This window comes from Chryseobacterium sp. TQ-BC-N36, assembly GCF_058382295.1.
In genome coordinates this window covers 2,823,605-2,881,275 of sequence record NZ_CM178175.1, presented here as the reverse complement: position 1 = coordinate 2,881,275, position 57,671 = coordinate 2,823,605, and the positions used below count along the sequence as shown (strand labels likewise).

The window sequence follows — 57,671 nt, the reverse complement described above, 5'->3', positions numbered from 1 at the left end:
TGATCAAGGCTGGCAATATCAGATGAAAGCCTATCAGCACCTGTTAAAAGAAAAAGGCATTATCCAAAGTATGTCCCGCAAAGGAAACTGTCTGGATAATGCAGTAATAGAAAACTTCTTTGGAACTTTAAAATCTGAAATGTTCTATACTAAGAAATTTAAAACCATTGATGAGCTCAAAAAAGAAATAAAGAAGTATATCAATTATTACAATAACGACAGGATAAGACTTAATCTAAAAGGAAAGAGTCCGGTACAGTACCGAACTCTTTCATATAATAATATTGTTTAATTTTGTCTAAACTTTTGGGTGCAGTCTAATTTCAGGAGGATTTTTTATATCAATTAATGGGTTCTCATGCTAAGCAATTCGAATCGAGCATCTCAAAATCCCGCATTTTATGTCTCATCATCGGACTCACTATGCATCTGCCTCAAACTATCTGCATACAACTTAGCCGGAGTCCATCGCGCATGTTTGGAGAGTGTGACTTTATATCCCTTTTTATAAGTGTAAACCTTGGTGAATTCAGCACCGAAAAATATCAGCATACAGGAATAATTGATCCACATCATGATCAGGATAACTGTTCCGGCTGCACCAAAGGCTGAGGTAGGTTTTACCTGGTTAAAATAAAGGCTTAATAAGAATTTTCCGAGGGTAAATAAAACGGTTGTCAGAAATGCGCCTTTCCATACAGGTTTCCAGCTAATCAAAACATCGGGTAACACTTTAAACATCAGAGCAAATAATAGCATCACCAGACCAAAACCCACCGCAAAATTGACAAGCTCTACCAGCATATAGGTTTCAAAACCAAAATATTGAGTAATGATTGTATTGAACAGACTGATCAGAGAAGACAAAATCATAGTGATCATCAAAAGAAATCCCAGGATAAGAATCATGCCTAAAGAATTCGCTCTGTCCAGTAGGAATTTAACCAGTGCTTTTTTGGGAGCAGCTTCTACTTCCCAAAGTGTATTCAATGAATGCTGAAGCTGAAAGAAAAGTGTTGTAGAACCAAAAACCAATGAGCCTACTCCTACCGCTTTCATAAAAATATTTTTTTTGTCAATCAGGGCCCCAGCCAGCATTCCTTCAATACTTTTTGCTACATCCGGTCCCATAATACCGCTGATCTGGGTACTGATCTGTCCGCGGATGGCTTCTTCACCAAAGAAATTTCCAAGTACCCATATAATAATGATCAATAATCCCGGGATTGAAAAGATAGCATAATAGGCAAGACTTGCTGAATCTTTAGATGCAGAAGAATTGTTCCATTCTGTAAATGTGTCTTTCAGAACCTCCCAGAAAAATTTGATGGTTTTGATCATACTAAAAAGGATATCCGATGGCAATATTTAAAACAAGATTATCTTTTCTCCAGCTTGGATCTCCGAAGTTAATTTTATCGAAGGCCCATCTGTCTCCTTTTTGATAATAAGGAACTCTCAGTGGCATTGCAAGATCCAGTCTTAAGATCAGGATAGAAAAATCCAGCCTCAGACCTACTCCGGCTCCCACCGCAATTTCATTTAAAAAATCTTTTGAAAACTTAGCCCCCGGTCTCGTGGAATCGTCATGAAGAAGCCATATATTTCCGGCATCCACAAAAACGGCTGCATTTAAAAACTTATAAAGATTGGCGCGGTATTCCGCATTTAATTCCAGTTTAACATCTCCGGACTGATCAAAATAAGAACCTTCCGGTATGGTTCTCGGATCAAAGCTTCCCGGTCCTAATGTTCTCGCACGGAAGGCTCTGATACTGTTACTCCCTCCTGAGAAAAATTGCTTGGAGAAAGGTATAAACTCAGAATTTCCGTATGGATAAGCGATTCCTCCAATGAATCTCGTTGCTAATGAAGACTTTTCAGTGAACTTATGATAGAACCTGAAATCATTTTCAATTTTTACATACTGGCTGAAAGGAATTCCAAATATTTTCTTTTCCTTATCTTTTTTTACATCGGCACCCGTAACCAATCCTGTAATATTTCCTGCCAGATCAAGTGTCCCCTTATAATAAATGGTATTGGTCTTAGGATACATGGTATTGGTGTAGGTGTAAGAATAGGTTGGACCGAAAATCAACTGTCTGTCTACAACTCTTCGCATAGCAGGATTTGTTGCAGAGATAGAATCATATAAAGCGGTGACCTTTGCCGGAGAGACTAATGTAATATCAATCACCTTCAATTCATGTTCTTTCCTCGCATTTTCTTTCCATAAATATCCGAATGACCCGGTGAAATTATTAAGCGTGTAATACTGTGTTCTGTTTTGGAATTCATATCCCAATGTGATATTGGTTCTGGGAACAAACTCACTGGAAGAATGAAAACGGAATGGTGCCACAATTCTCGGAATAGAAAGCTGTACATTCGTTCCTGCACGGAAAATATTATTGGCATTCTGAGCGCCTCCCATCTGGAAATCAAAAGCCCCGTAGATCGCAGCTTTAAATTGTTCTGCTCCCCGGAAAAAATTTCGGTGAGTCCAGTTGAGATTCAGTTCACTTCCTGCATAATTCGCTGAGTTTGTTCTTCCCAGTGCTTCCAGACGAAGGGATTGGATTTGTCTCGGGGTTAATAAATAATAGGCATCAAATTTATGGCTTAAAGAATCAGATACGATAAACTCATTCTTTACAAACTTGAAAACACCCAGACTGATCAGCCTGTTCAGGGTAAGATTATGATTGGAGCGGTTATACAGATCTCCCTGTTTGAAATATAATGCCCTGTCAAAAATCTTTGGTTTGAATTTATGCTGTGGATCAATTACATAAATATCATCGAAAGCATATTTCGAAAGAGAGTCTTTATTCATAGGGATGCTGTACTTACCGTCTTTTACATCCTGAATGTTGTAGTTAGGAAATACAATTACTTTATCAATGCTGAACTGCTGAGTCGCTAAATCCGGGGTATTGTCTTTCAGTTTTACGTTAAGTTCAACCTTATGATTTTTGCTTACTGTACTGTCTGCCTGTACAATAATATTATCCGGATGAAAATAATAAAAGCCTCTTTCCTTTAACCTGTTATCAATTCTTTCTCTTTCTGCTTTAATGACATCAAGGTCAAAAGGTCTGCCGTTTTTGAGAAGGGTTTTATCGGCAAAACTCTGAATTTCATGATTGACCAACGTAGAATCTTTCTGAAACTTCACTCCATCAATAAGGTATCGTGAACCTGGTCTCACGGTGTATATAACCTGGGCTTTTTTATTCTTTGAAACCGTATCATAAGTAGCTTTAGCATTAAAATACCCTTTGTTTTCAGAATAATTTTCAATAATATCTTTATTGAATTCTCTGTCTACATCACCTAATAAAACTGGTTTTTCACCCACTTTATATTTCAGCCAGTAATTAAAGCCTTTGTCTTTTTTGGGCTCTTTAGCTATGTTATAGAAATACAGCTTTGGGCGCATTCCTAAAAATGTGGAATTGGGTTTAGGAGTGAGATTCGCTTCCAATGCAGCCTGCAATTCTTTTTTTTCCTTTTTCGAAATCGTATCGTTTTCAATCTTTACTTCAGCTCCTGTGTAGAGCATCTGGCCCTCTTTCAAAAACCTGGTATTGCTGCACGAAATCACCGTTGATGCCATTCCGGAAACCAACAGATACTTACAATATATATGGAACTTATTACTCATTATTTAAATTCTACCACTTGGTTATTTTGATTCTTTTTCGGTTTTTTCTCTTTGGATTTCTGGAAAATCTCCCGGAATTTGTCATAATCCAACGTAATAATGAATCCGACTCCGGTTTCTATGATCTGCCCCTGAAGAGCCACCTGATATTCATCCTTACGATAAGCACGCAGCATATATCTACCGTCTTTGGAAAGACTGTAATCTACAGAAACATTCCCTGCAATATTGGTCATGTTTTCATTCTGACGGGCCTGGCCTTCCAGTCCGAAGTTGCTTCCCACCGTTACTTTCAGTCGGTCATTCAGTAATTTTTTACTGATATCCACATTCAGATCGGTTCTCGTATTTTTCTCCCCGCTGGAATAATCTTCTGAAGAATCAAGACCAAAATTAAGATCGACTCCTTTAATCAGACCTGCCGCGAGGTTATTCAATTGCTGAGAAAGGATTTTACTCACACTCTGTCTTGCCATGGTCTCCGCAGACATTCCTGCTCCGCTTTCAAATGGATTCTCTCCTATAAACCGGTTCAGAAGCAATAAGGCAAAAACCTGCTTATTCAGTTCTGATTCCTGGGTTCTGACCTGAGCGAGTTTCTGGTCAATAATATCTTTTACATTGGTGGACACGGCGTTATTTTTTTCATCCGTGGTAATATCGAAAGTGAGCTGAGGTTTCAATAGTTCACCTTTCATTTTCAATAACGCATTGAAAGGAACCCTTTGTTTAAACTGATTGATTGTGGAGGCACTTTCACCACTGATCTGCTGTTCTACAAGGTCAATAGGCGGAGCTTCTGTTTTGTACACGGCTGTAATATCCATCTGAGCCATTGTAGGTTCACCGGTCCAGGTAATAGTACTTCCTTTCTGGATGTCAAATTTACGTTTCAGGAAGCTTACAGAGAGATCGTAGCTTCCCTTGTCTACTTCATACACTCCTACCAGTGTGGTTTTCCCTGACGGATCTATTCCTCCGGTTAATTCTGCCTCGCCCTGAAGCTGTACAAAATCACCATTGGCTTTATCAATAATTAATGAAAGTTTTGCTTCTTTGCTGACCTCAATATTAACACTTACATCCATTCCTTTGATACGGCTCTGTGCATTAAGTGAGTCTGCTTTAATTGTTTTATTCAAAACTACCTGATCCTGGTCTACAAACTCTACAATGCCGTCTCTTTCCTGTAAAGAGGGGCTGGATTGTGGAAGAACAAAAGTGAAGTCCGTATTGTCAGCTACGCTTAACCTTCCGTCAACTTTTGGAAGATCAAGATTTCCACGGATATGAAGACCTGCATCAATGGCAAGAATACCATACATAATTGCATCGTTGGATTTCTCAGAATTAACTACTTTAAAATCTTTTGCATTTACATTAAGGTTAAAAGCAAAATCCCTATAGGTTTGAGTAAGAACCTGCCCGTCCACCACAAGGGCGTTACCGTCTTTATCTTTTACTTTAAATTTATCAAACTCAATTCCGCGGCTGGTAAAATCTATTTCATCGCTCAGATGTCTGAAATCGCTTCCTGTTTTGGCAATTTCGAGTCCGGCATCATTGAATTTTACTTTTCCTAAAATATTCGGTTGATCACTGGTCCCTGTAATCTTTAAGTTTCCTGAAAGATAGCCTTCCGTATTGGTAATCGCGTTCATGGAGAATCCCTGGATACTCTTCATCTGAAGCTGGTTGATCGCCATATTCAGATCGAAAGTCCTGGATGAGGTATTGTAATCTCCCAGGATTTTTACATCATTGTTATTTCCGGAAAGAGCGATATCGGCATTTAAAACATTCGGTGAAGCATTGTTCACTTTTACTGCAAGATTTCCAACAGGACTTCCATAGACAATTAAATCTGAAATATTCAAGTCAGAAGTAAAGGTCATTTTTTTAGTCACATCACGAAGCTGAGCGGTTCCGTTAATAGTACCTCTTGCAAGTACCGTATCTTTTTTAATAAGTTCCGTAATGGTTTCAATCTTAAAATCTTTCAACGAAATATTTAAAGGACTGCTGGGATTGTTGTTTTCCGACTGAACAGCAATTTCACTGCTTCCGTTAGATAAAATAAAGTTATCCGCCAGAATTCCTTTGCTGCTGATCTGGATTTTATTGTTTTCGGCAACATTCCAGTCAGTGTAATTCAGTTTTAAGCCATTGGGATTAAGTGATATTTCGGTAATGTCATTAAGGGATTTTGCACTTCCTGCAATCAGGAACCGCGTGGCATCCTTTTCATCTTTTGTTGTGACATTGTATCGGATTGTGTTATCCGCAACATCGCCGTCAATGTTGATTTTGTTTAAAGAAAAGCTTGAGCTTTTTAAAGCAGCAACATTCAGGCTGTACTGCAGCGCCTGATTTTCATTAGTGACTTTCAAAGCTCCTTTTTCAATAGAATTTTCACCGTATAATAATCGCGGAATCTGTCCGTCTATTTCAATTTTCTGAGAGTCAGCATCATAGTTTCCTGCTAAATTTATGGTTTCAAAATCTTTCAGATCGGGTACAAACTTCCTGATCAGATCATCATTTTTGATTTTGGCCGTAAAGGTAAAATGCTGTCCCGGATCAATCTTCTGACTTTTATCCGGTTTCTGGAATTGATAATACTGATTCACAGTTTGCGTTAAAGCCCCAAAAATCTGAGTGAGCTTATATTTTCCTTTCAGTTCCACATCAGCAATTTGGGAATTGAAAATAATCTGTGTGGAATCCTGAGTAGATGATGCTTTCAGATTGACTTCCTGTACGGGATACACTTCCTTGGTATCTGAAAAAGCGAAATCTTTAAGGTTGAGATATCCGTTCAGATTATTCGGATCTAAACTGGTGAAATCACCATCAATTTTTCCGGCAATAATCATTGGTTTTTCATAGAAACCAAGCTTGTTGACATCCAGTTTGATGACTTCTCCATTCACTTTTACCGTTGGATTTTTTTCGTCATAAACTCCGGAAGCAGTCAGCTGTAAGCTGGCGTTCGGATCTTTTGAGTCCAAAAGAATATGATATGCTCCTTTATTGATCTTTCCGGTAAGGTTCATATTCTGATAGCGGTATCCCTTGTAGACGGCAGAAGCTACACGGCCCTTTAAATCTGCAGTGGCATTTTTAAAATCAAAACTTTCTCCTTTCGCTGCAATCTGCGCAGTGACAGGACCAATATCTTTATTCTGAATGATTTTTCCAACCTGTATCCCCTGAAGGTTAGCTTTTATGTCATACAGTTCGTGATTTTTTCTACGCATGTCTACCTGTGCGATGACAGCCGCATTCCCAAGAGTAGAGTAGAGGTTCAGATCGGTATTCACTACTTTTGTTGTCCCTTTTGCATTTCCTTTGATGCTGAAATGGGAAGGAAGGGAGATATTGGAAGGAATTGTATTTTTAGGGACAAGATTGAATATCGTTTTGGCACTGGAAGACAATTCACCGATTCTCAGATCATAATATAACTGGTTCGGATTCATCGCATTCCTGATTTTTCCGGAGGCCATTACCCTCAGCTGATCCAATCCGGAAACTTTAAGATCCTGAATCAAAAGATCATTGACGCTCCCTTTTACATTGGCATTTATGTTTAAAATGGCATTTGGATATTTGTTGAATGGTACCGTATTTCTTAAAGTCGGAGCCAGATTCAGAATATCTGAGAATCCGATTTTTGAATCTTTGATATTGGCCGAAATTTTTACAGCACCTAAGTTTGAACTCAGCTGATCAATGGAGTTATAGTTTAAAATAACCTCATCACGCAATAGGGTTTTCGGGGTTTGAAGATAAAGATCTTTTAGATAAGCCTCTTTTTCAGCATACACAAAATCCGTATTGAATTTCTGGATATCCAAACCCCTGCCTTCCTGGATTTCCGCAGTATTTACTGTTCCTGCGAAAGTATTATTCTCCATTTTGAAACTTCTCACCTCAACATTCATTTTTGAAAAATTAAGATGATTGAAGTCCATACCCTGCTTGGTAGGAGCAATCGCAGTGTTATTATAGGTCGCTTTTACATCATTCAGAACAAGTTTTCCTAAAAGAAGTTTTATTGCTTTATCCTGATCGGAGACTTTTGAAACCTCCGGCTCTTTTGTTTTTTTCGGATTGGCATTCTGAGCCGGAAGAAAAAGGTTGGCATTAATATCTGCACCCGAAAGGAATACATTGGCAATATTGTACGTATTGTTTTCAAGATCAAGCTTATTGACCTTTGTGCTCAGTTCTTTGAAGATAACTTTTGCAAATGTTTTGGTATTTTCATCACCGTAATCAATATCGAAATGGGTAAGCTTAATGCCTCTCAATCCAATACTCATCGGCTTTTTTTCATTGAGGGAATCTACTTTTTTCTCTACCTTTTTGGCAACTTCTTCTACAAGGTCCTGCTTTAGCTTTAATTTTAATCCGTCAAGATTAATATCATTGACAGCATAGTTGTTTTTGCTAAGATCAAAAGTTTTAACTCTCGTATCGAACGATTTAAAATAGAGCTGAATATCATTCTTCGACTGCTGGTCGTTGAAGGTAACACCAATGTCTTTTAAATTGATTTTATCAAGAGAAATAATAAAAGGTTTGGAAGGACTTTCTTCTTTGTCGTTTGTGGCAAAGGCATCGATGATATAATCAAAATTAAATTTGCCGTCCGGTTTCCGTACAACATGGGCACGGGCTCCTTCCATATTGACTGAAGTGATATCTGCCGTAGAATTGAGAAGTTTCAGCATATGTAAACCTACATCCAGTTTTTTTACCGCCAGAAGAGTATCTACGTCCTGGCCTTTGAGATAAAGGTTTTCCATGACAAGACTGTTGGGAAATCCGATGTAAACTCTTTCAAGGCTTACAGGAGTTTTGATTTTTTTCTCAAGGTAAACAATCAGTTTGTCTTTAATGAAGTTCTGAACGGCAGGAAGCCTTAAGCTTAGTATCAACAGGGTAAGAAGAACCAATATTGAAATAAAGGTTATTGCAATACGCCTTAAGAGTTTTGTGGTGTTGATTTTCAGTTTCAAATGCGATGTGGTTTCTAACAAAGATAATAATACTATTTTATTTGGTCTTTGTTGTGGTACCCTTTTGCATATGCAAAAATCCTGCCTTGACCGTCTTTTTATGGAATTTTCTAGTTTGTAGTTGTCAAGTGAATAGTTGAGTAAGACGAATCAAGGCAAGAATTGGTATTGTAAAAAACGCCCCCTTTTTATCATTTTTTTAATGTTGAAAAGGTTAGTTAGCAAAAATGAAAATTCAAATGTTAGTGTAGTAAAGGGGGCGTGGCATGGTTTATATGATAGATAATAAGTTTTTAGTCGTTTCCGTTTTCCCATTTCACTTCTTCTCCCTGAGGTGCTGCTCCGCCTTGTGCAGCTGTTATAGGAGCGGTTTCCTGGTTGATATGGTAAATATAGGCTGCAATTTTTTCAGCATCTCTTCCGGTAATGGTTCCTTCCTTGATGAAAGGTCTCATGGTAGGATTGTTGGGAGAACCGTTTTCGAGCATCCAGAATACATTTTTAAACAGGCTTTTTTCTTTAATATTAATCCAATGGGTGTCGGTAAGGTTGGGGCCTATACCTCCTTTTCCTCCATCTCCGTGGCAGGTAACACAGTTTGTTTTGAAGAGCTCCTGTCCTTCTGCAATATTATCAGCACTGTATTTGGCAGATTCCAGATTGATCTGTGGGGCGCTTTTCTCGTATTCTTCGATGGAAGCTAACATGGTTTTTGCCTCTTTGGTATATTCTACATCCGGGTGGGCATAATCTGTGAAAGAGAAGGCTACCAGATATACGGCACAGAAGATACACCCGAACCAGAACAGACCGATCCACCATTTTGGAAGAGAATTGTCAAGCTCTGTGATTCCGTCAAAACCATGGTCGATAAGGATATCTTTTTCTTCCGTAGCGGTTTGTTTTTTGAAGGCGGAATTCCATAATTTCTGATAATAAGGAATCTTTTTTTCTTCCAGGTATTGTTTTTTCTCCTCTTCTGATAATCTGCTGAAACTTTCATTTTCCACCAGATCTCCAATTGAGTTCATGATCAGCAGGAGAATAATGGCAATCAATATCAGCGCCCAGAAAAAAGGAGAAGAAAAATATCCTGAATCTCCGGCGAACATTTCAAAGGCCATGATCGTTAAACCTATCGTTGTTGCGATATATATTGAAATTGGGGTTCTCGTTTTCATTGCATTACAATTTTAATGTTACTCTACGCTTGCGGTTTGTACCTGGGTTGTTTTAATATCGGTACCTAATCTCTGCAGGTATGCAATCATTGCTACGATTTCTCTCTGCTCAAGCGGTATATAGGCTGATCCTTTTGCTGTTTTTTCCCTGGTCATCTGATCTTTTACGTCGGTAGCTTCAGCATAAATACGCTGTACAATTGCTTTTGACTGATTGTCTGCCCATTGGTTGGCAGAATCGATCTGTGCTTTTGTATAAGGAACATCGAAAGCATTTTTCATCAGTTTCATTTTATCCACCATTTGTGTTTTATCAAGTTTATTGGTAATTAACCATGGGAAACGTGGCATAATAGAGCCGGCAGATGTAATTCTTGGGTTATACATATGTTTGAAATGCCATGAATCAGGGTTTCTTCCACCTTCTCTGTGAAGATCCGGTCCTGTTCTTTTGGATCCCCATAAGAATGGTCTGTCGTATATAAACTCTCCTGCTTTTGAATATTGTCCGTTTTTCCCTTCAAACCTTACCACTTCATCACGGAATGGTCTGATCATCTGAGAGTGGCATGCATTGCATCCTTCACGGATATATAAGTCTCTACCTTCCAGTTCCAGAGGAGTATAAGGTTTCACGGCTGTAATGGTCGGAACACTTTGCTTTAGGGATAGCGTTGGAACAATTTCCACCAATCCACCAATGGCTACTGTGATGAAGGCTAATACAGAAAGGAGAGTAGGGGTTCTTTCCAGCCAAAGGTGTACGCCTTCACCTTCTTTTCTTGCACTTCCAATATTGGCCAGTGCCGGAGCTTCTGCCGGAACTTCTCTCTGGAATGAACCTGCTTTAATCGTTTTAATAACATTCACCACCATCAGAATGGCTCCTGAAATATAGAATAGTCCTCCTAAGAATCTCATTTTATAGTAAGGAATGACAGCGGTTACGGTATCCAGCCAGTTTTTCCATAACAGTGTTCCGTCCGGGTTGAACTGTTTCCACATCAATCCCTGTGTGAACCCGGAAATATACATAGGTACAGCGTAGAAAATAATTCCTAATGTCCCCAGCCAGAAATGCCAGTTGGCTAATTTTTTTGACCATAGCGGTGTTCTCCACATGATCGGGATCAGGTAATAAACAATTCCGAATGCCATAAAACCATTCCATCCGAGTGCACCAATATGCACGTGTCCGATTACCCAGTCGGTGTAGTGACCAATTTTATTTAATGATTTTGTTGCTAATAAAGGTCCTTCGAAAGTAGCCATTCCATAACAGGTAACAGCAACTACAAAGAATTTAAGAATAGGATTTTCTCTTACTTTGTCCCATGCTCCTCTTAGAGTAAGAAGACCATTCAGCATTCCTCCCCATGATGGTGCAATAAGCATAATGGAGAATCCGGTTCCTACAGCTTGAGCCCATGCCGGCAAAGCTGTATACTGAAGGTGGTGAGGCCCGGCCCAAAGGTATACAAAGATCAGCGACCAGAAGTGAATAATGGATAATTTGTATGAGAATACCGGTCGCTGAGCTGCTTTTGGCATAAAATAATACATCAGACCTAATACAGGAGTAGTTAATACGAATGCTACCGCATTATGTCCGTACCACCATTGTACTAATGCATCTTTTACGCCGGCATATACAGAATACGATTTCCAGCTTGTGAAAGATAACGGAACTTCGAGGTTATTGAAGATATGAAGCATCGCTACAGCGATCCAGGTTGCCATATAGAACCATATTGCTACATATAAATGTCTCACTCTTCTTTTAGCAATAGTTCCGAACATGTTGATTCCGAAAATGATCCATGAGAATGCAATTAAGATGTCAATAGGCCATTCATGTTCGGCATATTCTTTAGAAGTATTGATTCCCATAAGGAATGTAATCACTACACTTACAATCATCAGCTGCCATGACCAGAAGTGAATCCAGGAAAGGGTATCACTATACATCCTGGTTTTAAGAAGTCTCTGCATACTGTAGTAAGCACCACAGAAAAAGGAGTTACATACGAAGGCAAAAATTACGGCACTGGTATGAAGCATTCTGATTCTTCCGAATCCCATAGCTCCCTGTGTATTGATCAGTCCCTGAATATTACCCGAAGCCAGGCTTTTAATAGTCGTATCATCCGTACCGAATAAAAATTCAGGCAATTCAGGATAAAAAAGCATCAATGCAGCTGTAAGCCCCAGCAGAAATCCTACAAGTCCGAATGCGATAGTCGCATAGAGGAATGCTCTGACAATGGTATTGTCATAATTAAATTTTTGCGTCTCCATAAATTCCAATAGTGTTTACCGAAGTGATATTTTCTCTGAAAAAGGTTTATTTTTTTATCCCTTTTTATAGGTTAAAAGTAAATATCATGTAACGTGTATAATGTTTTGCCAAAGGTATTTATTAACTTTGTTGAAGGCTAATAGATAATCTTCTAAAATATACCGAAAACTACTAAAACAGAAACGATGAAAGTATGTGGGCAAAATATCAGGAAAATACGTAGGAGCAAAGATCTTACGCAGGAGTACATGGCCTTTGAAATGGGAATTTCCCAAAAGGCTTATTCCGATATTGAAAATTCCAAAGTGAAGATCAACCTGGAGATACTGACTAAAATATCTGATATTTTAGACATCAAACCGTCAGATATCTGTAGTATTTCGCATAAATGCGGGACTGATGGGTTTGAAGATAAATATCAAAGTCTTTTGGAGTACATGAAAGAGAATAATATATCAATTCCAAAAGAATTTTTGTAATAATTCCTGTTCTATTAAATTTATTATCATAAACAATGATCTCCCCGGACAGAGGGAGATCATATTTTTTTGCGAACAAAAAAGACTGTGTTTCTAGTATGCCTGATGATCATGGCGTTGATGAGGGAACAAATATTGGTTTTTCAAATGTATTATAATCGATGCATTAACAATAAATAATTATGTAGAAAAAAATTCACATAATTGTGGATAAATGTTTACAATAGATTTAATTTTCTATGATATATTTGTCTTAAAATGTAATGCTGTCCCACTGAATGAAGTTTATCTCCTTTATTTCACTTTTATTTTTTCTATGTATCAGCGGGCAAAGTTATACTACCCAATGGTATAATATGGACAATGGACTGCCTCAAAACAGTATCAAAGACATTGTAAAGGATAAATATGGTTTTATCTGGCTGTCTATGGAAGGCAGGATCCTGAGATATGACGGAAGTAACTTCGTACAGTATAATAATTTTAAACTTAAGAATTTAAGCTTTGGAGATTTCTATGGAAATATAAAAAAAGACAGTATTTCCGTTTTTAATATTTCTGAGAAGAAAGTTCTGCTGATTTCCCGAAGGCATCCGGAAATTATAGCGGCCAATAATACGTTTGAGTACGGAGGAGCTTTCAAAGGTAAGATCTATAAAAGAATTGTAAGAAATACCATTACTGCAAGGTATATTTCTTATTATATCAATTCATACTATGTTCAGCTGGATGAGGGATCATACTATTTTGAAGATGACAATATTATTTACGTTGATAAAAAAAGCAGGAAAAGGACTCTCGTTGCTGCCGGGTTTTCTTGTGACCGTTTAAAAAGAATGTTTGCCTATGGTGAGTATGTATTCATCAGTGATCCGGTCAGAAAGAAAATAATCCGATTGTACAAAGGAACATTATCAGAGATAGAAGCTCCTTCTCTCTATACAGATCCTGAAACCAGAATGTACTGGCAGCAAATCTCCGGACAGGTATTTATAATTCGCCAGGGTAAAATATACAGGAGCGAATTCTCAGGAGGTCAGTTAAAACTCTCTTTTCTATTAGAGTATAAGGATATTGATAAAGATCTTTCCGGTGCTATGTTTTATGATGAGACTGTCCGAAAGCTCTATATCGGGAGTTCTATTAATGGACTGAAGATTCTGAGTTTATCGGATTTTTCGGTTTCCAGGAAAAATTTGCCCTACCAGGATGAGGTTTGCTATGCTGCAGTTGCCTATGGAGACAGCTCTGTTTTGACACAGGAGGGAATAAAGTATTCCCGTAATACTTCAGAGAGAGTGTTTGGGGCGCCTCAGTCTTATGATAAGAGGTATATATTTGAAGATAATACAGGAAATCTTGTGTACAGGGAAAATAATTCTATTCATGTAAGATATAAAAATACCGGATTTACAAAATACGATTCTATTTCCTTTAAAGGTAAAGAGATTGATGGAGTTTACAAAAACGGAGGTCTTTATAGTGCATCCATCGTCGATAGGAATCAGTTTTACCTGTATCTGTTTTATCATGATAATTTTAAGCGAATTGAAAAGATTATTCCCTGTGGAGATAATATAGATGTTGTTTTCAGGTATAATAAAGATCTTCTGTATCTGGGAAGCGGCGGAGGAATTTATGTATATTCTTTTTCCCGGAACAAAGTGATAAAGCAGGTTGGAAAGGGTCTTCCTGTAAAACAGATGACCAGAACAAAGGATGGAAATATTTGGTTTACCACTTACAACAGTGGAATTTACTTAATAAAAGATCAGAAAGCAGTCAGAGTTCCCCCTGATAAAAATAATTTTCTGGCGAATGCACATTACCTGCTGGAAGATCAGCATTCCAATATATGGATCTCTTCTGACAACGGATTGTTTAGGATTCATAAAAATGATCTCCTGCAGTATATGACAACACCGCAGGGCGCTATCACTTATTATCGGTATACTAAAAAACATGGCCTTTTAAATAATGAATTCAACGGAAGTGAAAACCCTTGTGCCCATCAACTGAAGGACGGCCAATTTGTATTTCCGTCCATGGAAGGATTTGTGTTCTTTAATCCCGAAAATATCAGAACTTATTATCCGGGCAGGAAAGATATTTATTTGGAAAGAGCAAGGGTAAAAGGGAAAATGACTCAGATGAAAGATAAGCTCTTTCTGGAATGCGGATACAAAAATGCTGAGCTTTATATAGATATTCCCTACTATTCCGATCTGGAAAATATCTATTTGCAGGCTAAACTTGATAATGAAGATAGTTCGTGGGTCAATATCAGGAGTGATAAAACATTCCGGTTTTCGGGTATAGAACCGGGGAATTACAATCTTATTGTTCGTTTTTTGTCTTCTGAAACCGGGAAATTCGTTTATAAAACCCTTCCGGTAGAAGTTGAGGCTTATTTTTATCAGACGGTGTTCTTTAAAATTCTGATCGTTGGTATTATCATTTTCATCATTCTGGTAATCGTACAGGTAAGGACCAATTTTTTAAGGTTGAAAAATAAAGTGCTGAAAAACACCCTGGATCATAAAGACAAAGAACTGCTGGAAACGAATAATAAACTTAAAAATGAATCCGACTATCAAAAAAAACTGGTAGAAAGCATCAGTCATGATATTACAACACCTGTAAAGTTTATAGCACTCCTTTCACAGGAACTTAATGAGTCTGAAGATCCGAAAACACAGAAAAAATATTTCGACAGTATTTATAAAACCTCAGAGCAGCTCTATAAATTTACATTAAGCCTTAAAGAGTATACGGAATTGTATAAACAGGAAAATACAGAAAGCGAAGAATATTCCATCTATGATCTTATTGAAACTAAAAGATTGTTGTTTGAAGAAATAGCAGCTCAGAAAAATACATTTATATCTAATTTTTGTGATCATCAACTGAAGACCAGGCTCAATAGAAATATTCTCCTTGCAGTTTTTCATAATATCATTGATAATGCAGTGAAAAATACTTCAGACGGAGAAATTATTATCACATCAGCCTCTGCAGAATCCTATATGGAAGTCAGTATTGCGGATACCGGTACCGGAATGTCTAGTGAACAGATGACCTATTATTCCGGACTGTTCAGGAAAAAAGAGAATGAACATATGATTTTTAAAAATTACGGGTTAGGCCTTCATATGGTTGCACAGTTGGTAAGGAAGATAAATTCCGAAATGACTTTTCATAAAAATACTCCACAAGGAACCCTCATTAAAATCCTTATTAAAATATGACAAAAAAAATACTTATTGCCGATGACCATCATGTGGTGCGGATCGGAACTGCTATGATCCTAGAGAAAAACTTTAATCATTTCGAAGTAGATTTTGCCGAAACGTATGACGAGGTAAAACAGAAAATTGAATCTGAAAAATATGATCTGATTATTCTTGATATTGAACTTCCCGGAAGTATTCTGAAATCAATGGTCAAAGAAATTAAAGCCATTTCTCCGGAAACTTTTATTCTGATATTTACTTCCTATAAAGAGAATATTGCACTGCAATATATTGAAGAAGGGGCCAACGGCTTTCTTAATAAACAAAGTGACCCTGAAAATTTTGTCAAAGCTGTTGAAGCAATCTTTAGAGATGGCTATTATTACACTACCGGGATTATAAACGAAATTTTGAAAGGGAACCAAAAGAAAAAGGCAATTGAAAATTTATCAGAAAGAGAACTGCAGGTTTTTAATCTTTTGGCCAAAGGAAACGGTAATCTTGAAATCGCAAATGCCCTTAATATCGAAGAATCTACCGTGGGAACCTACAAAAGAAGAGTCTATCAGAAATTAAAAATTTCCAATCTTGTTGAACTGCTGGAAATCTATAGTGAAATTCATTAAAACAAGCTTCCTGAAGTCATAATATCACTACCGTTTTGTGGAAAAATCCGTACAGAATCTGTTCTTCAAATATTCATTTTTAGCCGTAGGTTAGTGTCTCAATAATTTTTAAAAACAATTTCAATGAAAAAGATTTATGTTATGGTTTTAGGGTTTTTTGTGAACTTTGCCGTTGCACAGGTTGGGGTGAATACTCCAAATCCCCAGGGAATGTTTCATTTGGATGGGAAAAAAAATAATGAAGCATCAGGTCCCGTGAGTCCTGCCAACCAGGCCGATGATGTAGTAATGACTGCTGATGGTCATATAGGTATTGGGAATAACAATCCGGCTGCAAGCTTGGATATCAAGACAGCAGGGACGTTGGCTGCGCCGGTATCAGGAATAAAAATTGCAGATGGAGCACAAAATGAAAATTATGTTCTGACTTCTGATGTGAATGGCAACGGTCTATGGAAACCCGTGAGGCTTACCGTTGTAAGAGGGACCAATGGTCCGGGAGTAGATATTCCTTTTATATTTACTAATGGATTCAGTTATACAGGTTCTTATATCGATTTGCCTCCCGGGAAATGGCTGGTCACTGTTCAGCAACTTATTATTCCTGCAGGAGCTGTATTAATCAGTGATCAGTGGATGTGGCTGAGAACGAGCTTTTCAGATCAGGCCGGTATTGTACCGGGAGATGTAGCTGATATTTCTGGTGATATTTCCCAGGCTCCGGTCCTTGTGAGCGGACTCATTCAGGGACCAACAGCTCCAACACTTACACGATTTTCTATTATTCAGGGAAGTCTGGTGATCAACAATTCATCAGGTGCTGTAAAAAGATACAAATACATAGCAGGAAATAATGTAATCGGAGGTGCACAGACAACGGCTACTTACTTCCAGGGATTTGGAGGAAACTTTTCCGAAAATATCATTTATGCAGTGCCTACAAACTAAATGACAATTATAAGGATTAAGGCTTTATAAAGAAAGATCAATGATTTTATATTAGTGTTCAGATAAACCTTAGCAAATTGCTGAGGTTTTTTCTGGTCTGTTCCATTACCTATTGCCAATTTCCCCGATGGAATATGAATTCCTCTGAAAAGTTTTTATATATTTAGCGACCGAATAATTCATTCAATGAACAACGAAAATAATACAGGACAAAACGAGAATTTAGTTAGAGGATTAACAAATCGACACATACAATTAATTGCCCTTGGAGGTGCCATAGGAACAGGGTTATTCCTGGGAATCGGACCAGCTGCAGTACTGGCTGGACCATCCGTAATTTTAGGCTATGCTTTAGCAGGTATTATTGCCTTTTTTATTATGCGGCAGCTGGGTGAAATGGTAGTTCAGGAACCCGTTTCTGGAAGTTTCAGCTATTTTGCGTATAAATATTGGGGAAATTTCCCCGGATTTGCTTCCGGATGGAACTACTGGATTCTCTATATTCTTGTAAGTATGGCAGAGCTCACGGCAATCGGACATTATATTCACTTCTGGTGGCCGGAAATACCGCTCTGGGTTTCCAGTTTATTTTTCTTTGTGGTAATCAATGCGCTTAATCTTGCTTCTGTAAAGGTATACGGAGAAACAGAATTCTGGTTTTCCATTATTAAAGTAGTGGCTATTATTGCGATGATTATTTTCGGAATATACCTTTTAATAAGCGGTACAGGAGGAGAAAAAGCAAGCATTACCAATCTGTGGAATGACGGAGGATTTTTCCCAAAAGGATTATTTAATAAAACAGAAAGCGGATATTCAGGACTATTTGCAGCAATGGCCATGATCATGTTCTCTTTCGGAGGACTGGAGCTGATTGGTATTACGGCTGCAGAAGCAAAGAATCCGGAAAAAACAATTCCGCAGGCAACCAATCAGGTAATCTACAGAATCCTTATTTTCTACGTAGGTGCTTTGGTGATCCTGTTTTCATTAAGCCCATGGAGAGATATTACAGAAGGATCCAGCCCGTTTGTCATGGTATTTCAAAATCTGAACGGACTTGAATTCAGCCTTTTTGGTAAAGTGATTCAGTTCAATACACTGATTGCCAATGTACTCAACCTGATCGTTCTGACAGCTGCTTTGTCAGTGTATAACAGCAGTGTTTACAGCAACAGCAGAATGCTTTTCGGATTGGCTCAGCAGGGGAATGCTCCGAAATTTTTAAAAAAGCTGAATAAAAATGCAGTTCCGATCAACGCAATCATTGTTTCTTCTTGCTTTGCAGGGATCTGTATCATCATCAATAAACTGGTTCCGGAAAAAGCTTTTGAATATTTAATGGCTTTGGTGGTATCTACATTGATCATCAACTGGCTGATGATATGCTACACTCATTTAAAGTTTAAAAAAACAATAAGCAAAGAAGGAGTTCATTCAAAATTTCCATCTATTTTTTATCCGATCTCTAACTATATCTGCATTGCATTTCTGGTTTTGATTTTAGGGTTAATGAGTATTACAGGAATGGAAATACAGGTGATTCTGATTCCGATATGGATTGGTTTTTTGTTCGCGATGTATAAATTATACAAACCGAGTTAAGTATTTAAAACAAACTTACATATGTTTTAAAAAGGTGAAAATCATTTGATTTTCACCTTTTTTTGATTCCTTTCTTATCTCAAGAAGAATTTCTGTCTGTAAAAACAATTCAGGGATATCTCATATGTTTTCGGTTATTTTTCGTACATTAGTAAGAGGTTATATTTCAAATTCAGGTGAGAATTATAATCTGTTTGAAATTCCTGCGGATAAGCCGAAAACCGTTTCAAAAAGTAGGCAGAACCAAAAAAGACACCTATGGCCAATTTATTTCAAACCCTTACCAACACCGTAAAACATTGGTATATCCCATTAATCTTCGGAATACTGTTTCTGATCTGTGGTTTTTACGTATTCAGTGTACCGCTCGCAACGTATGTTACCCTTTCTGTTCTTTTCAGTGTTTCATTCTTATTTTCAGGGATTACTGAAGTATTCTTTTCCTTACAAAACAGCAAATCCTTACAGGGGTGGGGCTGGTTTCTTGTAAGCGGATTATTAACAACCGCAATAGGAGTTTATCTTATCGCAAATCCGCAGATTTCAATGACGGTGCTCCCTTTTGTGATCGGATTTACTTTACTGTTCCGTTCCTTTCAGTTACTGGGTTTTGCTTTTGACCTGAAAAGCATGAGAATTATGAGCTGGGGAAATGTAGCCCTTGCCAGTGCAGGGGGTATTATATTTTCCCTGTTACTGATATTCAATCCGGTTTTTACGGGAATTTCACTAGTGACACTTACCGGCGTTTCTTTTATTTTTATGGGAATCGCTTCCATTATGCTGGCTCTTGATTTAAGAAAAGTCAAAAAGATTCCTGGAAAAGTAAGTCAGGAATTAAGAGACAGGATCAGATCTATACAGGAAGAAATTGATGATCTTAAAAAATAATGTGCTATTGAATATAAATAACAAAGACCTTACTAAGAGGTCTTTTTTTTGCAAAATAAAAATATGTCAAAGCTCCAGAATCCATTTCTGAAGTTCAGTATTTGAGGGGAGTTTGAGTTTTTTCTTAAGTCTGTATCTTTTTGTTTCGATTCCCCGCAAACTGATGTTTTCATACTGGCAGATTTCTTTATTGGTGAGGTTTAATCTGATATAGGCACTGAATTTTATATCATGCTCTGTAAGTTCTGGTGTATGTGTAATTAATTTTTCATAGAATTCAGGATAGACTTCTTTAAAACGTGTCAGAAATAAAGGACTTCTGTTCTCCATCAATTGGATGATCTCTTCAAAAGAGTCGTTTACTTTTAATTTAAGAACATCCGTTTCCATGATCTTTTTCTCAATAATTTTATCTTTTTTGAGTTCCTTTTTGATATAGATCTTTCGTATGAAATAGAATAATATTAAAAATACAGCTATAATAGCCAGAGCTATCACATAAAATGTTTTTCTTTCTTTTTCTTTTTCCTCATGTTTTAACTCAATGAGCTTATTGACAGCAAGATTTATAGCTTCTTTTTCGTTTTTATTGATATTATCATTAAGAACAGTATATTTTCTTAGATATTCATTGGATTTGTCAATTTCATTCAAAGACTTATATACACTTGAAAGCGTATCATATATCGTCAGTAAGGAAGTTGGAGTATTTTCCGTTTTTTGAAAGATATCAAGTGACTGCAGATAATATTCTAATGCTTTTTTTTTATCTCCTTTCACATTATAGAGATCTCCATAGCTGAACAATGCAGTTGCTTTTTCAACATCAGATGCATCATCCGAAAGGTCCATGGCTTTATTCATATAATATTCAGCAGAATCTAAATGAGTTTTTTTCGCAATAAACTGATCTGCTGTTCGTGTATAGGAAGTTATATCAGGCTTTACACCCATTATTTTCTTCTTTATAGCCAGCAAAGAGTCAAGGTTTTTATCTTTAGGCAGGTTCTGCTGTTTCCATGAATAGTTGTAATCCTGAGCAAATTCTCTCTGCTTAAGATCAGAAATTTTCTTTATATAAGTTTTTGCCTGGTCAAAGGCTGCATTAGATTGTTCATAAAGTCCCAGACGTGTATAGGTTCTTCCGTATTCATTATATAAATTGGCATTTAGAAAAGGATCATTACTACGGAGCAGCTCTTTTTTAGCCTTGTCAAGATATTCCAGACTTTCCTTGTTTCTGCCAAGTCCGTTTAATAAACTTGCTATATTGGTATATGCCATAATAATCCCTTTAGTATCATTATTTTCTTCATATTGTTTAATAGCATTAATATTAAATTGTAAAGCTCCTTTTGCGTCTAATTTCTTCCTGTATTCTAATGTTGTTTTTATAGGTTCAGGTTGAAAAGAAAAATCCTGAGCGTTATAAAATATGGAGATAAAAAAGAAAATCAGATAAAGTGTTTTAATTCTAAAATTGGGGAACATATTTTTTAAAATTATTAAGACAAAAATAACTTTTTTATGAATATGTTTAAAAAAATTAAGCGATTACCAATACTTTTTAATTGAGCAATATCATAAATGTATACTTCAAAAATACTTCATGAAAAATATAAAGTATTGTTTTTTAATTCATTGTATTGTGAAGTATGTTTGGTGTAATGATACGGGGATATAATATTGATACATTTACTACGAAATATTTTTTTCATTCTACAGTGTTTGTGTTTATGGGCAGGGGTATTCTTAATCCCTGCCTTTTCAATGGATAGAATCATTGAAGCCTTAGAATACTTATAATTTCCTTCTATATCCTCTGGATTGTGTCCACCAAAAATTAATAATTCACTTTTTTTGCTTACTTCAAAGTTACTTCATTTAATATTTAACTAACTGATATTTAATGTTTTATTAATTGAAGTGTCTTTGATGTAGAATTTTTTTTATTTGCAGACAGTAAGTTTGCATCATCTAATTCGAACGTTGAAAAATTTCAGGGCCGGCCATATTTTTCAGTACGATTCTAAATACACAAGAAAAAAAAAATTAAACATCAAACCTATTTTAAAACGTAAACAAATGAAAAAAATAATCATTTCATCAGGAGTGCTTTTCTCCCATTTAGTTTTCTCTCAGGTGGGTATAAATACTCCAAATCCTCAAGGTTCTTTTCATGTAGACGGAGCAAAAGATAACGTTTCAACAGGAGTGCCAACTATAGCTCAACAGTCTAATGATTTTACAGTGCTCAGTAACGGAAATGTCGGAGTAGGAACAGTAATCCCTACTAATAAGCTTGATATCCGCTCTACAACCAATGGTGCCCTGAAAATTGTTGATGGAACGCAGGGAAATGCCAAAGTTCTGACATCCGATGCGAATGGTGTGGCAACATGGAAAGACCTTCCTGTATCTGCAAATACGAATATTTATAATTCAAACGGAACACTTACAGGAAGCCGTACAGTAGCTCAGGGAACCAACTCTTTAGCCTTTACAAGTACTGCTACTGCAGGGACCAATCACTTTTCAGTGGATGGGAGTACATTTTCAGTAGATGCATTTACCAATAGAGTGGGTATAGGGACAACAACTCCCAGGAATATGCTGGATTTAGGAACTGGTAACGGAAAGAAACTGGCATTATGGAACAGCACTGCAGGAGATGATTTTTACGGACTAGGAAATGCAGCCAATGTTTTACAATTATTTGCAGGTGCTCCTGAAGCAGGAGATCCATTAATGACTTTAAATAAAAATGGTAGAGTAGGAATTGGTACGACAGCTCCCACAAATGTACTGGATGTTCGTTCTGCAACCAGCGGTGCATTAAAAATTGTAGATGGAACACAGGGAGCCAATAAAATATTAACCTCAGATGCCAACGGTGTGGCAACATGGCAGAGAGCTGCGTCTAATGTTGCAGTAGGAACATTGGGCGGAGGATATGATGTTCCCTTTTCTCAATTTTCTGATTATAGATATACAGGCTCTTCCATTGCTTTACCTCCGGGAAGATGGATGGTTACCATTTCATTATTATTAATACCTCAGGGAACAATTACAGCAAGTGACTGGATGTTTGTAAGAAGTACTTTTTCAGAAGCAAATCTTACAACCATTGGACAAACCGGCACTCAGTCAGCAGATGTCATAAGGCCTACTTTAATGAGTTTTCAATTGGAAGGACCATTTAATGGTGGACAAAAATATAGTGTTGCTACGGGTACAGTACAAATTAATAATACATCCGGGACAACCAAAACATATAGATATATTGTAGGAAATACTCAGGCTAGTGGTACTGTGACGGGGGCCGGATTAGGTAAAGTGGGAGGAGTATGGTCTGAAAATGCGATTTATGCAGTTGCAGTTAATTAATAAAAGAAGAAGTATATCAGATTCAAGATATTTTACTTTTTATTGATCAGAAGGCATACAGTGCAATTATGCCATAGACTACTTTTTTTCAAAAACAGCTTGAAAAAAAGTAGTTTTTATTTGTCTTACTGTTTTTCCTGAGCAGAATAGACAAAAAGAATGTGACCCTATAAAAAAACAGAATATCAGATGAAAAGAAATATAGGATTATCAGATACAATATTTTGTATTAGCACCATCGCAATGCTTATATTTTTAGTTCCCCTGGTAGCGTCAATATTTTTTAATGCCAGTGAATCTTTGCTTTGTATTTCAATTTTTTTAATTCTTATTGAAATAGAATTTCTTTTTCTTGGCTTCATCCCGATTTGGAAACTGATAATTCTATTAATGAGAAATACCACGGATGGGCAAATTAGGTCCTCTTATTTTTTAGTAGCTCTTCCTTTTTTTCTCATAGGAGAGGGTGTGACAATATGGTCTGCATCAAATTTTTGCCAGGAAATAGCTACAGTTTTCTATGATTACAGTATTGGGATGTTTACACATTATCATCAAGGAAAAGTCCCGGGTTGGACCACCTATAAGATGACCACTGATCGTGCAGAATTTACAGCTGAGATGATTTTGAGGTGCTTTTTCGCAGGATTATGGGGATTTTTATTGGAGTTTGGAATATTGATGATAACAGTAGCATTCGCTTTTATTATAAGAACAGATTTCCGAAAAATTTGAAAGCAGCATAAATTATAAAATCTTGAGTAAAACAAATAATGGCTGCAATATAGATTATTGAAAAACCAGAACTATGTTGTGAATATTAATTGTATTATATGTTATTTATGATAATTTAATATTACAATCACTTTAAAGGTGTAAATTTGATTAGTATATAAGTTTATTTGAATTAAAAATTTAAAGGCTTATTAAGCAAATACTCAAATTACACCATTTAAATCTTAAAAAATGAAAAAAAACTTAATCACTTTGACAATGGTATTCTTTTCTATCATTGTTTTATCACAGGTAGGGATAAGTACCTCTAATCCTCAAGGTGCGTTTCATGTTGATGGAGCCAAAGATAATCCGGCAACAGGTCTTCCAACAGATGCTCAGCAAGCCAATGATCTCACAGTAACCTCCGCCGGAAGAGTAGGTATTGGCAATATCGCACCATCATCGAATCTTCACATAACCAATAGAGGAACAGCTACCGGGATTGGTGGTGGTGAAGCTACCAATACAGGATTACTGATAGAAAATCCTATAGCCAATAGTTCCATATTATCGATCTTGAGAACTACAGGCACTACAGGAATAAAACAGGCGGTAATGGGAATAAATCCCAATTTTAATGGAAATAACGGGGTATTTATTATTTCCCGGGCCCCTGGTGGAAGTGATCTGGCAATAGATTTAACCTTAGGTAATATAGGTATTGCTACCAATACTCCAACCAATACTTTAGACGTTGCAGGAAGTACCAGAATAAGAACCATGGATGTGGCGGCCGGTGCTACCCTTATAACACCGGTATATTCAGATACAAATGGTGTTCTGAATAAAGCTGTTACTAATGTATACGGAACAGTTATTAACAATACCGTGAATGTAACAGCAGGAGCTACAGCTGCTTTGATTACGGGAATTCCAAATGCAGGAGTATATAAAGCGGCAGTTTCTGTTGGGAATGCCTGCGGAAGAACTACAATTGCCGAATATTATGTAACCAGCAATGCTTTTAATAATGCTTTTTCTATTAAGGGTATAGATGGTCTTCTCAATACAGATACTACTTCTAAAGGTCCTGTGTTTACAGAGGTAAACAGATTTACTACTTCAGTGGTGTGGTCTGGTGTACCCAATTGTGCAGGTGGAACGGGTTCAGCATTGAGTTATACGCTAACAATGCCTTCAGCAGATATAATCAATGTTACCAATAACGGAGATGTATCTTTAGATTACAGAATAATTCTTACAAGACTTTTTTAGTTTGAAAAAATTAATATAAAATAGGCTGCTTCATCATTGAGGCAGTCTTTTTCAAAAGTAAAAGATATGATAAAATTGATGAACAAACTATACGAAAATACTTGGCTATAAAAAATGCTGAGATATAAATCCTGATTTTCAATATTAGCATCTGGCCTTAAAAAATATAGGCAATTCAAATTCTGGGACAAAAAACAAAAACCACCCTTAAAAAGGATGGTTTGTAGACCCACAGGGATTCGAACCCCAGATGACTGAACCAAAATCAGTAGTGTTACCGCTACACCATGGGTCTCTGTTTGTTTTAGTGGTGCAAATTTACAGCTTTTTTCTTTACTTACAAGAACTTTTTGAATTTTTTTTTAAATTTACTGTAGAATTTATTTACGGAAAACATGCTGATAGACTTCAAGGATCTCAATATTAATAAATTATCATTCCATACGGAATTTGAAAAAAAAGTGAAAACTTTTTTAGAAGAATGGTTTTCAGAAAAAACAGAGGTAAGTGTCCAGACTTCAGGCTCAACGGGAGTTCCCAAAATTTTTGATATTGAGAAAAAGAAAATGATTAACTCAGCAGTGATGACCTGTAATTTTTTGGGGTTAAAAGAAGGAGATGTCGGATTGCTTTGTCTTCCTGTAGAATATATCTCAGGAAAAATGATGATCGTCCGTTCAATAGAAAGAAAATTAAAGCTAAGAGTTGTTGACCCCTCTTTAAAACCAATGGAACATCTGGAAGAAGAAATAGATTTTTGTGCTATGACCCCGCTTCAGGTAGAAAATTCCCTGGATCAGCTTCATCTGATTAAAAATCTGATTATCGGAGGTGCAGCTGTTTCAGAAAGCCTGAAAAACAAAATTCTGCACATGAATCTTAGCAATTCCAACCGCATTTTTGAAACCTATGGAATGTCTGAAACCCTTTCCCATATTGGATTAAAACAACTGATGCCAAATCAGGAAGATTATTTCACAGTTTTTGAAAATGTAACCATTTCTTTGGACGATAGGGGATGTCTTAAAATTTTTGCCCCTAATGTAAATGCTGAAGAACTGCAGACCAATGATTTAGTCGATATTAAGAATGAAAAGCAATTTAAATTTCTAGGAAGAATTGATAATGTGATCAATTCAGGTGGAGCAAAAATTTTCCCTGAGGCTCTGGAGGCCCTGGTAAAAAAAGTTCTCCCGAACGAAGCGGTATTTATGGGGCTGCCGGATGAGAGTTTGGGTCAGAAATTGATATTGATTATTGAAGGAAAGGAATCTGATGAGATTAAAAGAAAAATTTCAGAAATCCCGTTTGAGAAAAATTTCCACAGACCAAAAGAAATTATTTTCATCAATGAAATCCCACGAACACCTAATGGGAAAATAAACAGGCTGGAACTGTATAAATGTATAAATCCCTAACGTAGGCTATTGGCCATATATCCAAATACTAAAAAAATGAAAGACTTTTCAAAAGAACTCACTTTCAAAACGTCCCGCAGCAGTGGAGCAGGAGGACAGAATGTCAATAAAGTGGAAACTGCTGTAACTGTACTTTGGAAAGTGGATTCTTCAGATTTTTTTAATGAAGATGAAAAAATATTGATTCAGAATAAACTGAAAAACAGAATGAATGCAGATGGCTTTTTATTCCTGACAGTTTCTGAAAGCAGAACCCAGCTGATGAATAAAAATAAAGCCATTGAAAAAATAACTGAAATCGTAAACAAAGCCCTCATTATTCCTAAAAAGAGAACCGCTACCAAGCCCTCAAAAGCCCAGAAACAAAAAAGGCTGGATAGTAAGAAAAAACTTTCTGATAAAAAGGAAAACAGACGATTCAGGTTTTAAGGTGTTTTTTCCGCGGAAAACCCTATTTTTGCCGGAAACTTTAAAACCATGATAAAAAAACTAATTCTATTGGGAACTATTTCGAGTTCTTTATTTTCTTTTGCACAGGAAAAAATAACCATCATACCAGCCGTAGGATATGCATGGAGAGTCGCTAAAACAGCACCTGAGCTTTCCATTGCAGAAAAAAATTACGTTAAAGGATTGAAAAACGGTATTCATTTTGAAATTGCTGCTTATTATAATGTGAAAAATATCGGAATTGGTGCTAAATTTTCCAATTACAATGCTTCCAGCAGTGGGGTATTGAGTGGATACAATATGAATGGACAGATGGTTACAGCTTCTGTAAGTACCAAAGACAATATTACATTCTTTGGCCCTTCCGTTATGTTCTCCAACTACACCCAATCTACGAAGCATAAAATTGTTGCTGATGTATCTCTAGGAGTGATTACCTATACTACAAAAACAGAAGCCGTAAAAGGGACGGGCTCCAACCTTGGCCTGGAACTGGGGGCAGCATATCAATATGCAGTTTCAAAAAACTTTATGATAGGTCCTAAGTTGGGAATTACTGCAGGAACTTTGAACAAGATAAAAGTGAACGGGCAGACAGTTGATCTTGGAAAGGATCAGAAAGAAGGACTGACAAGAGTTTCTTTGAGCGCAGCTGCTACATTCCGTTTTTAAATGCTATCTTTACGGGAATTATAAACATCTCATTAATAATGGCGGCAACAATTTCTTTATCAGCAGAAAGCAGACAATCAGGATTGTTGCTGTCATTACTTTATCTTCACACAGGTTCTTTTCTGAAAAGTTTCAAGGACTTTATCAATTAAGCCCTGTCAGGATCCAAGACAGGGAATTATTCCGGATTTTTATGTATAGTTTTTGCGGTTTTCTATAGAAGGGGGCTGTAATATGCCTGGATTCTACATTGGATCATCAAGGGATAACTGCATTTAAATTTTTTAAATTAAAGGAAATGTCCAATCATATTATTGTAACCACAGGAATTTATGATGCCATAAAAGATACACTCAGAAGAAAAAAAGTGAGCATCGAAGAAGAAAAAAGATTGACCGAAGAACTTAGAAAGGCAAAACAGGTGCTGAGAAGAGATCTTCCTCCAGACATTGTAACAGTGGGCAGAAAAGTAACATTAAAAGACCATACCCTGGATTTTGAACATGAATACATTTTCGTAGCCTCCACCAAAGAAAAGCTTAAAAAAAACAAACTTTCCATCCTGTCGGATATTGCACTTGCGGTAGTAGGATATAAAGTAGGAGATGTTATCAACTGGCCTTTCAGAGATGGAGAAAGAAAAATAGAAATCCTGAAAGTGGAAGCCTGGGAAGGATAATCCTTGCTGAATAATATTAAGTTGAATGATAGTGAAAGCGTAGCTTATTTAAGCTGCGCTTTTTTATAGAGTTAATGTCGGAAAACGCAAAGACGCAAGCTTTTTATATACTATGTGCTTAAGGCGCAAAGATTTTATCTCTGATATGAAGCTATATACTTACCCTTGATGAACATCTTTGATTTTCTTGCGCCTGAGATACCCGCAATGTTTGGGAGCTCTTTACATGTTTGAGTTTCCCGATAGAACAGCTTTAGTATTTAACAAATGATAAAAAAAGACTCCTGTATCATACTTTCTTCAAGTGCGTTGACGGCATTCCGTTTTTAAGTTTTATCTTTGCAAAAATTAAAAAAATGAGCAAACCAATTTCTGAATTTATAGAGAAATATTACCTGCACTTCAATGCAGCTGCATTGGTGGATGCATCTAAAGGGTATGTTGCCCATCTTAAAGATGGCGGGAAAATGATGATCACTTTAGCTGGAGCAATGTCTACTGCTGAATTGGGTAAAATTCTTGCAGAAATGATCCGTCAGGGAAAAGTGGATTTTATTTCTTGTACAGGGGCTAACCTTGAAGAAGATTTAATGAACCTTGTAGCTCACTCTCACTATGAAAGAGTTCCTCATTACAGAGATCTGACTGCTCAAGATGAGTGGGATCTTTTGGAAAGAGGTCTGAATAGAGTTACAGATACATGTATTCCTGAAGAAGAAGCATTCAGAAGATTACAGAAACATATTGTGGAGATCTGGAAAGATGCAGAAGCTAAAGGAGAAAGGTATTTCCCACACGAATTCATGTACAAAATGATCCTTTCAGGAGTACTGGAACAGTATTATGAAATCCCAAGAGAAAATTCATGGATGATCGCTGCTGCAGAAGCAAACTTACCAATCGTGGTTCCGGGATGGGAAGATTCTACAATGGGTAACATCTTCGCTTCTTACTGTATCAAAGGAGAGCTTAAACCTACTACAATGAAATCAGGTATTGAATATATGACTTACCTTGCTGACTGGTATACAAAAAACTCAGGCGGAAAAGGAGTTGGATTCTTCCAGATTGGTGGAGGTATTGCCGGAGATTTCCCCATCTGTGTAGTACCCATGTTGTATCAGGATATGGAAATGCATGATATTCCTTTCTGGTCTTATTTCTGCCAGATCTCTGACTCTACAACATCATACGGTTCTTATTCAGGAGCTGTTCCAAATGAGAAAATCACTTGGGGTAAACTGGATATTACGACACCTAAATTTATCGTTGAAAGTGATGCAACGATCTGTGCACCATTGATGTTCTCTTATATCTTAGAAAACGCTTAAGAATATACATCTCAATAGAGATTACCCTATCAGCGCTTCAATTCTCTGGAGCGCTTTTTTATTTTAGGATTTGGAAGCAGATTGGTTTTGAAAAAATAAAACTGTTTAAACCATTGAGAGAAATGGAGGCTGTAAGAATAATTAAGTTTCATCTTTGATGAAAATAAGATATGCAGCTAAATAAAAATAACTTAGCGATGCCCCTTAATACTCTTTAAAGCTTAAATAATCTTAACGGGTTAAAAAATGGTCCAATTTTATTGGAGATAAGATCCTTGCGTTCTTCAAAAACATAAAAACATTTATGAAAATCTGCCTGATCTCTGGGTCATAAAAATCAATCCAAAGAATTCACCAGCACAAAATATCTATATGCGAGAATTCCCTTCTCAATCTTAGTCAGATGATTGGGGTCTTTATTACTCAGTTTCGGAAGAACTTGTTTATTGATGGCATTCAGCAGCCTGAAAAATGATTTTTTCATATCTTTATCTTTTAATGAAACATCATTGAGCATAACACAGTTCAAAAATGATGCAAAAAAGAGAGTAAACAGATCATATGGATGAAATTTTCAAACAACAGGTATATGAAATAGCAAGGCTTATCCCCAAAGGAAGAGTGTCTACGTATGGTGCCATAGCAAAAGCTGTCGGCTATCCTAACCATTCCAGACATGTAGGGAAAGCAATGGGAGGATGTCCTGAAGATGTTCCTGCCCACCGCGTGATTTCAAGTTCAGGAGTATTATCTGTGCCGGAATTTCAGCCTAAGCTGGAAGCAGAAGGTATCACTGTGGAAAATCTTAGAATAAAAAATTTCAAAAAGCTGTTCTGGGATCCGCTGACAGAATTATGATTTGGGTGAAAATTTAATAACGAAGATTTTTTTAAGCAAAGTTTTCCTGTGCATCCGGTATATTTTTTAAGGGAGTAAAGCTGGAATCAATTTAATTCTTTCTAAGCGAACATATAATCACAAAGCTTCGTCAACGACAGGTTCGTAGTCCTTGACCTCTTAAAATACACCAATTGAATCCTTAAATGTTTTGCATCTGAAAAACACTCTGATCTGATTATAATAAAAAATGCCACCCTATAAACTAATAGGAGTGACATTAATATCTTTTTACAGTTTGTTTCAAACTGTATTATTTTTCTCTTTTTGGAAGACCTTTCAATTCCTCTTTAAGTCTTTCATTCTCTTCTCTCAATAGAGTAATATAGTTTTGTAGATTTTCTATGATGGCTCCCGGAATATTATCGTAATTATTCTGCGTGGTAATTACTCCTGCAGAATAGGATCTGTCATTAAATACAGGATGATCATTATTGATAACTATTGTAGCTTCCTCATCTTCGTAAATCTCTTCCAATGGGACATCCAGAAAATGAGCAATTTTGTCCCATTCATCTTTTACAATTCTTACATCACCGCTTTCTTTTCTGCTGTAATTAGATACATCTGTTGCGATAAAGTCAGCTACCTGCTGTTGAGTATAGCCTTTCTGTTTTCTGACGAGACGTAATTTTTCTTTTTGCATGACCTACATTTTATACAAAAATGGCAAAAAAGCATAATCTATACAACAGAAAACAGAAAAAATATGCTCATAATACTTAACAATTAAATAGATAAGCAGGAAAACATCATAATATTAATGTTTCTTGTAGTATTGTTGAATATTTTCAATGTTATAGGCTTGCCTAAAAGTTGACCACCAAAATCTATAAAAGCTTTACAATTAAACACTTTAGTGAACATAAGCAAGTTCAAAATAATTTAGTGTAAAAGTGCATATTAATAGAAAATTTTTTAATTCTCAAACGTTTAAATATTTTTCTTACCCATATGATATTACAGGGTAAAACCTTAAATGGACAACATCTTTTATGACTTTTGTGTTAAAAAAAATAAAAAAGACTGCTTCAAAATGAAACAGTCTTTCGTGTATTATTTTTCAAGTTGCTTATAGCTTTTCTGTATAAAATCTGTAAGATCTTTTCCTTTCAGTAAGTTTTGGGAAAGCTTGGCAAGATCCAGAGCATATTTGATCAAATTCTCTTTCTCTTCAGCATTCTCAGTTTTTAAGATCTGATTAGAGAGTTCACTGTTCGAGTTTACCACAAGATTGTACATCTCAGGGAAACCTCCCATTCCGAACATGCCACCTCCGCCTGTAGCCTGCATTTCCTTCATTCTTCTCATGAATTCGGGCTGGGTAATGGTAAACGGAGCATCATTGCTGTCAAGATCTTCAAGCTGCACTGTAAACTTAGAATCCTGAATAGCTTCTTCTACATTCTTTTTCAAAGCCTCTTTTTCCGTTTCATTTAGTTTTGAAATTACCGGTTCGTCTTTTTTGATCAGATTGTTTACATGATCTGCATCTACTCTCGCAAATGAGATGTTTTCCTTTGAAGTTTCCAGTTTCTGAATAACATGTGAAATAATCGGTGAATCCAATAAAAGAACTTCATATCCTTTATCCTTCGCTGACTGGATATAGCTGTGTTGTTCATCGGCATTGGTAGCATACAATACAATCAGTTTGCCATCCTTGTCAGTTTGCATGGGTTTGATTTTTTCAACCAATTCATCCCAAAGGAAGTACTTACCGTCTGTTGTAGGATATAAGGTGAATTTATCTGCTTTTTCAGCAAATTTCTCTTCTGTCACAATTCCGTACTCGATGACTACTTTAATATCATTCCATTTTTTCTCGTAATCTTCACGGTTTTCATTGATTAAAGAAGCCATTTTGTCGGCCACTTTTTTTGTGATATAAGAAGAAATTTTCTTCACAGCACCATCCGCCTGAAGATAAGAACGGGAAACGTTTAATGGAATATCCGGAGAATCAATGACTCCTCTCAGAAGCATCAGGAAGTCAGGAACAATTCCTTTTACTTCATCTGTTACGAATACCTGATTCTGATACAGTTGAATTTTATCCTTATCAATATTCAAATTGTTGCTCAGTTTGGGAAAGAACAGAATTCCTGTAAGATTGAAAGGATAATCAACATTCAGGTGGATGTTGAATAATGGTTCCTCAAACTGCATTGGATACAGCTCATGATAGAACTTCATGTAATCTTCATTGGTCAGTTCACTTGGAGCAATTGTCCATGCCGGTACCGGATTGTTGATGATATTATCTACTTCCTCTGTTTCAGCTACAGCATCCTCTGGAGCTCCTTCAGGTAAAGGAAGTGTATGTGTTTTAGTCCCGAATTTAATTGGAACAGGCATGAATTTGTTATACTTTAATAAAAGCTCACGGATTTTTCCTTCTTCTAAAAATTCTACAGAATCCTCAGCGATGTGAAGAATGATTTCCGTACCTCTGTCAGTTTTATCAGCAGTTTCTTCAAGGGTAAACTCAGGGCTTCCGTCACAGATCCAACGTACTGCCGGTTCATCTTTATAGGATTTTGTAAGAATTTCCACCTTTTCTGCCACCATGAATGCAGAGTAAAAACCAAGACCAAAATGTCCGATAATTCCGGCATCTTTCGCAGAATCTTTATATTTTTCCAAAAACTCTTCAGCTCCGGAGAAGGCAACCTGGTTGATATATTTTTCAACTTCTTCACCTGTCATTCCAATACCCTGATCAATGATATGTAAAGTTTTCTGGTCTTTATCAATCTTAACTTCAAGTTTTGGGTTCCCGTATTCCACTTTTGCTTCTCCGATGCTTGTTAAATGTTTTAATTTTAAAGTGGCATCAGTTGCATTGGAGATTAATTCTCTTAAGAATATTTCGTGGTCACTGTAAAGAAATTTTTTAATAAGCGGGAAAATATTTTCCACAGATACATTAATATTTCCTTTAGTCATCATATTTAGATTTTTAATTTTAAGATTCTTTCTCAAAAAAAATACCATGAAGAAGAATGTGACAGAATGGCATTTTTAAGCCTGAAACACACTCATCATCTAATTTGTCGGAGAAATATCTTATTTTTATTTCTTAAAATATTTTAAAAATGAAGTTGAAATGTACAGTGTTTATGCTGCTCATGATAACCTGTTGGGTTTATGGGCAGAAAAAGCCTTTGGACCATTCTGTTTACGACAGCTGGCAAAATTTAGGTACAAGAAAAATCTCAAATGATGGAAAATGGGTTGCCTATTCTGTAGATGCTCAGGAAGGAAATTCAACCCTTTCTTTATATTCTGTTAAAAATAAAGCCTCGAAGAAATTTGACAGAGCCACAAAACTGGATTTTACAAATGATTCCAGGTTTGCTGTTTTTCAGATCCGTCCGCAATATAAAGACATAAAGGCGGTAAAAGATAAAAAGCTTAAAAAAAATAAGTTAACGAAAGACAGTCTTGCCATTGTAGATTTTTTAAATGATAAAACAGAGAAGATTCCTAATGTAAAATCATTTAAAATTCCTGAAAAAGCAGGTTCTTATGTTGCTTATCTGCTGGAAAATCTAAAGGATAAATCCTCGGATGATGCTTCTGAAAAAGAAGATAGTGATGAAAGTAAGGATGAAGATAAAAATGTAAAACCATTGCAGCTGGTAGTAAGAAATCTTTTAGATGGGAAAATTACAGAATATGATAACGTAATCCGTTATGAGTTCAGTAAGAACGGGAAACAGCTGGTTTTTGTAACTAAAAAGCCAGACGAGAAAAAAGATAAAAAAGAAGGGAAAGACCCAGCAGATGAAAAGGCTGCTGACAAAAAAGATACAGACAAATCAAAGCCAAAGAAATATGCATTTCAAACGGTACAGGTAGTAGACCTGCAAACAGGGACTGTCAATAAGATTTCAGAGATGGAAGGTGATTTTTCACAATTGGCTTTTGATGAAGAAGGAAATCAATTGGCTTATGTAGGAACTCCTTCTGCACAGAATGATCTGGTGAAACTATATCAGCTGTATTACTTTAATTTTAAAGGAAATAAAAAAGAAATTATAACCAATGAAAATGCACAGATGAAGAAAAATTGGGTAATTTCTGAAAACAGACTGCCTTTGTTCAGTAAAAACGGGAAACAGCTGTATTTTGGGGTTGCTCCAAAGCCTGTCGCCAAAGATACTGCTATGATTGCAAACGATCATGCAGTGGTAGACATCTGGAATTATAAGGATGATTATCTGCAGACAGTACAGTTAAAGGAATTGAAAAATGATCTGAAAAAATCTTATGCTGCTGTAATGCAGACCGAAAAACCGGACATCTTCAGTAATATTGATGGGGAAGACCTGGATACTTTAAGATGGGTCAACGAGGGAAATGCTGAATTTACATTGGGGATTACCAGTATCAACAACCGAATTCCTTCACAATGGGAAGGTGCTACAAAGAAAACCTATTTCCTGATCGATAATAAAACGGGAGACAGAACCGAAATTATTAAAAATCTTAATGGAGCCGCTGCAGTATCTCCGCTTGGCCAATTTGTAGTGATTTTTGACAGGGAAAAAGGACAGTGGCTGAGTTATAATGTAAAAACAAAACAAATGCTCCCGCTGAGTACAGGCTTACCTGTTTCCTTTGTGGATGAAGAATTTGATATGCCGGATTTTCCAAATTCTTATGGCATAGCATCATGGACAGATAAAGATGAATCTGTGATTATAAGAGACCGCTACGATCTATGGGAATTTTTTCTGAATGGTTCAAAAAAGCCAAGGAATATCACGAATGGATTCGGACGCAAACATAAAATAACATTTGATACATACGATCTGGATAAGGATATTAAAAGTCTGAACCGAAAATCTTCTATCTATTTATCAGCATTTGATAATATATCTAAGGCCAATGGGATCTTCAAAACAACCATTCAGTCAGGTTCTGATCCTGTGAAAATTCAGATGGAAAATGTCTGGGGATACCGAAGTCTTCAAAAAGCAAAAAATGCAGAAGAATATATTTTAGTAAAAGAATCATACACAGATTCCCCCAATATTTTTGTGACATCTGATTTCTCAGAGCAGCAGAAGCTGAGCAATACCAATCCACAGCAAAGCCAATATAACTGGGGTACGGATGAGCTGGTACACTGGACAACACCAAAAGGGAATACTTCTACAGGAATTCTGTACAAACCGGAAGGTTTCGATCCAAATAAAAGATATCCGATGATTGTCTATTTCTATGAAAAGCTTTCGGACAATCTGAACCGTTATGTAGCACCGGCGCCAACCCCTTCAAGATTAAATATTTCTTATTTTGTGAGTAACGGATACCTGGTTTTCACTCCTGATATTTCTTATACAGATGGTTTCCCGGGAGAATCTGCAATGGAATATATTAATTCCGGAGTGGAAAAGCTCAAGCAAAATTCCTGGGTAGATGGTACTAAAATAGGAATTCAGGGGCAAAGCTGGGGAGGTTATCAGGTTGCCTATCTTATTGCTCATACCAATATGTATGCGGCTGCATGGAGTGGAGCTCCTGTTGTCAACATGACTTCCGCATATGGAGGAATCCGATGGACTTCAGGAATGAACAGACAGTTTCAGTACGAAAAATCACAGAGCAGACTAGGAAAGAATCTATGGGAAGCTCCGGATCTTTATATTAAAAACTCACCGCTTTTTACCATTAATCAGGTGAAAACTCCGGTAGTTATCATGAGTAATGATAAAGATGGAGCAGTGCCATGGTATCAGGGAATCGAAATGTTCACCGCATTACGCCGTCTCGGAAAGCCAGTATGGCTTCTGAATTATAATGGGGATGATCACAACCTTATGAAACGCCAGAACAGAAAAGATATTCAAATCCGCGAACAGCAGTTTTTTGATTATTACCTGAAGGGGGCTAAAGCTCCGGTCTGGATGACAAAAGGTATTCCGGCCACCCAAAAAGGAAAAGATTGGGGATTTGAGCTGACAGATGATAAACCTAATTAATAAAAACCCCGGGCGGAGCCAAAGGCTCCGCCCGGGGTTTTTATTAGAAAATACATCACAAAAGATAAACTGACACAATGGCATTTTTTTTATGATGAGCCTGTTGAGCACTTTTATTATATTTACCGCCAATTATAAATAACAGTATGGGAATCTTTGATTTTTTTAAGAAAAAAAATAACAGTCAGGAAAATGTAAGTACTCCGGTTCAGGAAATGGAAATGCCAGAGGAAAAAGTAGTAGAGGAAGTGGTGGAAGAAGTTGTGGAAACAATACCGGAAATTTCTTCACAGCCGGTAGAGGAGCTGAAAGTAAATGAAGAATATAAAAAAATCAGGATTTATAATGATTATATTGTGTATTCTATAGCGCTTCAGCTGAGAGGAGAATATACGCCTATTTCAGCTTTTGAAAAAGAAAACGGAGAAGTAGAAGGTTTTGCGTATATGGTGACAGAAGATGCTTATGCACTTTCTCCACAGCAGGTAATTTCCCAAATGGAAGAAAAGTTTGAAAGTGAGCTTCAGGAAGGTAAGATCCGATCTTATATGATCCTGTATCATTCTCAGTTTGATCATAACGGCAATCATAATCCGGCTATTCAGGAAGGGGAATTTAAAGGAATTTCACTTGCTTATCATTTCGCAGGTTCTGAGAAAGCCAAAACAGGGCTGCCTTATATTTTCGAAAATCAAAATATTACCTATAAAGGTTTTGCAGAGTTTTCTCATGAAGAAAATAATGAGATCATGAATCATCAATTGGTAGATGGTAAAGATTATTTCCCGAATACAGAAGGAATTGCAGCTCCTGAAATGACTAATGAAGCAGGAATTATCATTAGAAAATCCAATGTTCATAATCTTGTAAACACATGGAGCGGTATTTTTGGACATCAGAATTTTCAGACTAAAGATTACGGTCAGTATCTTAGCACTGTTTTAATGCAGTCTACGGTTTCTGATCCGAATGGAGAACGTAAAAACAAAACTGAATTTGAAGATGTCAGATTTAAAACCATTGTTACCGATGAACTGAGTACAATCATTCCGGAAGTGAAAACTGATTATTCTTTGGATTTTGAAACAAGATCAATCAGAGAATGGGAAAATGCACTGAACTTACAGGCAATCGTAGCAGGTCCGGCAAGAGATACTTTTGGAGTTTGGTTTTTCGCTACCGATTATGCTGAGAACAGAAATATCTACATGGCACAGCCGCATCAGAAGATAAATATCAGCGGAATTATTTTTATTCTGGATCTTCATACCAGTACTGATTTACCTGACGGTACTAAAATGAGTGAAGATTTCACAACCTATGCTCCAAGCCAGGATCTTCCTAATTATGCTTGTTTTGATTTTATTGGTCAGGTTATAGACTTTAAGGAAACAGAATTGCTTGAAGACGGAAGTATTAAAGGGTATATCCTGAAACTGAAGTTGATTACAAATGAAGAGGATGAGGATTTCTTCACTATTGATGCTTTTGTAAATAAAGAAAACATGAGATTTGAAACTCCAGCAAAAGGGATGAAAGTGACCGGAGCACTTCAGCTGCAGGGTAAAATAGCTGAATAATTTAAAAATATAAAATATCAAAGAGGTTGTTCTGTGGAATGACCTCTTTTTATTTTCTTATCCTTCATTATTTAAACATAAAGAATATGACTCAAAAGCTGATTATAAGAGAGCATCGCTGATACAGCTTTGTGTTAAATGATGCGTTTGCTTAGTAAGAAGCAATGAAATTGATTCCGTACTTTGCTCTCTTAAAAATATTACAGCATACAGATGAAACCTTTACGTTAAAAAATCTTTATTTTAAAACAGAAAAAGGCAATCCGAAGACTGCCTTTTCTATATTTTTCTGAAAAATTATTTGTTTTTCATTTCTTCCTTGATCTTACCTTCCAATTCTTCAGCAAGATCCGGGTTATCTCTTAAAACATCTTTTACAGCATCACGTCCCTGACCCAATTTAGTCTCTTCGTAGCTGAACCATGATCCGCTTTTCTTCACAATTCCCATATCTACAGCAGTATCAAGAATTTCTCCTACTTTAGAAACTCCTTCGCCATACATGATATCGAATTCTGCCTGCTTGAAAGGAGGTGCTACTTTGTTTTTCACAATCTTCACTTTCACACGGCTACCGATAGCTTCATCACCTTGTTTGATTGGTGCACTGGCTTTTCTGATATCAATTCTTACAGAAGCATAGAACTTAAGAGCGTTACCTCCGGTAGTGGTTTCAGGGTTTCCGAACATCACACCGATCTTTTCTCTCAACTGGTTGATGAAGATTACAGTACATTTTGTTCTTGAAATAGTAGCGGTAAGCTTTCTTAATGCCTGAGACATTAATCTTGCATGAAGACCCATTTTAGAATCTCCCATTTCACCTTCAATCTCTGCTTTTGGGGTAAGAGCAGCAACAGAGTCAATCACAACGATATCAATAGCTCCTGAACGGATCAGGTTATCGGCAATTTCCAAAGCCTGCTCACCATTGTCCGGCTGAGAAATGATCAGGTTTTCAAGATCGATTCCTAATTTCGCAGCGTAAGTTCTGTCGAAAGCATGCTCTGCATCAATGAAAGCAGCAATACCACCCGCTTTTTGAGCTTCAGCAATAGCGTGAAGGGTCAACGTTGTTTTACCTGAAGATTCAGGACCATATATTTCAATGATTCTTCCTTTTGGATATCCGCCTATTCCTAAGGCAATATCCAATCCTAAAGAACCGGAAGGGATTACTTCTATTGTATTGTCTATAGATTCATCACCTAAAGTCATTACTGTTCCCTTTCCATATGTTTTATCTAGCTTGTCAAGCACTAAAGCGAGTGCTTTTTTCTTATCATCAATGTTACTCATCTCTATTAAAATAATTTCTCAAAAATACATAATTTAAATATTAAAAGCTAATATATTTTATTTCCTAAAGTTGTTTTTAGAGTTAAAAAATGATAAAATTTTATGGCTGATCTTCTTCATAACGAAGCACATGCGGAATGTGGTATCTAAAGTGTTTTTACTAAATAAAAGAAGCTGTTTTTATTGGAAATCGCAAAGGCGCTATTTATGTAGAATACTTTTGTTTTTAAGGCGCAAAAATTTTATCTCCGATAAAATTGAATGCTGCATATCTTGACCTCTCACAGATTATGCAAATTACAATGGTGCTAATGAAAATCTTCATAACTACTTCATCTGCGAAAATTTCATCTAAAATTATATACTTTCCCTTGCTGAAAATCTTCGATTTTCTTGCGCCTTAAAAAGTACCACAATGTCTAAAAATCTTTGCGCCTTTGCGATTTCCAACAATTACTTTTAATGAAAATTTGAATTCTTAGTGATGTTCAGATAATCTTCCAGTACTTTCATCTGATCTTTATTCCCTCTTTGTATTCTTGCAGTACGACTGACCATTTTGTCATATATTGCGTTGAAAAGTATTTTCGATTTTGGAAACAGAGTTTTGTAAGGAACATCAGGAATCTGTAATCTTTTACATACTTCATCATCCAGCAGAAACCAGGTACAGCAGATGTGCAGATATCTTAAGTTCTTTCTTTGAAATTCAAACTTTAAGATAGGGTTTTCCAGTGATTCATCCAGTAAAGAATGGGCAAGAAGCACAGAATCTTTATCAGAAGACGGCTGAACAGAGGCCCATAAATAAAAATATTCCGTTGCCTGTTTTTTATTGTTGGGAAGAAGCTGCTCTGGAATTCCCAACAGGTACCCTACATATTTCCAGAGATGAAAAATTCCCTGTTCCTCCTCAGCAGAAAAACGATTTCCCAGCTTTTTAAGACTATGAAGAAATACCAGACTGAATCCAATGTACGTTGCCATCATATCCCAGGAATTGATAGGCTCTCCCCAATTATCAGTATCCCAGTCTTTATAGTGTTTTTTAATGGAAAGCCTGGCGTAAGAATGGATCAGACGGGTTTTTATCGCAAATTCATATCCTTTTGCGTGAACGTTCAGGGAATTGTACCGGGTAGCGTTTACCCAGAAATCCAATGTTTCAGAAAGGCGTTTCACTGCACCTTTTTTCAATGCTTCTGTAACAACAAGTGGTTTGTTGAGGTAGGCATAATCATAGCCGCCGATCAGACAATAATCCCTTAAGGAGATCAAGGAGTCAAGATTGCTTCTCATACATAGTTCTGCTCCGCTTTTGAGTAACTGATGATCCAGCCAATCAGGAACTTTTTGAGTTTGGCTGAACAATTTTTTTACACTTTCAGGAACGTCATCAGTTTCCGAAACCCCATTTCTGATATAATGTTCAATTTCCCTGGAGGCCTCGTGGAATTTTTTAGTGAAATAAACATCTTTTACCACCTCATCTCCGATCTCATCCGTATGATGAAAATAGGGAGCAAATTTTTCAAAATGCTCAAAACTCACTTCTGCTCCGGAAAATTCAATAAGCTGTTTTCCATTGCCCTTTTCCCAAAAATCCCTGAAATGAGGTGCGTCTTTAAACCGGGGTTGTATCATGTTCATTCCTTTACCTATAAAAGTACAAGTTTTACACCGAAATATGCTGGTGAGATTTATCAGCGTTGAATAACTTTAATAATGTGAATTCATTTCTCGTGCTTTATCAATATCTGTCAGGTCCATGATAGCCAAATAACTCATATAGGTAAAAACCTAAAATCAGAGCATAAATTACAGATAATATGGTAATGACAAATACCGCAATATTATTTCTGCTTTGTTTAGTGAAAAATTTTATAAAGCCGTAAGAGATTATTCCCAGACCTATAACAAAAATATAAAAGACGTGACCGGAATACATAATTTGCAGTCCCCATAATATACCACCAATAGTCCCCCCGATAATTCCTCCTAATATGCTCCCGATAATTGTGCTGGGTTTAATTTCTAAATCCCTTTTTGTTGCTTCTATTTCTTTAGAAGTAGTTTCTATGATCTGTTGTATTTCATCTGAAGCTAATATTTCTGAAATCAAAATATGGTTGATGTCATTTTTTGTCATCCCGTTTAAATACAATTTCACAGCATCATTCTTTATCCTTGATTTTTCCAATTCTTTCGCTACAATTTTATCATACCGGTCGGTAAAAGATTGTATTCCTCCCTTTTTTTCTATGACAATATCCAAGGCTTGTTTTGCATCATCTGTATAAGCATTTTTATTTGAATATACATTCATTAACTCTACATCAGAATATTGAGAATATCTTTCAATAAGTTCGTTGAGCATGGTCTAAATTTTGGGCGTTAATTTAAACAAAAAAACCTTCCCATCGGGAAGGTTTTATATTGCTTATCGCTCATTATTTATTATAAAGAAGCCGCATGTACAAGCATATCTACTAACTTGTTAGAGTAACCCATTTCGTTGTCATACCATGAAACAAGTTTTACGAAGTTAGGAGAAAGCATGATACCAGCATCTTTGTCGAAGATAGAAGTTCTCTTATCTCCTACGAAGTCCTGAGATACTACTGCCTCTTCAGTATATCCTAGGATACCTTTCAATTCACCTTCAGAAGCAGCTTTGATTACTGAACAGATTTCTTCATAAGAAGCAGCTTTTTCAATTCTCACTGTTAAATCTACTACAGAAACATCAACAGTTGGTACTCTGAAAGACATACCTGTTAATTTTCCGTTTAGTGAAGGGATTACTTTTCCTACTGCTTTAGCAGCACCTGTAGAAGAAGGGATGATGTTGTTCAGAGCAGCTCTACCACCTCTCCAGTCTTTCATTGAAGGACCGTCAACCGTTTTCTGAGTAGCTGTTGTAGCGTGTACAGTGGTCATTAAACCTTCTACGATTCCGAAGTTATCGTGGATTACTTTAGCTAAAGGAGCTAAACAGTTTGTAGTACAAGAAGCATTTGATAAGATTTTGATATCATCAGTAAGTTCCTTGTGGTTTACCCCCATTACGAACATTGGAGTATCATCTTTAGAAGGAGCAGAAAGGATTACTTTCTTAGCACCTGCAGTAATGTGTTTTGCAGCGCTTTCTTTATCTAAGAATAAACCAGTAGATTCTACTACGTAGTCTGCACCGATTTCGTTCCACTTTAGGTTGCTTGGGTCTTTTTCTGCAGTTACTCTGATTCTTTTTCCGTTTACTACAAGATCATTTCCTTCTACAGAAACTTCACCTGGGAAAATACCGTGTACAGAGTCATATTTTAACATGTAAGCCATGTATTCTGCATTGATTAGGTCATTGATTCCTACAACTTCAATGTTGTCTCTTTCAGTCATTGCTCTGAAAACAAGACGTCCAATTCTACCAAAACCGTTGATACCTACTTTGATTGTTGACATAATAGTTTGTTTTATTAGATTATAAAAATAATTAAATTGCTAAAATTTTTGAAATCAGTAAAAGGTCTTTATTGATTTCATTATGTTTTTTAATGGCTTCTTCAATCGGTGTATACGTCAGATCATTAGAACGCATCCCTGCCATTACATTGGTTTGTCCTTCCATTAGCCCTGTTACAGCTCCATACCCCAGACGGCTTGCCAGAACTCTGTCTGCACAGCTTGGAGAACCTCCTCTCTGCATATGTCCCAGAATCGCTACACGAATGTCATAATCAGGGAATGTCTGTTTTGTTTTTTCGGCAAGTTCATATACGTTGGCTAATTTTTCACCTTCCGCTACTACAACAATGCTTGATGCTTTTCCTGTTTTTTCAGCATCTCTGAATTTCGCGAAAAGCTCATCAATACTGTCTTTTTTCTCAGGAATTAAAATATCCAGAGCTCCTGTTGCCAATCCGCTGTTTAGAGCAATAAACCCTGCATCACGACCCATTACTTCCACAAAGAAAACCCTGTTGTGGGAAGTGGCTGTATCACGGATTTTGTCAATGGCATCCATTGCGGTATTCAAAGCGGTGTCGTATCCGATGGTGTTATCAGTTCCGAAAATATCGTTGTCGATTGTTCCCGGAATACCGATTACCCTGATTCCGAATTCTTCATTAAAGATTTTCGCACCAGTGAAAGTTCCGTCTCCACCAATACAAACCAATCCGTCTATTCCAAGCTTTATGCAATTGTCATAAGCTTTCTGACGGCCTTCTTTAGTTCTGAACTCAGCAGATCTGGCAGACTTTAGAATCGTTCCACCCTGGTTGATTATATTTTTTACGGAACGGGCTCCCATTTTCAGGAAATCATTGTTGATAAGGCCGTTGTAACCTTCTCTCACCCCGTAGCATTCGATATTATAGTAATTAGCGGTTCTTACTACCGCTCTTAATGCCGCATTCATACCCGGAGAGTCGCCTCCTGAAGTAAGAACTGCAATTTTTTTTACAACACTCTCTTTCATCAAGAAAAAAATTTCGAACACAAATTTACAAAAACAAGTTCAGATTATCGTAGTAACTTTCCAATAGTTTTGAATATAAATTATTAAAAGCTTCTGAAGTTTGTAGGTTTAAAAAAATATCTTGCAGTTTTTGTTTCAGGAGCATGGATGTCAAGATCATACCAGGGCGTAAAATACGGGTTAAAAGGATTTGAAATTACATGTACAGACTGTGCCGGTGTGAATCCTTCACTTAATAAGTACAATCTTTTCCCTTTCTGATCCTGGCAGACCCCCGAAATGAAAACAATGTGCCCCGGACTTCCCGGCGAAATCAGAATATCACCTGTTTTCAGGTCAGAATTTTTTGTTACCGGTTTTGTTTCTTTATGTAATGAAATCGTTCCTGCATAATTAAAAATCAGATCCAGATAATTTCTGAGACTTTGATAAGAATCATCGAAGGCTGCTGTTTTTCGGAAGCTGACCGAATTTCCATTCACAAAAGCTCTTGTTCCATTTTTATAATCATTCCAGCTGAGAAGATCTCCGCTTGTAAAATGAAATTTAATTTCGTTAAATTTTTTCGCCTTATAAAGATATTCAGCCCTCATTCGGATGGCGGCATCAGCACATTGCTGCAAATCTTTATTTCCTGTATCAATATCAAAAACGGCTTCATGAAGATGCTGGGTAGAAATGGGTGTTCCGTCATATTTTACAATCTGGCTGCCATAAGGCTTCAGCTTAAAATTTTCAATAAAATACCCGAAAGAACCCGGTTTTTCTTTAATCCATTTATAGCCTTCAGGAGGCGAAAATCTTTCGCAGATGGTATTTTTTTCTTTATTGATTTTTAAAGCATTTTCTGCTATTAAATGCTCATTCTTATCTGGTTCGGGCAGTAAACGGTCTGAGAATTTTTCTTTTGTGCAACCAGTGCAAATGAAAATAACTGTAATTCCTGTAATAACTTTTTTCATGCGTTCTTAGTTAACACAAATATCTCCTTTTTTTATGTGTCCCCAATAAAGATTTTGAAATCATATTAAACCTGTTATACTTCTTCTTTTTCCGGAATCAGCAACTTTCCCCAATCATTCAATTTCCAAAGAATTTCCACCAGTTTTTCACCAAGCTCTGTCAAAGTATATTCAACCCTTGGAGGAAGTTCATTAAAGGATTGTTTTGTTAAGATGCCATCATCTACCATTTCCATTAGCTGTTGATTTAAAACTCTGCGGTCTACTTTAGCAATGCCGCGTAAAAATTCACTGGGGCGTTTTTTCCCTTCATTAATCTGCCAGACAATAGGAATTTTCCATTTTCCACTGATGGTATTGACGGCGATTTCCAACGGACAAATTTTATTTTCTTCAGCTCTTCCCTTTGTTTCCATAAAATTGACTTTTTTATCCCTATGGGTGAAAAATATGCGGTATTGTTTTTCTCCACTCACTTTCAGACTTTTGTAAAGATAATCATTAAAATAGTATGACAGAAAAAAGGAAAGGAGCCCGCTCTATCAAAGATATTCCACGGGATATTTTGGAACAGCTGAACAGAGGAGAAATTGAAACCGCCAATCTTACGGAATGGCTGGCAGTAGATCAAAAATTGTTGCTTGAAAATCTGCTTTTGCAGAATGATCGTAAAGAATATCTGATGCCAGTTTTAGAAAATATAAACCGGCTGAAAAAACAAACCGTCAATTCGATTAATGAAACGATAGGAATTGGTTTGCTTACTCTTGCAGTAAAAAATAAAGATGATGAATTTCTGCTGAAGCTCTCAACTCATCCTGCAGACCTTGTACGTTGTTGGGCAGCATATACCATTGGAAGAAATAATGATTTAAAACTGAAAGAAAAATTAGATAAAATTCAGTCATTTGCTTCCGACACTCATTTTGGAGTAAGGGAAATCTGCTGGATGACAGTACGTCCGGATATCGCCAGAAATCTTGAGAAAAGCTTATCCATTTTATCAATGTGGGCAACACATGATAATGAGAACGTGAGACGTTTTGCCAGTGAATCCACAAGACCAAGGGGAGTTTGGTGTGAGCATATTGATGCTTTGAAACAAAACCCAGGACTTGGACTGGAAATTCTGGAACTTTTACGATCAGATTCATCCCGATATGTACAGGATAGTGTCGGCAACTGGTTGAATGATGCCAGTAAATCACAACCCGAATTTGTAGTGGAAATCTGTGATGAATGGCTCCGGGAAAGTCCGACAAAAGAAACGCAGTATATCGTTAAAAAGGCTTTAAGAACGATAAAAAAATAAAAGTTATCCACAAAATTGACATGTGAAACAGCTGTTGCGTTTTACAGATTGCAGATTTAGAGACGTTTACATGCCTTTTTTTATCTCCCTTTTTCTTTGGGAGTGGCTTTATTAACTCATTTTTTACACAAAAGTAAGGTTGAAATTATTTTCAATGTTAACGGTATGTTAACTGTAAAAAGTTATCCACAATATGAGTTTTCGATTAATGGGGATTCTATCTGTCAATAAATTAATAGGTTAAATAATGTGCTTGTAAAAAACGCTTGAAATACTGTCTTTTTTGTCCAAAATAAAAAGTTATCCACAATATGGAATTTTAGTTACCATTTTTCAGTCAGGTATTTCCAATATCTTTTCGGGACGTGCTGAATATGGAGTTTCATATTTTTTCGTTCAACAATATTGGTTTTGGTAAAATACCGTTGCCAGAGTACCTGATAGCTTTTTTCTTCGTCATGGAATTTTTGCTGATAATGATTTAAATCAATTTTTTCATCAGGGTAGAAAAACTCAGAATCGTTGAGGTCATATAGAAGGCCGTAGTTTCTCCGAAGGTCATAGATCATCCATTTCTGGTCCTGATAGCGGTTATGAAAATGTTTTCTGATTAAAGGAAGAACATTGAAATCAGGATCTATTTTGGAGAAATAAACATCATCCTGCATTTTTTCGAATCGGACAAAAGCCGTCATTCTGTGTCTTTCCCGGTCTACTGATTTACAGATCTTTGAAATTTTTAAAATATCAGAATCGGCAAAGTTTTCAAGAATATTTTGTCCGGGATGCTTGATGGATTGTTTTACAGCTGATAAAATTAAATTTTCCAGCTCGGGATCTTCAGATAAAAATACTTTTAAGAGTTGATAAATTCCGGGCTTTCCAATGTTTTGCTCCAGTTTATTGAGAACTCTTTCGGATTTCTCCGGCTGCGTAATGACTTCATGAATTTCTGCAAATATATTCTCCTGATGAAAATTTTCTGTGCTTACGATCTCTACATCTTTATAACGGTATTCAAAAACTTCAAATACTGCAGTAAAAAGACCATCAAAACTTCCGTCATAAAGTAGGGTTGTCATGTATTGAGTTTAAAATTTAGTTGTGCTTGTCATTCTGAGATTCTTCCTTCGTCAGAATGACAAATGTGCTGTTAAATCGAAGTAATAAATTAGTGATCATTTGTGAAAATATTTGTGTGATTTGTGTTTAAAACAATGTTAATTGCTGCGAAAACTGGTTATGAAATTTGGATGAGCTTCCACCTATGAGTAGTTTCCTGAAATTTTTATCCGTTAAGTATTTCAGGTAAGCATTTCCCGCAGTAAAATCAATAAAATATTTTGCACGGTTGACAGCTGCTCCCAGTTTTTTCAAATGGTCCATCGTTAAAATCTGGAAACGTCTGGCACTTATAATTTTTTGAGCTGTTTTTACGCCAATTCCGGGAATCCTTAAAATCGTGCGATATTCGGCAGTTTGAAGATTCACCGGGAACTGATCTAAGTTTCGCAATGCCCAGCTTAATTTCGGGTCCATTTCCAGATCGAGAAAAGGAACATTCGGATCTAAAATTTCTTCCGCTTTAAAACCATAAAATCTCATCAGCCAGTCCGACTGATAAAGCCTGTTTTCGCGAAGCATAGGTACTTCTGTGGTTAAAGAGGGCAGCCTTTGATCTTCCAGCACCGGAACATACCCGGAATAATACACTCTTTTCAGATTAAAATTTTTATAAAAGTGGTCCGCTACCTTAATGATCTGCAGATCATTTTCATTGGTTGCTCCCACAATCATTTGTGTAGACTGTCCGGCCGGAGCAAACTTCGGAACTTTCTTAAGGATTTTCTTTTCATCTTTATATTGAATGATACCTTTTTGAATATACCGCATCGGGCTGATCATATCCTGTCTGTTCTTTTCAGGCGCCAATAATTTTAATCCGCTTTCCGTAGGAATTTCAATATTAACAGATAAACGGTCTGCATACAACGCCGCTTCCTGCATCAGATCATCACTTGCTCCCGGAATAGATTTCAGATGAATATAACCGTTGAAATTTTCTTCAAGACGAAGCTTTTTGGCCACTCTTACAAGACGCTCCATCGTTGTATCTGCATTCTTAAAAATTCCTGAGCTCAGAAATAAGCCTTCAATATAATTCCTGCGGTAAAAATTGATGGTAAGATCTACTACTTCTTCTACGGTAAAAGCAGCTCTTTTGATATCATTCGAACTTCTGGAAACACAGTAAGCACAATCGTAGATGCAATGGTTGGTCAACAGAATTTTAAGCAGGGAAACACATCTTCCGTCTTCCGTATAGGTGTGGCAAATCCCGCTTGCAGAACTGTCGCCCAAAGCCCCTTTTTTATTCTTTCTCGTGCCTCCGCTTGATGAGCAGGAAACGTCATATTTCGCTGCATCAGCAAGGATTTCGAGCTTTTCTTTAAGGCGGTCAAAATTCATTCTTTTGGTGGTTTGATATTATTTGTATCAATATAATTTTTAATGTTGTTCAAATTTAGTTCCAAAATTGATAAAAGTCAACCTTTTTTCATAGAAGTTATCAACAAAAAAGAGCCTCAAAATCATTATATTTACGGCTCATTAAAGTTTATATCATGAATCATAAACCAATCGAAGGTTTTTCCAAGCTTCCAAAGCAGGGGAAAATTGACTGGCTCGTAAACGAATATCTTGAAGGAAACCAGGAATATCAAAATATATTACAACAATACTGGAACGATGATGCAGATCTTCAGAAGCTTCACGAAGAATTTTCTGAAAATACCATCTCCAATTTCTATATGCCATACGGAATCGCTCCGAATTTTTTAATTGATGGAAAACTGCTGGCACTTCCAATGGCTGTTGAGGAAAGTTCAGTAGTTGCCGCCGCTTCTAAGGCAGCCAAATTCTGGATTGATAAAGGAGGTTTTAAAACAACGATTATCAATACTGAAAAGCTGGGGCATACCCATTTTATTTTTAATGTAGAACCTCATAAACTGTTACATTTCTTTAATTTTAGCCTAAAGAAAAAACTATTCGAGGCAACAGAAGATATCACTTCCAATATGAGAAAACGAGGTGGAGGTATTTTAAATATCAGCCTGGTGGATAAAACAGCAGAAATGCCCAACTATTACCAGCTGAAAGCAAGCTTTGATACGGTAGATTCAATGGGGGCCAACTTTATCAACTCATGTCTTGAGCAGTTTGGAAAAACATTGAGACAGGAAGTAGCCACAAGTGAAGATTTTACTCAGGAAGAAAAGAATTCACTACAGATCGTGATGAATATTCTTTCCAATTTCACGCCTGACTGTATCGTGAGAGCTGAGGTATCATGTAAAATGGAAGATCTGAAGGATGACAGCGGAATTTCTCCTGAAGAGTTTGCTTCCAAATTCAAGCAGGCGGTCACTATCGCGGAAATTGAACCTTACCGTGCCACGACTCACAATAAAGGAATCATGAACGGAGTAGATGCAGTGGTGATCGCTACAGGAAATGATTTCAGAGCAACGGAAGCCTGTGCACATACCTATGCTGCAAAAGACGGACAATACAGATCCCTGACTCACTGTACAACGGATAACGGAGTATTCAGATTCTGGATAGATTTACCAATTTCTGTTGGAGTAGTAGGAGGACTTACAAATCTTCACCCACTGGTAAAGTTCTCACTGGCACTTCTTGGGAAACCTTCCGCACAAGAGCTGATGAGCATCCTGGCAGTTTCAGGACTTGCACAGAACTTCGGTGCATTACGTTCTCTGGTAACCACAGGAATCCAGAAAGGACATATGAAAATGCATTTATTGAATATTCTGAACCAACTGGGGGCTACTGAAGAAGAAAAGCAACACTTTGTGACGTATTTTAAAGACAAGACGGTAAGCCATCATGAAGTGATCAATGAGTTTAACAGAATGAGAGGAAACTAATGTTACAGATCATTTTGCCCATTGTATTCCTTCTCTTTGGTTTTTTTCTGAAGAAAACAAATAACGAAGGTTTCAGGAGTTCCAAGAGATTTGCCAACATGTTTATTATCCTGGGAATTTCTACACTGGTTGCCAAGTTTATTTTAATGTATATAAAGTCAAAATAGTGAAAAAGAGTATTGTATTTTTCTTATTGGTTTCCGGTTTAAGTTTTTCGCAGCAGAAAAGTTTAAAGATCAATGATCTGCAGCCAAAATCTGAAAATTATGTGTTTCCTGTGATAAGCTATCCGGGAAATCCAATAGCAGCCAATAAGATCAATACATTTCTTCAGGTCAGTGAGCTGGAATATGTTCCGGATTCCGGTGGGAATCCTTTTAAATTAGCTTCTAAAGCTACCAATTCTTACTCCAACTACCTTTATTTCTATGATTGGGAGAAATTGGAAACTCCTGAAAATATCTTAACGATAGGTATTCATGGTGAAGCTTCGGGAGCTTATCCGGAAGAATTTGCGGACTGGAAGAACTTTGATCTGAGAACAGGAAACTTTATTAATGCTGCAGATTTATTTCAACCCGGTTCAGTAAAAATTGTAGATGGGATCATTCAGAAACGAGTAAAAAAAAGAATTTCTGAATTTCTTGTCAAACTGAAAGCTGAAAAAAATCCTGAAGAAGAAACTGAAGATCAGATTGCGCTTTACGAAGATTGCTTTACAGAGCATACTTTGGGAAGTGTCAAATACTTCTTTGGAAAAGATAAACTGACTTTTGTAGCCGGAAGATGTTCCAATCATGCCATGAGAGCACTGGATGAACTCGGCAGCCATGAGATAGAATTCACTTACAAAGAATTGGAAAAATACTGGAGTTCTTATGCAAAAAATTTAATTTCCGGTTCTGAAAAAACAGAGATAACCAGTCTTAATAATAAACTGTATCGCGGTAAGATTGACGGAAAGTATTCCATCACCGTTTTGATCGATCAGGTATATGATGACGGCTCTTTTTCTGCAAAATACTGGTATGATAAAAATAAAAAGCTGATTGAGTGGAATGGGAAGATAAAAGGCAATCATATTTCTATCATAGAAAATGATTATTACAGTGAAGAGGCCCATCAATGGGTTTTCAAAGCATTAGTAGAGGCTGATTTGCAAGGAAAGAAAATCATTGGAACCTGGCAGGATTATAAAACAAAAAAATATTTAACCTTAGAATTAGAAGAGTTATAAAATGAAAACAATCACATTAGTTTTTGGAGCAGTCTACGGAATGGTGTCTGTAATCCTGGGCGCATTCGGAGCACATGCTTTAAAGAAAATATTAGCTGTGGAAAGACTGGAAAGTTTTGAAACAGGAGTAAGATATCAGATGTATGCCGCTTTTTTCCTGCTGATCATCGGGTATATCTTAAAATTTGAAACTTCTGCTGAAAAATGGACCTCCATTTTGATGATTGCAGGAACATTTTTATTTTCCGTGAGTATCTATTTCCTGAGCATGCAGGATTATCTGGGAATGAATCTTAAATTCTTAGGACCTATCACTCCGCTTGGAGGGTTGATGATGATCCTAAGCTGGGGAATGTTGATCTTATATTTTGTTAAAAACAGAATTTAAGATTGAGAATTAAAAAAAGATGACGGTTCATACGAACATTCAATCTCTTTTGTCTGAGAAATTAGCGAAAGAATAAGGGAAAATTCAATGATATGTTAAAAATCAAGTCCGTCAGACTTTAAATTTTAAGTCAATAAACTTGAACTTCCATGTCTTTTTAGTAAATTTGTCAACCTTTAAATTTTTAAATAAAATAATAAAAATAATATGAATCTTCACGAGTATCAATCAAAAGAGATTTTATCAAAGTACGGAGTAGCTATCCAACGTGGTTATGTAGCCAATAACGTAGACGAAGCTGTAGCTGCTGCAGAAAAACTAACTGCTGAAACTGGCGCTCAAGGGTGGGTAGTAAAGGCTCAGATCCACGCAGGTGGTCGTGGTAAAGGTGGTGGTGTAAAGTTCTCTCCAAACATGGATAAGCTTAAAGAAAACGCTCAGAATATCATCGGAATGCAGTTGGTAACTCCACAAACTTCTGCTGAGGGTAAAAAAGTAAATTCTGTTTTGGTTGCAGAGGATGTATATTATCCAGGAGAATCAGAAACTAAAGAATTTTATGTTTCTATTCTTTTAGACAGAGCTGAAGGTAAAAATACAGTTGTATATTCTACTGAAGGGGGGATGGATATTGAGCACGTTGCTGAAGTAACTCCTCATTTGATCCACAAAGAAATCATTGATCCTGCTTTAGGACTTCAAGGTTTCCAGGCTAGAAAGATTGCTTTTAACTTAGGTCTTGAAGGGAACGCTTTCAAAGAATTTACAAAATTCATTACCTCTTTATACAATGCTTACACAGGAATTGATGCTTCTCTTTTCGAAATCAACCCTGTATTAAAAACTTCCGATAACAAGATTATCGCTGTTGATGCTAAAGTAACTTTAGACGACAACTCATTGTTCCGTCACAAAGACTTAGCTGAGCTTAGAGATACAAGAGAAGAAGATCCAATGGATGTTGAAGCGGGTGAAGCGGGTCTTAACTTCGTGAAATTAGATGGTAACGTTGCCTGTATGGTAAACGGAGCTGGTCTTGCAATGGCAACGATGGATATCATCAAATTATCAGGTGGTAACCCTGCTAACTTCCTTGACGTGGGTGGTACTGCAGATGCTCAGAGAGTACAGACTGCTTTCGGAATCATTTTAAGAGATCCAAACGTAAAAGCTATTTTGATCAACATCTTCGGAGGTATCGTTAGATGTGACAGAGTTGCTCAGGGAGTTGTAGATGCTTACAAAGCTATGGGTAGCCTTCCGGTTCCATTGATCGTAAGATTACAGGGAACTAACGCTGTAGAAGCTAAAAAATTAATTGACGAGTCTGGTCTTCCGGTACACTCTGCAATTACTTTGGAAGAAGCTGCAAACAAAGTAAAAGAAGTTTTAGCTTAATCTAAAATTTTCAGATAAAATAGAAGAAACCGTTTCATTTTTGAAACGGTTTTTTTATTGGTAAATGAAAGGACAGAGCTTTGTAATAAATTCAGAAGAAATGTGTATTTTAAACCTAACAGGTTTTAAAAACCTGTTAGGTTTTTCTTAGCAATCACTATAAAAACACCCAGGTTTTGAAATGGTCTTTATATTGTATATGATTACTTATCCTGATGGCTTTCCGGCAAGTTAGCCTCACCACTCGTAATACTGATGCTTGTAGGGGTTACCAATTGGATTTTATCCGTATCAAAACGTTCTTTAATACCTAGATAAGCTTTACTTCTCACCTGTGCAAGATTAGCCCCTACTTTTATCCAGAATTTCACCTGAAGATTAAAGGCTCCTTGTTTAAGGTCTGTGAAAATCACCTCTACAGTATCTAACTTATCCACATTATCAAGGCTTTTTACCACATCAAGAATCCCCTTTTGCGCCTTGGTAATATCCTCATCGGCAGGAATTTCAAAATTTAAAATAATCCTCCGCTGCGGAGAAGCTGTAATATTGTAGAATGGAGCATTGAAAACAACCTGGTTGGGAATATAAGCTTTCTTTCCGTCGTCGGTAAGTATTTTCGTGGTTAGAAAACCAATTTCCTGTACTGTGCCTGAGTGGTTACCGATCGTAATATAATCTCCTACTTTAAATGCTTTGTCAATTCCAATCAGCATTCCTGAAAAAATACTTGAGACAAGATCTTTCAGGGCAACTCCGGCAATTACCCCTGCAACTCCCAAGCTTCCGATGAACTTCCAGAGAAAACCACTGAATCCCATAATTTCAAGGGAAATAAAGGTTCCCATCAGCATGATCAGGAATCTGAATATACTGATTAAAGTCACTAAAGAACTTTCTTTCTGGCTTTTCGGGAAAAATTTGTGAAATAAATTTACTGCTCCTCTGCTTAAATACTTGCTGGTAATAAGGAAAAATGTGAATACAATAATTCCAACGATCAGCTTCGGGGTAAGTTCGGCAAAGGTCATATACCAATTTTCCAAGACTTTATAAACAACATCTATATACCTCAGTCCCGTTTTCTCCATGAATAAAAATTTTAATTAAAGATATAAATTTTAAGCAAAAAATTTGCCAGTTCCAAAAAGTCTACTAAATTTGTAGACTATAAAATAGAGAACATTATGTCAATTAAATTAGGAGATACAGCACCCAACTTTCAGGCAGAATCATCTGTAGGCGATATCAATTTTTATAATTATCTGGGGGACTCCTGGGGAATTCTGTTTTCGCATCCTGCAGATTATACGCCGGTATGCACTACAGAACTAGGATATACAGCAAAACTGCAGTCAGAATTTGATGCAAGAGATACCAAGGTGATTGCCTTGAGTGTGGATGGAGTGGAAGACCATCAGAACTGGGTGAAAGATATTAATGAGACCCAGAATACCACTGTACAGTTTCCTATTATTGCAGACAAAGACAGAAAAGTTTCTGAGTTGTATGATTTTATTCATCCTAATGCTTCGGCAACGGCTACTGTACGTTCTTTACTGATCATTGATCCGGCTAAAAAAGTAAGACTGATTATTACCTATCCGGCCTCTACAGGAAGGAATTTTGAAGAGATCCTTAGAGTGCTGGATTCTTTACAATTGGTAGATAACTATCGTGTAGCAACTCCTGTTAATTGGGAAAATGGAGAGGATGTTATTATTCCTCCGGCCATTTCTACAGAGGAAGCACGGAAAATATTTCCAAAGGGTGTAACGGAAATAAAGCCTTATTTGCGATACACTCCACAACCTAATACATGATTTATTTGATTTTTTATAGTTTAGTTTTAATTTGTACGAAAAGCGCCCCAGAAATAAAATTTCCGGGGCGCTTTCATTTTTTTATAAGTATTATTACTTAACGTCGTTGATGATTTGCTTTGCTTTAGACGTTGGAAGATAAATCTGGAAACCTAAACCAAACGTAATTTTGTTAGTATATCCACCGCTTCCGAAACCTGCGTTTGCATCATATTTTACTAAACCTTCCAATCCGATGTTTGGAGTGATGAAGTAAGAATACCCAGGTCCGAATCCGAAGTTAAGACCGTTAGAAGAAGAACCTCCTTTTGAAATAGATGTTCCACCAATACCAACGTTACCTTCGAAGAACCATCTTCCGTGGTGAAGCAAATTGTTTACTCCTTGCTCTCCCGGATTAAGATAATAACGTCCTAAAGCACCTACGTTATACGTGAAAGTAGTTGGTGCATCTTTAGCGCCTTTGAAACCTAAATCCACATATCCTCCCAATGCAATATTATCCTCAATAAAATAAGCTCCTTTCGGTTGAATATTAAAATCATAACCTCCTCCTTTGTTTAAACCGAAGTTGGCTCCTGCAAGGTTACCCCCTACCATCCAATTACCTTTCTGAATCTGAGCGTTTGCAGTTGCTGTTAAACCTGCTACGGCTAATATCCCTGTTAAAATAAGTCTTTTCATAATTTATTATTTTAATAATTAAATGTTTATTATTCACGAATTATAGAAAAAACAATAAATGTGCCATACTCTTAATTTTACGTAATTTTTCTAAATAAACGTTAACATTGTCAGTGAGATATATTTTATCTTTTTAACATATTAATTGAAGATATCATAATGATAAATACAATGGAATGGGCTTTTTAAAATCGAAATAGTAAAAATAGATGGCAGATCATTAATTTGATAAGAATTCCGGTTTTACCATATTAAATAAATAAAAGGATTAAAGAGATGATGAGTCCGGCAATGGTAAACTTTATCCCACGTTTGAATGCTTTTGTTTTAGGATTAAACATCCAGAAACTTGAAATGACAAAAAAGAAAAGTGAAACCCCAAAGAATACACTTAAAGGCGATATGGCATCTTTAGACTGTGATTTGTGAAGAGAAACCATTTTATCTAACACAAAGGGCAGTTCCTTTTTGGTGTACTTAGCCTTTCCGGTAGCACTGTCATAAGTTCCCTGCTTAAAATAAAGAACGCTTCCTTCTGTTTTCTCCACCTCAAGTCCTTTCATTTTCAGCTCTTTTTTCAGCTCTTTCTCTGAAAGATTGGGGGCGATGTTTTTCTCGTATTTCTTTTCGCTTTTCAGGAAGTCAGTGTCTCTGTATACCAGAAGAATTCCACTTAACGAGTATACCGCCATAATTCCTGCAAGGAAATATCCAAGATAACGGTGTGTAACCCTCATGAAACTTCTTGTGTCTTTAATTTTATCCATATCTTATTGTTCTGTTTTTATTTTAAATTTCAAAAGTGGAAACTGCAAAAATGCAATCTCCACTTTTTAATAAAGAATAATTTATTTTAATTCTAAAGCTTGTACGCCAATGTAAAATAATAGTTTCTAGGGGTAATCGGATTTACCGAATAATTCTCATGAACATTGTAGTTGACAACATCAAACAGGTTTCCGACTTTACCCTGGATAGAGAATTTTTTCCAACCGTAACCCACGCTTATATCAACTGTTGTGAACCCATTAATATCAATCATTCTTGTCTGTTGAGCCTGTCCTTTTACATCATTCCAACCAGCTTGTCTTTTTCCTGTATAGAATGCAGTCGCACCCACCTTCAGACCCTTTGCAAAATCTGTAAAGGTATAGAATACGGAAGCATTTGCTGTAAGGGCAGGAGTTCTTACCAATCTTTGATCTTCAACAAATCCGTTTTCCGGAGTTTTTGTATACACCGTGTTATTATAAGAAATACCTCCTATTAAAGAAAGATATTTTGTAGGATTTCCTGTGATATCCAATTCCACACCTCTACTTCTTATATTACCTGCATATACTTTATATAAGGCAAGCTTATTATCTGCAAGATATGGAGAAGTGTAGGCGTCTCTGTTGTTTATTTGATACGCTGTTAAGTTAACAGCGATTGCGTTGTTCCATAAGTTCTTCTTAATACCAACCTCATACTGGTCAATTGTTGACGCTTTTAAAGATTGATTGTTTTGATCAAAACCTGAATTAGGTGAGAATGAATTGGTATATGTTGCAAAAACTGATAAGTTATCATTAGGGTTATAAATTAGTCCTACTTTTGGTGATATAGCGTGTGCTTGTAAACCGCTGTTTACTGTAGGTGTCTCTGTTCCTTTCAGGAAATCCTTTACTTCTGTGTCTTCATTTTTTACATATGACCATCTTACTCCTGCCAATACTTTAAATTCTTTGGTAACACTGATTAAATCCTGTGCATAAAGGCCAAATCTTTTTGTAGC

46 protein-coding genes and 1 tRNA gene (2 of these 47 running past the window's edge) are annotated in these 57,671 nt (G+C 36.6%); 24 read left to right on the top strand and 23 right to left on the bottom strand.

What is annotated here, in order from left to right:
* Positions 1–292, top strand: the final stretch of a protein-coding gene (locus tag AC3FI7_RS12825) for an IS3 family transposase (RefSeq protein WP_491460254.1). Its footprint begins 530 nt before the window's first position; the window shows 292 of its 822 coding nt (coding positions 531–822); its start codon lies off the left edge, out of view; it ends in the stop codon at positions 290–292.
* 107 nt (positions 293–399) lie between these two features.
* Here the strand turns inward: AC3FI7_RS12825 and AC3FI7_RS12820 are convergent, their stop codons facing one another.
* From AC3FI7_RS12820 to ccoN, 5 genes are all read right to left on the bottom strand, one after another.
* Entirely contained in the window at positions 400–1,341 is a 942-nt protein-coding gene (locus tag AC3FI7_RS12820; protein ID WP_343659784.1) for a YihY/virulence factor BrkB family protein, read from the bottom strand.
* A gap of 1 nt (position 1,342) precedes the next feature.
* A complete protein-coding gene (gene tamL / locus AC3FI7_RS12815; protein ID WP_343659782.1) occupies positions 1,343–3,670 on the bottom strand; it encodes a translocation and assembly module lipoprotein TamL in 2,328 nt (775 codons plus the stop codon).
* The gene (locus AC3FI7_RS12810) at positions 3,670–8,697 is read right to left on the bottom strand and encodes a translocation/assembly module TamB domain-containing protein (protein WP_491460253.1); all 5,028 of its coding nucleotides are present in this window, start codon (positions 8,695–8,697) and stop codon (positions 3,670–3,672) included. The genes tamL and AC3FI7_RS12810 overlap by 1 nt, the downstream gene beginning before the upstream one ends.
* Positions 8,698–8,990: 293 nt before the next feature.
* Positions 8,991–9,878 (bottom strand): cbb3-type cytochrome c oxidase N-terminal domain-containing protein, encoded by an 888-nt coding sequence (locus AC3FI7_RS12805; RefSeq protein ID WP_142723834.1) that lies wholly within the window; start codon positions 9,876–9,878, stop codon positions 8,991–8,993.
* Between the two features lie 18 nt (positions 9,879–9,896).
* The gene (ccoN, locus tag AC3FI7_RS12800) at positions 9,897–12,176 is read right to left on the bottom strand and encodes a cytochrome-c oxidase, cbb3-type subunit I (RefSeq protein ID WP_142723835.1); all 2,280 of its coding nucleotides are present in this window, start codon (positions 12,174–12,176) and stop codon (positions 9,897–9,899) included.
* Positions 12,177–12,362: 186 nt separating this feature from the next.
* On the opposite strand from ccoN, the gene AC3FI7_RS12795 reads away from it, so the two are divergent.
* The 6 genes from AC3FI7_RS12795 to AC3FI7_RS12770 all read left to right on the top strand — a co-directional run bounded on the left by AC3FI7_RS12795 (position 12,363) and on the right by AC3FI7_RS12770 (position 19,959).
* Positions 12,363–12,656, top strand: a complete 294-nt coding sequence (locus AC3FI7_RS12795) for a helix-turn-helix domain-containing protein (protein ID WP_142723836.1) — start codon at positions 12,363–12,365, stop codon at positions 12,654–12,656.
* Positions 12,657–13,012: 356 nt separating this feature from the next.
* Positions 13,013–15,904 (top strand): sensor histidine kinase, encoded by a 2,892-nt coding sequence (locus tag AC3FI7_RS12790; RefSeq protein WP_491460252.1) that lies wholly within the window; start codon positions 13,013–13,015, stop codon positions 15,902–15,904.
* Positions 15,901–16,515: a response regulator transcription factor gene (locus AC3FI7_RS12785; protein ID WP_142723838.1), complete on the top strand. Its 615-nt coding sequence runs from the start codon at positions 15,901–15,903 to the stop codon at positions 16,513–16,515. The genes AC3FI7_RS12790 and AC3FI7_RS12785 overlap by 4 nt, the downstream gene beginning before the upstream one ends.
* Positions 16,516–16,638: 123 nt before the next feature.
* Entirely contained in the window at positions 16,639–17,463 is an 825-nt protein-coding gene (locus AC3FI7_RS12780; RefSeq protein ID WP_142723839.1) for a hypothetical protein, read from the top strand.
* A gap of 186 nt (positions 17,464–17,649) precedes the next feature.
* A complete protein-coding gene (locus AC3FI7_RS12775) occupies positions 17,650–19,068 on the top strand; it encodes an amino acid permease (RefSeq protein ID WP_142723840.1) in 1,419 nt (472 codons plus the stop codon).
* 258 nt (positions 19,069–19,326) lie between these two features.
* Positions 19,327–19,959: an HdeD family acid-resistance protein gene (locus AC3FI7_RS12770; RefSeq protein WP_142723841.1), complete on the top strand. Its 633-nt coding sequence runs from the start codon at positions 19,327–19,329 to the stop codon at positions 19,957–19,959.
* A 66-nt stretch (positions 19,960–20,025) separates the two neighbouring features.
* On the opposite strand, the gene AC3FI7_RS12765 is transcribed toward AC3FI7_RS12770, so the two are convergent.
* A complete protein-coding gene (locus AC3FI7_RS12765) occupies positions 20,026–21,450 on the bottom strand; it encodes a tetratricopeptide repeat protein (protein WP_142723842.1) in 1,425 nt (474 codons plus the stop codon).
* A gap of 594 nt (positions 21,451–22,044) precedes the next feature.
* Here AC3FI7_RS12765 and AC3FI7_RS12760 point away from each other — a divergent pair.
* The 3 genes from AC3FI7_RS12760 (at position 22,045) to AC3FI7_RS12750 (ending at position 25,338) form a co-directional block, all read left to right on the top strand.
* A complete protein-coding gene (locus tag AC3FI7_RS12760) occupies positions 22,045–23,346 on the top strand; it encodes a hypothetical protein (protein ID WP_343659775.1) in 1,302 nt (433 codons plus the stop codon).
* 189 nt (positions 23,347–23,535) lie between these two features.
* Positions 23,536–24,081 (top strand): hypothetical protein, encoded by a 546-nt coding sequence (locus AC3FI7_RS12755; protein WP_491460251.1) that lies wholly within the window; start codon positions 23,536–23,538, stop codon positions 24,079–24,081.
* A 231-nt stretch (positions 24,082–24,312) separates the two neighbouring features.
* Complete coding sequence (locus AC3FI7_RS12750) at positions 24,313–25,338, top strand: hypothetical protein (protein ID WP_491460250.1); 1,026 nt, start codon at positions 24,313–24,315, stop codon at positions 25,336–25,338.
* A gap of 224 nt (positions 25,339–25,562) precedes the next feature.
* Here AC3FI7_RS12750 and AC3FI7_RS12745 read toward each other — a convergent pair.
* Positions 25,563–25,633 (bottom strand) — tRNA-Gln (locus AC3FI7_RS12745).
* 100 nt (positions 25,634–25,733) lie between these two features.
* On the opposite strand from AC3FI7_RS12745, the gene AC3FI7_RS12740 reads away from it, so the two are divergent.
* From AC3FI7_RS12740 to AC3FI7_RS12720, 5 genes are all read left to right on the top strand, one after another.
* Positions 25,734–26,756 carry an AMP-binding protein gene (locus AC3FI7_RS12740; protein ID WP_491460249.1) on the top strand — a complete coding sequence of 341 codons (1,023 nt, stop codon included), beginning with the start codon at positions 25,734–25,736 and terminating at the stop codon, positions 26,754–26,756.
* Positions 26,757–26,792: 36 nt separating this feature from the next.
* Positions 26,793–27,185, top strand: a complete 393-nt coding sequence (arfB, locus tag AC3FI7_RS12735) for an alternative ribosome rescue aminoacyl-tRNA hydrolase ArfB (protein WP_491460248.1) — start codon at positions 26,793–26,795, stop codon at positions 27,183–27,185.
* 48 nt (positions 27,186–27,233) lie between these two features.
* A complete protein-coding gene (locus AC3FI7_RS12730; RefSeq protein ID WP_142723848.1) occupies positions 27,234–27,878 on the top strand; it encodes a hypothetical protein in 645 nt (214 codons plus the stop codon).
* Between the two features lie 298 nt (positions 27,879–28,176).
* Complete coding sequence (locus AC3FI7_RS12725; protein ID WP_142723849.1) at positions 28,177–28,557, top strand: GreA/GreB family elongation factor; 381 nt, start codon at positions 28,177–28,179, stop codon at positions 28,555–28,557.
* Between the two features lie 356 nt (positions 28,558–28,913).
* Positions 28,914–29,888, top strand: coding sequence for a deoxyhypusine synthase family protein (locus AC3FI7_RS12720; protein ID WP_142723850.1), 975 nt, complete (start codon positions 28,914–28,916; stop codon positions 29,886–29,888).
* Positions 29,889–30,225: 337 nt separating this feature from the next.
* Here the strand turns inward: AC3FI7_RS12720 and AC3FI7_RS12715 are convergent, their stop codons facing one another.
* The gene (locus AC3FI7_RS12715) at positions 30,226–30,372 is read right to left on the bottom strand and encodes a hypothetical protein (protein ID WP_172617030.1); all 147 of its coding nucleotides are present in this window, start codon (positions 30,370–30,372) and stop codon (positions 30,226–30,228) included.
* Between the two features lie 77 nt (positions 30,373–30,449).
* Here AC3FI7_RS12715 and AC3FI7_RS12710 point away from each other — a divergent pair, with 77 nt between their 5' ends.
* Positions 30,450–30,746 carry an MGMT family protein gene (locus AC3FI7_RS12710; RefSeq protein ID WP_142723851.1) on the top strand — a complete coding sequence of 99 codons (297 nt, stop codon included), beginning with the start codon at positions 30,450–30,452 and terminating at the stop codon, positions 30,744–30,746.
* A gap of 292 nt (positions 30,747–31,038) precedes the next feature.
* Here the strand turns inward: AC3FI7_RS12710 and AC3FI7_RS12705 are convergent, their stop codons facing one another.
* Positions 31,039–31,431: a helix-turn-helix transcriptional regulator gene (locus AC3FI7_RS12705; protein ID WP_142723852.1), complete on the bottom strand. Its 393-nt coding sequence runs from the start codon at positions 31,429–31,431 to the stop codon at positions 31,039–31,041.
* Positions 31,432–31,841: 410 nt separating this feature from the next.
* A complete protein-coding gene (gene htpG, locus AC3FI7_RS12700) occupies positions 31,842–33,734 on the bottom strand; it encodes a molecular chaperone HtpG (RefSeq protein ID WP_142723993.1) in 1,893 nt (630 codons plus the stop codon).
* 149 nt (positions 33,735–33,883) lie between these two features.
* On the opposite strand from htpG, the gene AC3FI7_RS12695 reads away from it, so the two are divergent.
* A complete protein-coding gene (locus AC3FI7_RS12695) occupies positions 33,884–36,778 on the top strand; it encodes a S9 family peptidase (protein WP_491460247.1) in 2,895 nt (964 codons plus the stop codon).
* Positions 36,779–36,924: 146 nt separating this feature from the next.
* Positions 36,925–38,358 carry a hypothetical protein gene (locus tag AC3FI7_RS12690; protein WP_343659771.1) on the top strand — a complete coding sequence of 478 codons (1,434 nt, stop codon included), beginning with the start codon at positions 36,925–36,927 and terminating at the stop codon, positions 38,356–38,358.
* Positions 38,359–38,655: 297 nt separating this feature from the next.
* Here the strand turns inward: AC3FI7_RS12690 and recA are convergent, their stop codons facing one another.
* The 7 genes from recA to AC3FI7_RS12655 all read right to left on the bottom strand — a co-directional run bounded on the left by recA (position 38,656) and on the right by AC3FI7_RS12655 (position 45,515).
* Entirely contained in the window at positions 38,656–39,657 is a 1,002-nt protein-coding gene (recA, locus tag AC3FI7_RS12685) for a recombinase RecA (RefSeq protein WP_034694853.1), read from the bottom strand.
* 459 nt (positions 39,658–40,116) lie between these two features.
* The gene (locus AC3FI7_RS12680; RefSeq protein WP_491460246.1) at positions 40,117–41,307 is read right to left on the bottom strand and encodes an oxygenase MpaB family protein; all 1,191 of its coding nucleotides are present in this window, start codon (positions 41,305–41,307) and stop codon (positions 40,117–40,119) included.
* Between the two features lie 100 nt (positions 41,308–41,407).
* Positions 41,408–42,034, bottom strand: a complete 627-nt coding sequence (locus AC3FI7_RS12675) for a hypothetical protein (protein ID WP_343659769.1) — start codon at positions 42,032–42,034, stop codon at positions 41,408–41,410.
* A gap of 80 nt (positions 42,035–42,114) precedes the next feature.
* Positions 42,115–43,119, bottom strand: a complete 1,005-nt coding sequence (gene gap / locus AC3FI7_RS12670; protein WP_034694859.1) for a type I glyceraldehyde-3-phosphate dehydrogenase — start codon at positions 43,117–43,119, stop codon at positions 42,115–42,117.
* Between the two features lie 31 nt (positions 43,120–43,150).
* Positions 43,151–44,137 carry a 6-phosphofructokinase gene (gene pfkA, locus AC3FI7_RS12665; protein ID WP_142723857.1) on the bottom strand — a complete coding sequence of 329 codons (987 nt, stop codon included), beginning with the start codon at positions 44,135–44,137 and terminating at the stop codon, positions 43,151–43,153.
* Positions 44,138–44,220: 83 nt separating this feature from the next.
* Positions 44,221–45,099, bottom strand: coding sequence for a DUF4846 domain-containing protein (locus AC3FI7_RS12660; protein WP_491460245.1), 879 nt, complete (start codon positions 45,097–45,099; stop codon positions 44,221–44,223).
* Positions 45,100–45,173: 74 nt separating this feature from the next.
* Positions 45,174–45,515 carry a winged helix-turn-helix transcriptional regulator gene (locus AC3FI7_RS12655; protein ID WP_343659766.1) on the bottom strand — a complete coding sequence of 114 codons (342 nt, stop codon included), beginning with the start codon at positions 45,513–45,515 and terminating at the stop codon, positions 45,174–45,176.
* Between the two features lie 95 nt (positions 45,516–45,610).
* On the opposite strand from AC3FI7_RS12655, the gene AC3FI7_RS12650 reads away from it, so the two are divergent.
* Positions 45,611–46,411 (top strand): DNA alkylation repair protein, encoded by an 801-nt coding sequence (locus AC3FI7_RS12650; RefSeq protein WP_491460244.1) that lies wholly within the window; start codon positions 45,611–45,613, stop codon positions 46,409–46,411.
* A 323-nt stretch (positions 46,412–46,734) separates the two neighbouring features.
* Here the strand turns inward: AC3FI7_RS12650 and AC3FI7_RS12645 are convergent, their stop codons facing one another.
* Entirely contained in the window at positions 46,735–47,493 is a 759-nt protein-coding gene (locus tag AC3FI7_RS12645) for a TIGR03915 family putative DNA repair protein (protein ID WP_491460243.1), read from the bottom strand.
* 127 nt (positions 47,494–47,620) lie between these two features.
* On the bottom strand, positions 47,621–48,880 hold the full coding sequence (locus AC3FI7_RS12640; protein WP_131435891.1) for a putative DNA modification/repair radical SAM protein: 1,260 nt from the start codon (positions 48,878–48,880) through the stop codon (positions 47,621–47,623).
* Between the two features lie 155 nt (positions 48,881–49,035).
* Here AC3FI7_RS12640 and AC3FI7_RS12635 point away from each other — a divergent pair, with 155 nt between their 5' ends.
* The 4 genes from AC3FI7_RS12635 to sucC all read left to right on the top strand — a co-directional run bounded on the left by AC3FI7_RS12635 (position 49,036) and on the right by sucC (position 53,387).
* The gene (locus AC3FI7_RS12635) at positions 49,036–50,364 is read left to right on the top strand and encodes a hydroxymethylglutaryl-CoA reductase, degradative (protein ID WP_142723863.1); all 1,329 of its coding nucleotides are present in this window, start codon (positions 49,036–49,038) and stop codon (positions 50,362–50,364) included.
* A gap of 166 nt (positions 50,365–50,530) precedes the next feature.
* Positions 50,531–51,601 (top strand): hypothetical protein, encoded by a 1,071-nt coding sequence (locus tag AC3FI7_RS12630; RefSeq protein ID WP_491460242.1) that lies wholly within the window; start codon positions 50,531–50,533, stop codon positions 51,599–51,601.
* A 1-nt stretch (position 51,602) separates the two neighbouring features.
* The gene (locus tag AC3FI7_RS12625) at positions 51,603–51,989 is read left to right on the top strand and encodes a DUF423 domain-containing protein (protein WP_002976622.1); all 387 of its coding nucleotides are present in this window, start codon (positions 51,603–51,605) and stop codon (positions 51,987–51,989) included.
* Positions 51,990–52,196: 207 nt separating this feature from the next.
* Complete coding sequence (sucC, locus tag AC3FI7_RS12620) at positions 52,197–53,387, top strand: ADP-forming succinate--CoA ligase subunit beta (RefSeq protein WP_089790045.1); 1,191 nt, start codon at positions 52,197–52,199, stop codon at positions 53,385–53,387.
* A gap of 203 nt (positions 53,388–53,590) precedes the next feature.
* Here the strand turns inward: sucC and AC3FI7_RS12615 are convergent, their stop codons facing one another.
* Complete coding sequence (locus tag AC3FI7_RS12615) at positions 53,591–54,478, bottom strand: mechanosensitive ion channel family protein (RefSeq protein ID WP_142723867.1); 888 nt, start codon at positions 54,476–54,478, stop codon at positions 53,591–53,593.
* Between the two features lie 96 nt (positions 54,479–54,574).
* On the opposite strand from AC3FI7_RS12615, the gene AC3FI7_RS12610 reads away from it, so the two are divergent.
* Positions 54,575–55,210 (top strand): peroxiredoxin, encoded by a 636-nt coding sequence (locus AC3FI7_RS12610; RefSeq protein ID WP_142723868.1) that lies wholly within the window; start codon positions 54,575–54,577, stop codon positions 55,208–55,210.
* Positions 55,211–55,303: 93 nt separating this feature from the next.
* Here AC3FI7_RS12610 and AC3FI7_RS12605 read toward each other — a convergent pair whose 3' ends face one another.
* The 3 genes from AC3FI7_RS12605 to AC3FI7_RS12595 all read right to left on the bottom strand — a co-directional run.
* Positions 55,304–55,894, bottom strand: a complete 591-nt coding sequence (locus tag AC3FI7_RS12605) for an outer membrane beta-barrel protein (RefSeq protein WP_002976637.1) — start codon at positions 55,892–55,894, stop codon at positions 55,304–55,306.
* A gap of 251 nt (positions 55,895–56,145) precedes the next feature.
* A complete protein-coding gene (locus tag AC3FI7_RS12600; protein ID WP_142723869.1) occupies positions 56,146–56,661 on the bottom strand; it encodes a hypothetical protein in 516 nt (171 codons plus the stop codon).
* Between the two features lie 92 nt (positions 56,662–56,753).
* A protein-coding gene (locus AC3FI7_RS12595) for a TonB-dependent siderophore receptor (protein WP_491460241.1) crosses the window boundary here: on the bottom strand, positions 56,754–57,671 show its 3' portion. Its footprint extends 1,275 nt past the window's final position; 918 of the gene's 2,193 nt are visible here — the last part of the coding sequence; the start codon falls outside the window, past its right edge — the gene reads right to left on this strand; its stop codon occupies positions 56,754–56,756.

Excerpts from the sequence above, each read along its gene's own strand:
- AC3FI7_RS12730 (WP_142723848.1), top strand. The coding sequence starts at position 27,234 with ATGATAAAAAAACTAATTCTATTGGGAACTATTTCGAGTTCTTTATTT.
- AC3FI7_RS12625 (WP_002976622.1), top strand. The coding sequence starts at position 51,603 with ATGAAAACAATCACATTAGTTTTTGGAGCAGTCTACGGAATGGTGTCT.
- AC3FI7_RS12650 (WP_491460244.1), top strand. The coding sequence starts at position 45,611 with ATGACAGAAAAAAGGAAAGGAGCCCGCTCTATCAAAGATATTCCACGG.
- AC3FI7_RS12805 (WP_142723834.1), bottom strand. The coding sequence starts at position 9,878 with ATGAAAACGAGAACCCCAATTTCAATATATATCGCAACAACGATAGGT.
- AC3FI7_RS12750 (WP_491460250.1), top strand. The coding sequence starts at position 24,313 with ATGAAAAAAAACTTAATCACTTTGACAATGGTATTCTTTTCTATCATT.
- AC3FI7_RS12780 (WP_142723839.1), top strand. The coding sequence starts at position 16,639 with ATGAAAAAGATTTATGTTATGGTTTTAGGGTTTTTTGTGAACTTTGCC.
- AC3FI7_RS12615 (WP_142723867.1), bottom strand. The coding sequence starts at position 54,478 with ATGGAGAAAACGGGACTGAGGTATATAGATGTTGTTTATAAAGTCTTG.
- htpG (WP_142723993.1), bottom strand. The coding sequence starts at position 33,734 with ATGACTAAAGGAAATATTAATGTATCTGTGGAAAATATTTTCCCGCTT.
- AC3FI7_RS12795 (WP_142723836.1), top strand. The coding sequence starts at position 12,363 with ATGAAAGTATGTGGGCAAAATATCAGGAAAATACGTAGGAGCAAAGAT.
- AC3FI7_RS12660 (WP_491460245.1), bottom strand. The coding sequence starts at position 45,099 with ATGAAAAAAGTTATTACAGGAATTACAGTTATTTTCATTTGCACTGGT.
- AC3FI7_RS12710 (WP_142723851.1), top strand. The coding sequence starts at position 30,450 with ATGGATGAAATTTTCAAACAACAGGTATATGAAATAGCAAGGCTTATC.
- recA (WP_034694853.1), bottom strand. The coding sequence starts at position 39,657 with ATGAGTAACATTGATGATAAGAAAAAAGCACTCGCTTTAGTGCTTGAC.
- AC3FI7_RS12740 (WP_491460249.1), top strand. The coding sequence starts at position 25,734 with ATGCTGATAGACTTCAAGGATCTCAATATTAATAAATTATCATTCCAT.
- AC3FI7_RS12675 (WP_343659769.1), bottom strand. The coding sequence starts at position 42,034 with ATGCTCAACGAACTTATTGAAAGATATTCTCAATATTCTGATGTAGAG.
- AC3FI7_RS12605 (WP_002976637.1), bottom strand. The coding sequence starts at position 55,894 with ATGAAAAGACTTATTTTAACAGGGATATTAGCCGTAGCAGGTTTAACA.
- AC3FI7_RS12765 (WP_142723842.1), bottom strand. The coding sequence starts at position 21,450 with ATGTTCCCCAATTTTAGAATTAAAACACTTTATCTGATTTTCTTTTTT.
- AC3FI7_RS12760 (WP_343659775.1), top strand. The coding sequence starts at position 22,045 with ATGAAAAAAATAATCATTTCATCAGGAGTGCTTTTCTCCCATTTAGTT.
- AC3FI7_RS12600 (WP_142723869.1), bottom strand. The coding sequence starts at position 56,661 with ATGGATAAAATTAAAGACACAAGAAGTTTCATGAGGGTTACACACCGT.
- AC3FI7_RS12705 (WP_142723852.1), bottom strand. The coding sequence starts at position 31,431 with ATGCAAAAAGAAAAATTACGTCTCGTCAGAAAACAGAAAGGCTATACT.
- AC3FI7_RS12610 (WP_142723868.1), top strand. The coding sequence starts at position 54,575 with ATGTCAATTAAATTAGGAGATACAGCACCCAACTTTCAGGCAGAATCA.
- AC3FI7_RS12770 (WP_142723841.1), top strand. The coding sequence starts at position 19,327 with ATGGCCAATTTATTTCAAACCCTTACCAACACCGTAAAACATTGGTAT.
- ccoN (WP_142723835.1), bottom strand. The coding sequence starts at position 12,176 with ATGGAGACGCAAAAATTTAATTATGACAATACCATTGTCAGAGCATTC.
- AC3FI7_RS12820 (WP_343659784.1), bottom strand. The coding sequence starts at position 1,341 with ATGATCAAAACCATCAAATTTTTCTGGGAGGTTCTGAAAGACACATTT.
- pfkA (WP_142723857.1), bottom strand. The coding sequence starts at position 44,137 with ATGAAAGAGAGTGTTGTAAAAAAAATTGCAGTTCTTACTTCAGGAGGC.
- arfB (WP_491460248.1), top strand. The coding sequence starts at position 26,793 with ATGAAAGACTTTTCAAAAGAACTCACTTTCAAAACGTCCCGCAGCAGT.
- AC3FI7_RS12645 (WP_491460243.1), bottom strand. The coding sequence starts at position 47,493 with ATGACAACCCTACTTTATGACGGAAGTTTTGATGGTCTTTTTACTGCA.
- AC3FI7_RS12680 (WP_491460246.1), bottom strand. The coding sequence starts at position 41,307 with ATGAACATGATACAACCCCGGTTTAAAGACGCACCTCATTTCAGGGAT.
- AC3FI7_RS12635 (WP_142723863.1), top strand. The coding sequence starts at position 49,036 with ATGAATCATAAACCAATCGAAGGTTTTTCCAAGCTTCCAAAGCAGGGG.
- AC3FI7_RS12715 (WP_172617030.1), bottom strand. The coding sequence starts at position 30,372 with ATGAAAAAATCATTTTTCAGGCTGCTGAATGCCATCAATAAACAAGTT.
- gap (WP_034694859.1), bottom strand. The coding sequence starts at position 43,119 with ATGTCAACAATCAAAGTAGGTATCAACGGTTTTGGTAGAATTGGACGT.
- tamL (WP_343659782.1), bottom strand. The coding sequence starts at position 3,670 with ATGAGTAATAAGTTCCATATATATTGTAAGTATCTGTTGGTTTCCGGA.
- AC3FI7_RS12755 (WP_491460251.1), top strand. The coding sequence starts at position 23,536 with ATGAAAAGAAATATAGGATTATCAGATACAATATTTTGTATTAGCACC.
- AC3FI7_RS12790 (WP_491460252.1), top strand. The coding sequence starts at position 13,013 with ATGGACAATGGACTGCCTCAAAACAGTATCAAAGACATTGTAAAGGAT.
- AC3FI7_RS12725 (WP_142723849.1), top strand. The coding sequence starts at position 28,177 with ATGTCCAATCATATTATTGTAACCACAGGAATTTATGATGCCATAAAA.
- AC3FI7_RS12640 (WP_131435891.1), bottom strand. The coding sequence starts at position 48,880 with ATGAATTTTGACCGCCTTAAAGAAAAGCTCGAAATCCTTGCTGATGCA.
- AC3FI7_RS12720 (WP_142723850.1), top strand. The coding sequence starts at position 28,914 with ATGAGCAAACCAATTTCTGAATTTATAGAGAAATATTACCTGCACTTC.
- sucC (WP_089790045.1), top strand. The coding sequence starts at position 52,197 with ATGAATCTTCACGAGTATCAATCAAAAGAGATTTTATCAAAGTACGGA.
- AC3FI7_RS12695 (WP_491460247.1), top strand. The coding sequence starts at position 33,884 with ATGAAGTTGAAATGTACAGTGTTTATGCTGCTCATGATAACCTGTTGG.
- AC3FI7_RS12690 (WP_343659771.1), top strand. The coding sequence starts at position 36,925 with ATGGGAATCTTTGATTTTTTTAAGAAAAAAAATAACAGTCAGGAAAAT.
- AC3FI7_RS12655 (WP_343659766.1), bottom strand. The coding sequence starts at position 45,515 with ATGGAAACAAAGGGAAGAGCTGAAGAAAATAAAATTTGTCCGTTGGAA.
- AC3FI7_RS12785 (WP_142723838.1), top strand. The coding sequence starts at position 15,901 with ATGACAAAAAAAATACTTATTGCCGATGACCATCATGTGGTGCGGATC.
- AC3FI7_RS12775 (WP_142723840.1), top strand. The coding sequence starts at position 17,650 with ATGAACAACGAAAATAATACAGGACAAAACGAGAATTTAGTTAGAGGA.